50 protein-coding genes and 3 tRNA genes (2 of these 53 running past the window's edge) are annotated in these 57,671 nt (G+C 65.7%); 22 read left to right on the top strand and 31 right to left on the bottom strand.

From position 1 onward, the window contains the following. From BN3560_RS13035 to BN3560_RS12995, 9 genes are all read right to left on the bottom strand, one after another. Positions 1–292, bottom strand: partial view of a prephenate dehydrogenase/arogenate dehydrogenase family protein gene (locus BN3560_RS13035; RefSeq protein WP_096228383.1) — the beginning only. It extends 884 nt beyond the left edge of the window; 292 of the gene's 1,176 nt are visible here — the first part of the coding sequence; its start codon is at positions 290–292; its stop codon lies off the left edge, out of view. Positions 293–399: 107 nt separating this feature from the next. Then, a complete protein-coding gene (locus BN3560_RS13030; protein WP_096228692.1) occupies positions 400–1,212 on the bottom strand; it encodes a pseudouridine synthase in 813 nt (270 codons plus the stop codon). 201 nt (positions 1,213–1,413) lie between these two features. Beyond that, positions 1,414–2,298, bottom strand: a complete 885-nt coding sequence (scpB, locus tag BN3560_RS13025) for an SMC-Scp complex subunit ScpB (protein WP_096228382.1) — start codon at positions 2,296–2,298, stop codon at positions 1,414–1,416. Positions 2,299–2,313: 15 nt separating this feature from the next. Beyond that, entirely contained in the window at positions 2,314–3,105 is a 792-nt protein-coding gene (locus tag BN3560_RS13020) for a segregation and condensation protein A (protein ID WP_096228381.1), read from the bottom strand. A gap of 10 nt (positions 3,106–3,115) precedes the next feature. Further along, positions 3,116–3,793 (bottom strand): site-2 protease family protein, encoded by a 678-nt coding sequence (locus BN3560_RS13015; protein ID WP_096228380.1) that lies wholly within the window; start codon positions 3,791–3,793, stop codon positions 3,116–3,118. Between the two features lie 789 nt (positions 3,794–4,582). Beyond that, the gene (locus BN3560_RS13010; RefSeq protein ID WP_157780591.1) at positions 4,583–6,079 is read right to left on the bottom strand and encodes an SLC13 family permease; all 1,497 of its coding nucleotides are present in this window, start codon (positions 6,077–6,079) and stop codon (positions 4,583–4,585) included. A 133-nt stretch (positions 6,080–6,212) separates the two neighbouring features. Further along, positions 6,213–6,548: a 4Fe-4S dicluster domain-containing protein gene (locus tag BN3560_RS13005; RefSeq protein ID WP_096228378.1), complete on the bottom strand. Its 336-nt coding sequence runs from the start codon at positions 6,546–6,548 to the stop codon at positions 6,213–6,215. Positions 6,549–6,564: 16 nt separating this feature from the next. Then, entirely contained in the window at positions 6,565–8,991 is a 2,427-nt protein-coding gene (locus BN3560_RS13000) for a molybdopterin-dependent oxidoreductase (RefSeq protein ID WP_231897404.1), read from the bottom strand. A gap of 172 nt (positions 8,992–9,163) precedes the next feature. Continuing rightward, entirely contained in the window at positions 9,164–10,039 is an 876-nt protein-coding gene (locus BN3560_RS12995) for a LysR family transcriptional regulator (RefSeq protein ID WP_161959476.1), read from the bottom strand. 455 nt (positions 10,040–10,494) lie between these two features. Between BN3560_RS12995 and BN3560_RS12990 the strand changes: the two genes are divergently transcribed. Next, the gene (locus tag BN3560_RS12990; RefSeq protein WP_096228375.1) at positions 10,495–11,277 is read left to right on the top strand and encodes a glucose 1-dehydrogenase; all 783 of its coding nucleotides are present in this window, start codon (positions 10,495–10,497) and stop codon (positions 11,275–11,277) included. 453 nt (positions 11,278–11,730) lie between these two features. Here BN3560_RS12990 and BN3560_RS12985 read toward each other — a convergent pair whose 3' ends face one another. Both BN3560_RS12985 and BN3560_RS12980 read right to left on the bottom strand, forming a co-directional pair. Continuing rightward, complete coding sequence (locus tag BN3560_RS12985; protein WP_096228374.1) at positions 11,731–12,216, bottom strand: tRNA (cytidine(34)-2'-O)-methyltransferase; 486 nt, start codon at positions 12,214–12,216, stop codon at positions 11,731–11,733. Next, positions 12,213–14,327 carry an ABC-F family ATP-binding cassette domain-containing protein gene (locus tag BN3560_RS12980; RefSeq protein WP_096228373.1) on the bottom strand — a complete coding sequence of 705 codons (2,115 nt, stop codon included), beginning with the start codon at positions 14,325–14,327 and terminating at the stop codon, positions 12,213–12,215. Before BN3560_RS12980 ends, BN3560_RS12985 begins: the two co-directional genes overlap by 4 nt. A gap of 196 nt (positions 14,328–14,523) precedes the next feature. Here BN3560_RS12980 and BN3560_RS14435 point away from each other — a divergent pair, with 196 nt between their 5' ends. The 3 genes from BN3560_RS14435 (at position 14,524) to BN3560_RS12970 (ending at position 15,367) form a co-directional block, all read left to right on the top strand. Beyond that, positions 14,524–14,676, top strand: a complete 153-nt coding sequence (locus BN3560_RS14435; RefSeq protein ID WP_154270301.1) for a hypothetical protein — start codon at positions 14,524–14,526, stop codon at positions 14,674–14,676. Positions 14,677–14,775: 99 nt separating this feature from the next. After that, positions 14,776–15,156 (top strand): MerR family transcriptional regulator, encoded by a 381-nt coding sequence (locus BN3560_RS12975; protein WP_096228372.1) that lies wholly within the window; start codon positions 14,776–14,778, stop codon positions 15,154–15,156. Positions 15,157–15,292: 136 nt separating this feature from the next. Next, positions 15,293–15,367 (top strand) — tRNA-Val (locus BN3560_RS12970). Positions 15,368–15,508: 141 nt separating this feature from the next. Here the strand turns inward: BN3560_RS12970 and BN3560_RS12965 are convergent. The 4 genes from BN3560_RS12965 to BN3560_RS12950 form a co-directional block, all read right to left on the bottom strand. Further along, entirely contained in the window at positions 15,509–15,808 is a 300-nt protein-coding gene (locus BN3560_RS12965; RefSeq protein ID WP_096228371.1) for a hypothetical protein, read from the bottom strand. A gap of 12 nt (positions 15,809–15,820) precedes the next feature. After that, the gene (locus tag BN3560_RS12960) at positions 15,821–16,336 is read right to left on the bottom strand and encodes a DUF6125 family protein (protein WP_096228370.1); all 516 of its coding nucleotides are present in this window, start codon (positions 16,334–16,336) and stop codon (positions 15,821–15,823) included. A gap of 134 nt (positions 16,337–16,470) precedes the next feature. Then, a complete protein-coding gene (locus tag BN3560_RS12955) occupies positions 16,471–17,130 on the bottom strand; it encodes a DUF3887 domain-containing protein (RefSeq protein ID WP_096228369.1) in 660 nt (219 codons plus the stop codon). After that, the gene (locus BN3560_RS12950; RefSeq protein WP_096228368.1) at positions 17,127–17,468 is read right to left on the bottom strand and encodes a PadR family transcriptional regulator; all 342 of its coding nucleotides are present in this window, start codon (positions 17,466–17,468) and stop codon (positions 17,127–17,129) included. Before BN3560_RS12950 ends, BN3560_RS12955 begins: the two co-directional genes overlap by 4 nt. Positions 17,469–17,639: 171 nt before the next feature. Here BN3560_RS12950 and trpS point away from each other — a divergent pair, with 171 nt between their 5' ends. After that, complete coding sequence (gene trpS, locus BN3560_RS12945) at positions 17,640–18,686, top strand: tryptophan--tRNA ligase (RefSeq protein WP_096228367.1); 1,047 nt, start codon at positions 17,640–17,642, stop codon at positions 18,684–18,686. A gap of 64 nt (positions 18,687–18,750) precedes the next feature. On the opposite strand, the gene BN3560_RS12940 is transcribed toward trpS, so the two are convergent. Continuing rightward, positions 18,751–18,825, bottom strand: a tRNA-Ile gene (locus BN3560_RS12940). A gap of 112 nt (positions 18,826–18,937) precedes the next feature. After that, positions 18,938–20,035: an MFS transporter gene (locus tag BN3560_RS12935; protein WP_269456926.1), complete on the bottom strand. Its 1,098-nt coding sequence runs from the start codon at positions 20,033–20,035 to the stop codon at positions 18,938–18,940. 189 nt (positions 20,036–20,224) lie between these two features. Here BN3560_RS12935 and BN3560_RS12930 point away from each other — a divergent pair, with 189 nt between their 5' ends. Beyond that, on the top strand, positions 20,225–21,334 hold the full coding sequence (locus BN3560_RS12930) for an IS1249 family transposase (RefSeq protein ID WP_096228278.1): 1,110 nt from the start codon (positions 20,225–20,227) through the stop codon (positions 21,332–21,334). A 27-nt stretch (positions 21,335–21,361) separates the two neighbouring features. Here the strand turns inward: BN3560_RS12930 and BN3560_RS14430 are convergent, their stop codons facing one another. Next, complete coding sequence (locus tag BN3560_RS14430; RefSeq protein ID WP_157780589.1) at positions 21,362–21,526, bottom strand: hypothetical protein; 165 nt, start codon at positions 21,524–21,526, stop codon at positions 21,362–21,364. Positions 21,527–21,682: 156 nt separating this feature from the next. Further along, positions 21,683–21,757, bottom strand: a tRNA-Asn gene (locus BN3560_RS12920). A 605-nt stretch (positions 21,758–22,362) separates the two neighbouring features. Between BN3560_RS12920 and BN3560_RS12915 the strand changes: the two genes are divergently transcribed. From BN3560_RS12915 to BN3560_RS12880, 8 genes are all read left to right on the top strand, one after another. Continuing rightward, the gene (locus BN3560_RS12915) at positions 22,363–24,765 is read left to right on the top strand and encodes a molybdopterin-containing oxidoreductase family protein (RefSeq protein WP_161959475.1); all 2,403 of its coding nucleotides are present in this window, start codon (positions 22,363–22,365) and stop codon (positions 24,763–24,765) included. A 28-nt stretch (positions 24,766–24,793) separates the two neighbouring features. Next, positions 24,794–25,138 carry a 4Fe-4S dicluster domain-containing protein gene (locus tag BN3560_RS12910; RefSeq protein ID WP_087190620.1) on the top strand — a complete coding sequence of 115 codons (345 nt, stop codon included), beginning with the start codon at positions 24,794–24,796 and terminating at the stop codon, positions 25,136–25,138. A gap of 71 nt (positions 25,139–25,209) precedes the next feature. Then, complete coding sequence (locus BN3560_RS12905; protein ID WP_015539933.1) at positions 25,210–25,407, top strand: hypothetical protein; 198 nt, start codon at positions 25,210–25,212, stop codon at positions 25,405–25,407. Between the two features lie 86 nt (positions 25,408–25,493). After that, complete coding sequence (locus BN3560_RS12900) at positions 25,494–26,552, top strand: amidohydrolase family protein (RefSeq protein WP_096228363.1); 1,059 nt, start codon at positions 25,494–25,496, stop codon at positions 26,550–26,552. A gap of 85 nt (positions 26,553–26,637) precedes the next feature. After that, positions 26,638–28,107: an MFS transporter gene (locus BN3560_RS12895; protein ID WP_096228362.1), complete on the top strand. Its 1,470-nt coding sequence runs from the start codon at positions 26,638–26,640 to the stop codon at positions 28,105–28,107. Positions 28,108–28,298: 191 nt separating this feature from the next. After that, positions 28,299–29,684, top strand: a complete 1,386-nt coding sequence (locus tag BN3560_RS12890) for an MFS transporter (RefSeq protein WP_096228361.1) — start codon at positions 28,299–28,301, stop codon at positions 29,682–29,684. A 110-nt stretch (positions 29,685–29,794) separates the two neighbouring features. Next, positions 29,795–30,067, top strand: coding sequence for a hypothetical protein (locus tag BN3560_RS12885; protein WP_087190615.1), 273 nt, complete (start codon positions 29,795–29,797; stop codon positions 30,065–30,067). A gap of 253 nt (positions 30,068–30,320) precedes the next feature. Further along, positions 30,321–31,781: a helix-turn-helix transcriptional regulator gene (locus tag BN3560_RS12880; RefSeq protein WP_096228360.1), complete on the top strand. Its 1,461-nt coding sequence runs from the start codon at positions 30,321–30,323 to the stop codon at positions 31,779–31,781. 36 nt (positions 31,782–31,817) lie between these two features. Here BN3560_RS12880 and BN3560_RS12875 read toward each other — a convergent pair whose 3' ends face one another. Then, positions 31,818–32,111 (bottom strand): Txe/YoeB family addiction module toxin, encoded by a 294-nt coding sequence (locus BN3560_RS12875; RefSeq protein WP_087190613.1) that lies wholly within the window; start codon positions 32,109–32,111, stop codon positions 31,818–31,820. A gap of 2 nt (positions 32,112–32,113) precedes the next feature. Continuing rightward, entirely contained in the window at positions 32,114–32,365 is a 252-nt protein-coding gene (locus BN3560_RS12870) for a type II toxin-antitoxin system Phd/YefM family antitoxin (protein ID WP_087190612.1), read from the bottom strand. A 268-nt stretch (positions 32,366–32,633) separates the two neighbouring features. Here BN3560_RS12870 and BN3560_RS12865 point away from each other — a divergent pair, with 268 nt between their 5' ends. The 4 genes from BN3560_RS12865 to BN3560_RS12850 all read left to right on the top strand — a co-directional run bounded on the left by BN3560_RS12865 (position 32,634) and on the right by BN3560_RS12850 (position 36,294). Next, positions 32,634–35,012 carry a molybdopterin-containing oxidoreductase family protein gene (locus BN3560_RS12865; RefSeq protein ID WP_161959474.1) on the top strand — a complete coding sequence of 793 codons (2,379 nt, stop codon included), beginning with the start codon at positions 32,634–32,636 and terminating at the stop codon, positions 35,010–35,012. Beyond that, the gene (locus tag BN3560_RS12860; protein ID WP_096228358.1) at positions 35,012–35,371 is read left to right on the top strand and encodes a 4Fe-4S dicluster domain-containing protein; all 360 of its coding nucleotides are present in this window, start codon (positions 35,012–35,014) and stop codon (positions 35,369–35,371) included. The genes BN3560_RS12865 and BN3560_RS12860 overlap by 1 nt, the downstream gene beginning before the upstream one ends. A gap of 111 nt (positions 35,372–35,482) precedes the next feature. Continuing rightward, positions 35,483–36,025: a hypothetical protein gene (locus tag BN3560_RS12855; protein ID WP_096228357.1), complete on the top strand. Its 543-nt coding sequence runs from the start codon at positions 35,483–35,485 to the stop codon at positions 36,023–36,025. A gap of 44 nt (positions 36,026–36,069) precedes the next feature. Further along, complete coding sequence (locus BN3560_RS12850) at positions 36,070–36,294, top strand: hypothetical protein (protein WP_096228356.1); 225 nt, start codon at positions 36,070–36,072, stop codon at positions 36,292–36,294. A 24-nt stretch (positions 36,295–36,318) separates the two neighbouring features. Here BN3560_RS12850 and BN3560_RS12845 read toward each other — a convergent pair whose 3' ends face one another. The 3 genes from BN3560_RS12845 to BN3560_RS12835 form a co-directional block, all read right to left on the bottom strand. Next, positions 36,319–36,987, bottom strand: coding sequence for a TetR/AcrR family transcriptional regulator (locus BN3560_RS12845; protein WP_015539919.1), 669 nt, complete (start codon positions 36,985–36,987; stop codon positions 36,319–36,321). Between the two features lie 111 nt (positions 36,988–37,098). Continuing rightward, positions 37,099–38,895, bottom strand: coding sequence for a CocE/NonD family hydrolase (locus tag BN3560_RS12840; RefSeq protein WP_096228355.1), 1,797 nt, complete (start codon positions 38,893–38,895; stop codon positions 37,099–37,101). Positions 38,896–38,944: 49 nt separating this feature from the next. Continuing rightward, entirely contained in the window at positions 38,945–39,487 is a 543-nt protein-coding gene (locus tag BN3560_RS12835; RefSeq protein WP_096228354.1) for a hypothetical protein, read from the bottom strand. A 302-nt stretch (positions 39,488–39,789) separates the two neighbouring features. On the opposite strand from BN3560_RS12835, the gene BN3560_RS12830 reads away from it, so the two are divergent. The 4 genes from BN3560_RS12830 to BN3560_RS12815 all read left to right on the top strand — a co-directional run bounded on the left by BN3560_RS12830 (position 39,790) and on the right by BN3560_RS12815 (position 45,214). Then, positions 39,790–41,277: a Na+/H+ antiporter NhaC family protein gene (locus tag BN3560_RS12830; RefSeq protein ID WP_096228353.1), complete on the top strand. Its 1,488-nt coding sequence runs from the start codon at positions 39,790–39,792 to the stop codon at positions 41,275–41,277. After that, positions 41,270–42,439: an NAD(P)/FAD-dependent oxidoreductase gene (locus tag BN3560_RS12825; protein ID WP_096228352.1), complete on the top strand. Its 1,170-nt coding sequence runs from the start codon at positions 41,270–41,272 to the stop codon at positions 42,437–42,439. Before BN3560_RS12830 ends, BN3560_RS12825 begins: the two co-directional genes overlap by 8 nt. 128 nt (positions 42,440–42,567) lie before the next feature. Further along, the gene (locus BN3560_RS12820; protein WP_096228351.1) at positions 42,568–44,379 is read left to right on the top strand and encodes an aryl-sulfate sulfotransferase; all 1,812 of its coding nucleotides are present in this window, start codon (positions 42,568–42,570) and stop codon (positions 44,377–44,379) included. Between the two features lie 178 nt (positions 44,380–44,557). Beyond that, positions 44,558–45,214 (top strand): Crp/Fnr family transcriptional regulator, encoded by a 657-nt coding sequence (locus BN3560_RS12815; RefSeq protein WP_096228350.1) that lies wholly within the window; start codon positions 44,558–44,560, stop codon positions 45,212–45,214. Between the two features lie 16 nt (positions 45,215–45,230). Here BN3560_RS12815 and BN3560_RS12810 read toward each other — a convergent pair whose 3' ends face one another. From BN3560_RS12810 to BN3560_RS12775, 7 genes are all read right to left on the bottom strand, one after another. Beyond that, positions 45,231–46,727 (bottom strand): helix-turn-helix transcriptional regulator, encoded by a 1,497-nt coding sequence (locus tag BN3560_RS12810; protein WP_096228349.1) that lies wholly within the window; start codon positions 46,725–46,727, stop codon positions 45,231–45,233. A gap of 387 nt (positions 46,728–47,114) precedes the next feature. Then, a complete protein-coding gene (locus BN3560_RS12800; protein WP_087190598.1) occupies positions 47,115–47,456 on the bottom strand; it encodes an oxidoreductase in 342 nt (113 codons plus the stop codon). 1 nt (position 47,457) lies between these two features. Next, a complete protein-coding gene (locus BN3560_RS12795; RefSeq protein ID WP_096228348.1) occupies positions 47,458–49,695 on the bottom strand; it encodes a molybdopterin-dependent oxidoreductase in 2,238 nt (745 codons plus the stop codon). 33 nt (positions 49,696–49,728) lie between these two features. After that, complete coding sequence (locus BN3560_RS12790; protein ID WP_096228347.1) at positions 49,729–50,991, bottom strand: MFS transporter; 1,263 nt, start codon at positions 50,989–50,991, stop codon at positions 49,729–49,731. A 211-nt stretch (positions 50,992–51,202) separates the two neighbouring features. Next, entirely contained in the window at positions 51,203–53,524 is a 2,322-nt protein-coding gene (locus BN3560_RS12785) for a class I SAM-dependent methyltransferase (RefSeq protein WP_096228346.1), read from the bottom strand. 254 nt (positions 53,525–53,778) lie between these two features. Further along, on the bottom strand, positions 53,779–55,002 hold the full coding sequence (rpoD, locus tag BN3560_RS12780) for an RNA polymerase sigma factor RpoD (RefSeq protein ID WP_041239520.1): 1,224 nt from the start codon (positions 55,000–55,002) through the stop codon (positions 53,779–53,781). A gap of 173 nt (positions 55,003–55,175) precedes the next feature. Beyond that, positions 55,176–57,671, bottom strand: partial view of an ATP-binding protein gene (locus BN3560_RS12775; RefSeq protein WP_096228345.1) — the 3' portion only. The gene runs 375 nt beyond the window's last position; the window shows 2,496 of its 2,871 coding nt (coding positions 376–2,871); the start codon falls outside the window, past its right edge — the gene reads right to left on this strand; it ends in the stop codon at positions 55,176–55,178.

Below are 57,671 nucleotides of genomic sequence, written 5' to 3'. Positions count from 1 at the left end.
GCTCGAGGTACTGCTCCACCACGTCCACGGGGGCAGCGAGCACCACGAGGTCGCACTCCCCGCGCACGGAGCGCTCGAACGCCGGGTCGTCCGGCTCCCAGGCGGCGTCGACCCAACCGCGCTCGAGCGCGACGGCGCGCGTGCGGTCGTCCACATCCACGCCGGAGAGCCGGATGTCCGGCTGCGCGGCGCGCACGGCAGCGGCGAACGAGGCGCCCACCAGGCCGAGGCCCACGATGACGATGTGCCTGAACGCGGCTTGGCCGGATTGTTCGGTATGAGGTTCGATCATGGGACGATGCCGCCCTTCCTGCCTGTCGTGAGGCCGGGGCACGGCACGGCGCCGCTCCCCCGGCCTGACCATTCTAACATTATTATAGACCGACCAACGGCCGCCCGTCACCGGCCCGCGGCGCGCTCGAGCGCCTGCACCTCGGCAGGCTCCAGCACGCGCCGCTCGCCGCGCGGCAGGCCGCCCAGCTCCACGGGGCCGAACGCATCGCGGTGCAGCGCGAGCACCGGGTGCCCGATGGCGGCCAGCATGCGCCTCACCTGGCGCTTGCGCCCCTCGTGCAGGCCTATGCGCACGATCGAGCGGTCGCGTGCCCTCGCCGAGCACGCGCGGGCGTACTGGCGCGACGCCCCCTCCGGCGCGGCAGGCGGCACATCGAGGACCGCCAGCGCCGCTGCGGCCGCCTCGCCCTCCACGAGCGCTACCCGCGCCGGCAGCGTGGGGCCATCGTCCAACTCGATGCCCTCGCGCAGGTGCTCGAGCTGGGCCGCACTCGGCCGACCTTCCACGAGCGCCGTGTACACCTTCTCCACATGGCCGCGCGGGCGCAAGAGCGCATGCCCCAGCTCGCCGTCGGTGGAGAACAGCAGCAAACCCGTGGTGTCGCGATCGAGCCGCCCGATGGGGAACAGGCCCGGATGCTCGGCTGCGGGCACGAGCTCCGCCACGGTGGGGCGACCATGCGGGTCGGACATGGTGGTAACGTAACCGGCCGGCTTGTGCAGCATGAGCGTGACCGGGCCGTCCGCCAGGCGCACGACGCGACCGTCCACCGCCACCTCGTCGACGAGCGGATCCACCTTGCTGCCCAGCTCCGTGACCACCTCGCCGTTAACCGTGACGCGCCCGGCCGTCATGAGGTTCTCCGAGCCCCGGCGGCTGGCCGCCCCGGCGCGCGCAAGGAACTTCTGCAGACGCATGGGAACGATGCGGGGGTTGTCGTTTTCTTCGCTCACAGGTCCTCCAAAGTCAGCGAGGGCTTTCGTGGTGCCCGAGATCGGCGCGTTTCGCGGCCGAGCGTGCTTCCGCACGCGAGGGCAAGCGAAAAAGCGTCGAGACCGGGTGCCGCGGAAGCCCGCAGCGTCGGCCCGTTCCGCCGTTCGGCAGAACGGCGGAACCGATTATTCATCTTCCGTCTCGAACGTCAGGCTGTCGAAGTCGATCTTCTCCACAAGCCCGAGGCTCGAGGCCATGGCCTCGGCGAGCAGGCTTTGGGCCGCCTCGCCCGCGGCGTCCTCGGCAGCCTCGTCCATGCGGGCGAAGAGCGTTTGGCCTGCACCGGCGCCGGCCGAGCCGCCCAGCTGCTCGCCCAGCGTCACCGCCGCCTCCCCCTCCCCGTCGAAGTCGAACTCCACACCGTCGAAGCCGTCGTCGGAAGCGTTCGCCTCCGCGCCGCCAATGCGGACGTCTTCCGCCACGCGCACGGGCTCGCGCGTGGCGCTCAGGCGCTCGCGGATGAACGCGCGCGTGTCATCGTCGGGCGCGAACTGGTCCAGGTCGGGCAGGTCGGCCACGCTGCGCAAACCGAACTTCTCCAGGAAGGCGCGCGTCGTGGCGTAGAGGGTGGGGCTGCCCGGCGCGTCGGCCGTGCCCGCCTCGCGCACGAGGCCCTTCTCCACCAGCGAGTTGATGGAGCTGTCCGAGTTCACGCCGCGCACGCTGGCCACGCCGGCGCGCGTGACGGGCTGCGAGTACGCCACGATGGCAAGCGTCTCCATGGCGGCCTGCGAGAGCTTCCGCGTGTCCCACGACAGCACGTACTTCTCCACCAGCTCGTGGTACACCGGATGCGTGTACAGGCGCCATCCGCCGGCCACCTCGCGCAGCTGCACGCCACGCTCCTCGCCCTCGAAGCGCGTGCGCAAGCCCACGAGCGCGCGCTCCACGTCGGCCGGCTCAACCTCCAGCATGTCGGCGAGCGCGATGGTGCCAACCGGCTCGTCGGTCACGAACAAGAGCGCCTCGAGGGCGCCCGCCATCTGGCTTTCCTGCAATCCCTGGAACACGGGCCCAACCTTTCCCTACTCTTCCCCTACCGAGGTCAGCGCGTCGTCGCCGGTGAGCACGAGCTCGCCCGAGCCCTCGATGTAGCGGATGTCGATGTCGCCGAACTGCTCCTGCTGCTCGATCTTCACCATGGCGCGCTTGTACAGCTCCAACACCGCCAAAAACGTCACCACCACCACGGGCAGCGGCGTGCCCTCGTCCACGAGCTCCGAGAACCGCAGGCGCTTCTTGTTCACGATGCGCTGGTGGATGGCCCGCACGTGCACCTCCACCGGGATGGGCTTCGCGGCGATGTGCTCGGACTCCAGCAGGAACACCTCGCGGCGCGCGTAGGCCTGGGCAGCCAGGAGCGCCAGGCCGTCCAACGTCACGTCCTTCAGGTAGTCGGGCATGAGGTTCAGGAAGCACGCGTCCGGCCCGAACGGGCGCGCGTGCATGCGGCCCTCGGCCAAGAAGCGTGCGAGCAGCGTGGAGGCCGCGTTCTTGAACTGCTTGTACGCGAGCAGCCGGTCCACCAGCATATCGCGCGCCTCGCTGGGCGCGAGCTCGGCGATGTCGTCGTCCACGGCGTCGCGGTCGCGCGGGATGAGGCTCTCGGCCTTGATCTCCAGCAGCGTGGACGCCACCAGCAGAAAGTCGCTCGCCACGTCGAGGTCGAGGTTGTCCGTGCGGCCCACCTCGGCCAGGTACTGGTCGGCGATCTGCGTGATGGAGATGGCCCCTATGTCCACCTTCTGGCGGCTGACCAGGTAGAGCAAGAGGTCGAACGGCCCCTCGAAGCTGTCTATGCGAACCTTGTACGACACGCCCGCCCCGCTATCCGGCGAACGAGAACAGCAGGTCGAACACGTTGCCCGCCGTGACGTCCAGGTAGATGCCGATGGGGTTGAAGTGCAGCACGTACGGCACGAGGAGTACCACGACGAGGAACACCGGCATCGCATAGCGCTGCACCTTGTAATACTGGGGCAGGTACTTCTTCGGCAGGAAGAACGCGAAAATGGACGAGCCGTCGAGCGGCGGGATGGGCAGCAGGTTGAAGAACATGAGGTACAGGTTGATGAGCGAGAACATGGGGAGGAACATGGTGTAGAAGTAGTAGAACAGGTCGTTTTGCGCCAGCACGTTCACCGGCAGCAGCAGCGACACCGCCGTGAAGACGAGCGCGCCCAAGATGGCCAGCGCGAGGTTGGCCGCCGGGCCCGCCAGCCCCACGATAAGGTCGCCCTTGCGCGCGTCCTTGAAGTAGGCCGGGTTGTAGGGCACGGGCTTCGCGTAGCCGAAAACGGGCATGTTCATGGCCATGAGCAGAAGCGGCATGATGACCGTGCCGAAGGGATCGATGTGCTTGAGCGGGTTCAGCGACAGGCGCCCGGCACGCTGGGCCGTGGAATCGCCCAGCTTGTAGGCGGCGAAGCCGTGGCAAGCCTCGTGGCACACGATGGCCGGCACGAAGCTTAGTATGGAGCAGATAAGGTAAGGTATCGAAATCATGATGCGACCAGTCTAGCGCAAAGGGCCGCACCCGCCGTCCCAGCCGGGGAAACTTCACAAACTCCCGCAGGGGGACCCGGCAGGAGGGAGAGAAGGCAGGGAGGCGCCAGTCGGAGCGAATGCAGCCTGCTCGTAGCCGGCGCAGAACCAGAGCCGCCCGCCTGCCTTCCTTAGCCGCCATTCTCGGAGCCGCTGCGCCCGGGGCGGTTTCGCATGCTCGCTTTGACAAGGCCCTTCGCCTTGTCCGGCACCCCAGGGGCGGGCACATCCTGCGGCTTTGCAATCTTCAGCTCCTTTTCAAATTTCCTACCACGCCTTCCGCAGAACGAGCAGAACGCTCCGCATAGACTTGCCACGACGCCCCCCTTTTTTTCAGCCCACCCTTCCTTCACCCGCCCTCCTTCACGCCGCATCATGCCCGAGGTTTTGGGGACTTGGGTGCTCCCGGAATCCCAGGAGTGGAAGGAGCCGTGGACACCCCGGGGACGCTCGGCGCCACCGGAGCTCCCGGGACTCCGGGAGGCATCGGCGCTCCAAGGGTGCCGGGTGCTCCCAAGGCGCCCGGCAAGCCAGGCCCCTCGGGGCTAGGCAACTCCGCCCCGCATTTGACGCAGGCGGTATCGATGGACGCATTGGCGGTTCCGCATTCGGGACACGTCTTGCCAGCAGAAGCGCCCGCAGGTCTAAAGCACATAGTCTTTCCTTTCGGGTAGTTTTTAACTCCGGCGCCGAGCAACCGCTCCCCCGGCCGTCCCTGCTTAAGGCCAGGGCGACAAGCGCCCCTCGGCCTTAAGCAGGGAACGCGACGCCGCTGATGATGGGAAGCCAGATGACGCTCGCGACCAAGAGGATGACCGTCGGCGCCCAGGATTTCCTCACATACTCGGCCATGGAGATCCAACCTTTGTCGTAGCCGATCAGGATGATGGAATCCAACGGGAAGAACGTGCTCACCACACACAGGCCGCCGCCGATGCATGCCACGATGCCAGGATTGACGACCATGCTGCCGGCAGCCATGTTGACAGCGGACACCACGGCAACCAACAGGGGAATGGCAACAGAGATGACGGGAGGGCCGATGGGGATGAACAGGTGGAGAACCAAGGTTACCAAGCACATGACGAGCACGATGAGCAGGGCCGGCCACGCTTCCACCCCAACGAGCAGCGTGTTGACGAACCACGTGGCCACTCCGGTTCCCACGAGGCCGGTGGCCAGCACCTGGATGCCTACGACCATCATGATGACCTCCCAGGGTATGCTTTCGTAGAACTCCTTTTTGGTCAGCAGGTTCAGCCCGGGCAAGAAGGCGAGAACGCAGAAGATCAGCGCGACCATGATGGAATTGATCTGCGGAAGCCACGTGCTTGCTATCATCAAGCCGAAGGCAATGACATACCAGACGATGAGCTTGATTTCCTTGACGGTGATTCCCTGGATGCCTTCGAGCTTCGACTCTACCACCAGGTAGGCGTCTTGTTTGATATCCTCGAGCTTGAAGACCCTCACTATCCACAGGCTGGATAGGAACGTTACCGCAAGCGCGAGGGGTATGTTGGCGATGCACCAGCCCAAAAACGTCACACGAAAACCGATTGCCGTCTCCAACATGCTTATGACCAGCATGTTGGAGGAGTTGCCAAGAGGGGTGCCGATGCCGCCTATGAGAGCGGCGGCCGGGATGCCGAGTGTGAGGGCCTTGCCAAGGCCGGAAAGCTTCTTGACGCCGTTGTTCGCCTCGACGATGGAGAGGCTGATGCCCACGAAGATGGCAGATGCCGCAAGGTCGGCGATGAACATGGAGAAAATGCCCGTAACCATCATGAGACCGACAACGATCTTCCTCGAATCCCCCTTGGACCACTTCAAAACGGCATTTGCAACGCGGAACGGGATCGGCGTGGCCATGACCGCTGCGGTGACGGCAAAGATGAACAGGCAGTAGATCGGAACCATCAAGCTCGATTGGTTGAACACGGACTGTACGACCGCCCCGTTTTCCAGTGTGGTGGTGGCAAACGGCAAAACGCCGGTCATAGGCAGCAGGACGTAGATCAGCACAACCGTGACTATGAACGGAAGCGCTTCCGTCACCCACAAGATAATGCAGCAGAGCAGGATGCCCACAGCAGACATGGCCTCGCGGGAGAGGCTTTCCGGCACAGGGCAGGCGAACTGGAAGAACGAGAACACTGCGGCTGCTGCGATTATTGCGATCAGCCGCTTCATGGACTCCTTGCCGAACTTCCCCCGAATCGAGGAATCGATAGCAATCTCGGTCATAATTCCCCCTGTCGTTGTGAAGACGAATCGCGAAAAACTCGCCTCTGAGACTTCCATTCCACGCCCCGAGGCGAAAAGGGCGGACGCGGCGCCAGTAGGCGCCCCCCTCCGTCCGCCCGAACGCGCACCACCGCTAAGGAACGAACACGGCGGCCTTCCTTGGCTTGTCCAGGAGCTTCCGGCCGCACTCCTCGATCGTGCCGTATTCCAGGACCTTCGCCTGGCAGCACTGCACGCAGGAAGGCAGCTTGCCCTTGGCGATGCGATCCTCGCAGAGGTCGCACAGCTCCGTCGGATAGGCTATGAAGTCCCAGTGCCAGGAACCGTCGGGATGCTGGTAGGGACGATCCTCGAGAACCTTGATCCCGTTCTCGGTCTTGGAAAGCCCCAGATGCGTGCGGCAGGCGATCTCACAGCTGTGGCAGCCCGAGCAATACTCGAAGTCGATGTACAAAGCACCTTGCGTCATGGTTTGCTCCTCCTCTCTATTTCTGCAGGTAGACTGCAGTGGACTCGTCAGCAGGGCGCCATGTTTGCTGGACCGTGAACTCCTCTTGGCGACTTGGCTCGAGAACGATGCCGTTGGCATCCGGATCGTTCGGGCCGCCACGGCCGTCGACCCTCTTGATGCTCACCATCATCTGCTTGAACGTGTTGCCGAAGCCGAGCTTGCCGTTCACGCTATTGGGCATCAGCATGTTGACGTTGGACTTCCAGTTTCCGTAGAGGTTGGGCACTTCCCCGTTCTCCTCGGGGTACCAGAAGCCGTGCATGCAGTGGACAACGCCCTTCTTCATGGTGGGAACCACGCGCGCGAGCTGTCGGATGCTCCCATAGGGGGAGGATATCTCCACCCAGTCGCCCTCCTCTATGCCGTAGGTCTCGGCATCGTATACGTTGATGTCGACCATAGGCCAAGGAGTGAGCTGGCGCAGGCTCGGAACCTGCTTATGCTCTGAGTGGAAGAACTCCTGCTGGCGAGCGCCGGTGATCATCATCAGCGGGTATTCCCGGCCGAGCTCCGGCAAGGCGCCGGGGCTGTAGACCGGAGGCTCGTAATACGGCAGCGGATCCTCGCCCCAGTTCTGGTACATGAGCGAGTAGAGCTCGACACGGCCGGTGGTGGTGGGAAACCCGGGCTGCCCGTCAGGACGCAGCTTGCCGATCTTGTACTTGTAATAGGGTTCCTCGGACATGACGACCACCTTGTCGCGCAGCTCCCGGAAGGGCAGCCAGCTGCGCATGACATGGAAGTTGTCGTAGTCTTCCTGGGTCTCGAAGCGGTTCCAGAACCCGGGATGGAGCTTCTTTCCCACCATCATCATGATCTCGATGTCGCTCTTGCACTCGCCCACCTGCACGCACTTGTTCTGGGCACCGTAGAACGAGGCGTTGGAGGCATAGTGCGTGACCACCATGCCGTCGTGCTCGATGGTGGAGGCGACCGGGAACACCACGTCGCAGCAGCTCATGATAGTCGGGTTCATGAAGCAGTCGCAGGCGTAATTGAAGTCGAGCTGCTTGAGCGCCTTGTACCAGCGCTGCGGCTCGGCGGAGATGGCCGTGCCGACCGGGTTGGAGGAGACGAAGCCGGCCATATGCACCTTGTAGGGCTGTTCGGTCTCGAGCGCCTTCAGAAACTCGTCGGGGTGCGCCGTCCACATGATGGATCCGACCGCAGGGTACTTGTCCACGCCGATACGCTTAGTGTCCCACATCTCCTGGGTCATGATGCCGTTCTTCAGCGCCAGCATAAGCGTGGAGTCGTTCTCGTCCTCGATGCGCTGGCTTGCGTCGATACCACCTCCGTCGTGCACGCGGTTGCCGCCGTCGTCGCCCATGCCGAGCGTCGTGCCACCAGGGGCGTCGATGAAGCCGGTGATGGTCATGAGCGCGATGAGGCACTGGCCGAGCTGGGTGCCGTTCGGGTTCTCGTCGACTGCAAGGCCCCAGGCGAGCGCCGAAGGGCGCGCGGAGCCGTACATCCGGGCGGCCTTCCAGATGAGGTCTTCGGGGACACCGCATATTTCGGCGGCCTTGGAAGGCGGCATGGTCTGGCAACGCTCTACGAGCTCGTCATAGCCGTAGGTCCAGGCATCTATCCACTCGCGGTCGACCAGGCCTTCCTTGTCCATGACGTAGATCCAGGCCATGGCCATGGCCGTGTCGGTGCCGGGATTCACCTGGAGCACGATCTCGGAGCGGGAGCCCAGCCAGTGGATGCGCGGGTCGACGCAGATGACCTTCGTGCCAAACTGGCGCATCATCTCGATGAGGGCATGGCCGTACATGCCGTCGGGGTTGGAGCGCAGCGGCTCCTTGCCCCAGCACACCACGACCTCGGGCGCCACCCAACCCTCGTGCTCGTAACGGTCGGCGAACTTCTGGGCGTAGTCGATCTCGGGATAGCCGCCGCCCAGCATGAACGCGGTGTTGGAGATACGCGGCCCGTAGCAGGACCAGCCGGCCTGGGCATAAACGGCATTTGGGGTGCCGAACACCAGGTTCGCCCACTGCGTGTACCAATAGTTCGCCTCACGGCCGGTACCACCGAACACGCAGATGGTCTCGGCGCCGTACTGCTCGATGATCTCCCGCGCAGCATCCGCCACCAGGTCGGTGGCCTCTTCCCAGCTGCAGCTCTCCCACTTGTCGAGCCCGCGGTCCTCCCGGGCGCGCTTCATGGGATGGACGATTCGATCCTCATGGTAGACGTACTCGGTCAGGGCCAGGCAGCGAGGGCACAGCGCGCCCTTGGTGATGGGATGCTCGGGGTCGCCCTCCACCTCCACCACGACGCCGTCCTTCACATGGACCTGCAGTCCGCACCCTACGGGGTGGCACCCCGGAGGCGACCATGCGCAGGTACGGAAGATCGTCTCCTCCCCCTCTTCCCTTTTCCGCTCAGTCACCGTTTCCTCCTCACCTCGTGCAATAGTTGGCAATTCGGGTCTGCGTACGCTTTTTCGACCTGAGTCCATTGTGCGGTGGGAGTATCCGTTGGAAAAGATGCCTGAAATCTGTCGCTAACGTGGTTTCGAAGAGGGTCGACAAACCATGTTTGTCGACCAAGCAAATTTGAGCCTATGCGTCGAGGTAGCTCTTCCTAAGCCCTTGAACGAACCGCATGATGGTTGCCAAGCGGTTCGACCGCTTCGGATACAAGGCGTAGATGCACCAGTCGTACCGGGTATCGTCGAACGGGACGGCGCGCATGCCCTCGGGAAGGCTCTCGACAAAGTAGCTCGTCGCGATGCCCACTGCCTCGTTGCGCTTTATCCCATAGAGCCCCGAGGCGGTCGCTGCGATGGACAGGTTGGAGAAATCGTAGCCCAGGGAACCCAGCTGGGAGAAAAGCGGCTCGTATTGAAAGGACGACTCCGACATAAGCGCTATACGCTGATCCTTCAAGTCGAAGACGGAGAGCTGAGACCTTCGAGCCAGAGGGGACATTTCGTTTACGAGGACGTACGCCTTCAGGCGGTTGACCTCCTCGAAGCCACATTCGGGAAAATCGCGCTGCATGCACAGGGCCAGGCCCACGTCAGCCTCGTCGGTGCAGATAGCATGGTAGCAGTCCTCGCAGCCAACCTCGAGCAGTTTGATGCCCCGATCGAACTGGTAGAGGTACGACTCGACCTTTTCCGGAACCCGAGCCAGAAGGTTGTACGTCACCGCCGCGCGCAGCCCTGCCTCTGCAGGCACTTGGCCGACCGACAGCGCCTGCAGCGCGTCAATGCGACTCAGTATCTCGTCGACACGACCTGCGACCTCTTGGCCTGCAGGCGTGACGACCACGCTGTTGCCCCGCCGCTCGAAGAGGGGGAGGTTCAGCTCGCGCTCCAAAGCATTAACCGAATGGGCGATGTTCTGACGCGACGTGAAGCACTGCCCTGCCGCCCGCGCGAAGCTCGAGTGGTTCGCCGCCGCCAGGAAATAACGCAACTGTTGAATCTCCATAATGGCCCAACCCCAAAGCGCACTATCGGATCTGCTCGCCGTTGCCGAGGCGTCGCATCCAGAGGCTTCTGCGCGCCATCGCATTATCCCATGATACTATTCAGAGCGCCGTTCCGAGGCGGAAACAATCGATTATATCCAACCAGGCGGAGTTTGCGGGCATTCAAGGAGCCGGAGGAGTTGACGCACGGCGGAAGCGTCAGGTTCCAACGGCAGAATGCGGGTCAGCCGCATCATGGTTCACTCCGCCTGCCGCTGGAGGCCTGCCTCCCACCGCTCGCGTTGGTGGCTATCCGCAGCAGACGCCCTAAACACCGCCTGCCATCGAAGACCCGATATGAAGCAGCGGTCATGGTACCCTGCGGATGCGGTTTCGCAACCGCATAACAGATGCAAGGCCGCTTCGCATCCCGCCTCTCTTACGGCGCCCGCCCTACCGAAAAGGAGCACCCAGCATGCCAGACATCCTTCCCAGCCCTATCCTCGCAGGCCAGACCGCCGTCATCACCGGAGGCGCGTCCGGCATCGGCAAGAGCATCGTCCAGCGTTTCCTGGAGGCGGGCGCGAACTGCCTGGCCGCCGACCTCAACGAGGAGGCCCTCGCCGCGCTCAAGCAGGAGTTCGCCGCGTACGGCGACAAGCTGGACGTCGTCAAGGTCGACGTGTCGGACCGCGACGCCGTTGAGGGCATGGTCGACCGCGCCGTGCAGACGTTCGGCCAGATGGACGTCATCGTGAACAACGCCGGCATCATGGACAACCTGCTGCCCATCGCCGAGATGGACGACGACGTGTGGGAGCGCCTGATGAGGGTGAACCTCAACAGCGTCATGTACGGCACCCGCAAGGCCGTGCGCTATTTCCTCGACCGCGGCGAAGGCGGCGTCATCATCAACACCGCGTCGCTGTCGGGCCTGTGCGCCGGGCGCGGCGGCTGCGCCTATACGGCCTCGAAGTTCGCCGTCGTGGGCCTGACGAAGAACGTCGCGTTCATGTACGCCGACACCGGCATCCGCTGCAACGCCATCTGCCCCGGCAACACGCAGACGAACATCGGCGTGGGCATGCGCCAGCCCAGCGAGCGCGGCATGGCGAAGGCCACGACGGGCTACGCCGGCGCCACCCGCTCCGGCACTCCCGAGGAGATATCCGCCGCCGCCTTGTTCCTGGCCTCCGACCAGGCCGGGTTCATCAACGGCGAGACGCTCACCATCGACGGCGGCTGGAGCGCGTACTAGGTTCCCTCGCGCGGGCGCGCGGTACGGCACCAGGGCGAACCTGCTCGGCGTGCGCCGACGGCGAAGATGCTCGCAGCACCGCATCGGCAGGCCCCTTGCTCGCACAGGCGCATGTCGCGGCGCAAGGAAGGCGATGATCAAGCGCGGCCCTTCCGCGTTGGCACGCCATGGTGCGCGCGACGTTTGCAGCCAAAGGTAAGGCGCACTTTGAGAACCATTGACGCAAAATAAGGACCCCGGTGCCAAAAACGGGCCGGTTTGGCAATCCATACAGGAAAGATAGGTTTAAGAGAAAGAAAACCGACCTGGGCAAACGCTCTCCTTGCGGGCCGCTGGGCCTCGAAAAGACCCAAACATCCCCGACAAGGTTGCCAAACCGGCTCGTTTTTGGCAAAGAAGGGCCTTTTCTGCGTCAGCAGCAGGCAGGGGAACCCGCCACCGCGGGCGGGCGCCTCATGCGCCGGCGCACCCTCCGAGACCGCAGTAACCCTGCTGGCGAAGGGCCTCGTAGACCGCCACGGCCGCGGCGTTGGAGAGGTTGAGGCTGCGCAGGCCCTCTCGCATGGGGATGCGCACGCAGCGGTCCGCATGCGCCTCGATGATCCCCAAGCCCAGGCCGCGGCTCTCGCGGCCGAACACGAGGAAAGCGCCCGGCCCGTAGGAGACCTCGGCGAAGGAGCGGTGCGCCTGGCCGGTGAACAGATACAGCTCGGAGCCGCCGTGCGCCTCGAAGAACGCTTCGGCGCACGGCCAGCGTACAAGTTCAACCTCGTCCCAGTAGTCACAGCCGGCACGCGCGAGCTGCTTGCTCGTGAGGCGGAAGCCCATCGGCTCCACAAGGTGCAGCCGCGTGCCCGTGCAGGCGCACGTCCGCGCGATGTTGCCCGTGTTCTGCGGAATCTCCGGCTCTACGAGGACGATGTTCAACGGCTCGCTCACAGCCCCTCCGCCTGCCTGGCCATCTCTTCCTCCAACTCCTCGGTGAGCGAGAACCACTCCTCCTCGGCGGCGGCCAAGCGCTGCTTGATCTTGGCGTGCTCGGCCACGGCGTCGGACGAGGCATCCTCGTTGATGTAGAAGTCCGGGTCGGCCATGAGCTCCAGGAGCTCCGCCATGCGCGCGTTGTCGCGCTCCATCTGGCGATCCAGCTCGGCGATGCGCTTGCGGTGGTTCTTCAGCGCGGCGTAGGCGCGGTTGCGCGCCTCGGCCTCGCGGCGCTTCTGCTCCTTGGTCTTGGGCGCGCTCTCACGCGGGGCCGTGAGCTCGACGGGCTGGCCGGCGGGTTTCGCGGCGTCGACCGCTGCCGAGGCCGGGCGATCGCGGCGGTTCACGTTCACCACCGTCTTGGAGCCGGATCCGCCTGGCCCCTTCGCGGCCTTGCCGCCTTCGCCCTTGCCAGGGCCGCCCTCCCCCATGACCTCGTCCACGAGCGAGCGCTCCTCGGGCGCGGGGCCGTCCAGCTGGCCGCTCTTGAACAGGTAGTAGTCGTAGTCGCCGTCGTAGTTGGTCACGCGGCCCGGCTCCACCTCCACGATGCGGTTCGCCACGCCCTTGATAAGGTGGCGGTCGTGCGTGATGAAGAGTATGGTGCCCTCGAACGCCTTGAGCGCCTGCTCCAGGATGTCGGCGCTCGCAATGTCCAGGTGGTTCGTGGGCTCGTCCAGGCACAGCAGCGGCCGGGGCGCCACGAGCATCTTCGCCAGCGCCAAGCGGCTCTTCTCGCCGCCGGAAAGCACGCTCACGCGCTTGTCCACCGCGTCGCCCGTGAACAGGAACGCGCCCAGGAGCGTGCGCACCTGGGAGATGGTCCAGCCGGGCGCCACGCGGTCCAGCTCCTCGAACACGGTGTTGCCGGGGTGCAGCTCCTCCAGCTGGTGCTGCGCGTAGTACGTCTTCGTCACATGCACGCCGTACTCGATGGTGCCCGCGTCGGGCGCAAGCGCGCCGGCCACCATCTTCAGCAGCGTGGACTTTCCCGCGCCGTTGGGGCCCACGAGCGCTATCTTGTCGCCGCGGTACATGGTGAAGTCGAAGCCGTCGTACACCGTCTTCTCGCCGAAACGCTTCACCAGGCCGCGGGCGCGCACCACCTCGTCGCCGGTGCGCGGGGGCTGCTTGAAGTTGAAGTGCACGGTCTTCTTCTCCTCGGGAAGCTCGATGCGCTTGATCTTCTCCAGCTTCTTCACGCGATCCTGCACCTGCTTGGACTTCGTGGCCTTATAGCGGAACTTCTCGACGAACGCCTCCATATGGGCGATCTCCTCGGCCTGCTTGGCGGCCTCGGCGCGCAGGCGCTCCAGGCGCTCCTCGCGGATGCGCAGGTAGTCCGAGTAGTTGCCCTTGTAAAGGTTCACCTGGCCGTTGTCCACCTCGGCCACGCGGTCCACCATGTTGTCCATGAACGCGCGGTCGTGGCTCACCACCACCACGGTGCCGGCGTAGCCGCGCAGGAAGCCCTCGAGCCACTTCACGCTCTCCAGGTCCAGGTGGTTCGTGGGCTCGTCGAGCAGCAGCACCTCGGGGTTGCGGATGAGCAGCTTCGCCAGCGCGATGCGCATCTGCCAGCCACCCGAGAACTCCGTGGTGGAGCGGCGCAGGTCGGCCTCCTTGAACCCGAGGCCGAACATGACGCTGCGCACCTTCGCCTCGATGGTGTAGCCCCCCAGCACCTCGTAGGCGTCGCGGGCGCGCCCGGCGGCGGCCAGCTGCTGCGGCGTCGGGTCCTCACCCAGCTCGTGCTCCAGCTTGTAGAGGCGCCGCTCGGCTTCCAGCACCTCTACCTGGGAGGACATGACCTCCTCGAAGATGGGCTGGTCGGCCATCTCGATGGCCTCCTGCTCCAGGTAGCCCACGCGCGCGCCCTTGGCGAACAGCACGCGGCCCTCGTCGGCGTCCTCCTGGCCGGATATGATGTTGAGCATGGTGGTCTTGCCGGCGCCGTTGGGGCCCACGAGCGCCAGGCGCTCGTACTCCTCAAGGCGGAACGTCACGTCGTGGAAGAGCTGGCGCCCTCCGAACGACTTCGCTATATGTTCGAGCTGCATGATCATGGTGCGTGCGTGCTTTCTGTCGCAGGTTTCATCGCGGCGCCGGAGGAGCCGGCAGCGCCTTTGCCCGCCCGCCCGGCGATGCGCGGTCGGCCAGGGGGCGCAACTTGTCTATGATAGCGGAAGAGGCCGCGTGCGGCTAACGGCTTCGCCGATCCCAGAAAGCAACCACGAACGAGCACGATGGGAGGCACTTCGCATGACCAGGAATCCGAACACCAACATCGCCGACCTCCATCCGGCAGACGCAGCCCGCACCGCCTCGAAGGCGGATCATCGCACACTCGGCTCGCTTCTGGCCGCGGGGTTCATCATCATGGTGTCGTTCATCGTCCGGCACTTCTACCAGTAGCGCCGCCGCAGCCTCGTCGGGGCGTTTTCGCGCAACCCCTTGACTTGGAGTGTGCTCCATGTGCTTCAATGCGGGGCGGAGCGGGAAAGGAGCCACAAGATGAAGATCGCGGAAGTGAGCAAGCAGTACGGGTTGAGCGCCGACACCCTGCGCTATTACGAGCGCATCGGCCTCTTGCCAGGAGTCACGCGCAATGCGAGCGGCATACGCGACTACAGCGAGCAGGATTGCGCACGCGTGCAGTTCGTCAAGTGCATGCGCGGTGCCGGCGTGTCCATCGAGGCGCTCATCGAGTACATGCAGCTGTTCGAGCAGGGCGAGCAAACGGCAACTGCGCGCAAGACGCTGCTGGAGGAACAGCGCGAGCTGGTGGAGAAGCGCATCGCCGACATGCAGGCCGGCCTCGATCGCCTGAACGCCAAGATAGAGAACTACGAGGAGATGCTGGCCGCCGAGCGCGTGATCCGCGGCGACGCATGAGAGCTCTCGCCCACGGCGGAGCACCCAGTTGTCGGCAAGTTTTGAAGATTCCCGGCAAGAGCTCGAAATCAGCCCTTGCACAATGACGGAACTACCGTTAGAATATCCAAGCACGTTGCGACAACGCAGCGAAAACGGTCGCTTGGCTCAGCGGGAGAGCATCGCCTTCACACGGCGGGGGTCACAGGTTCAAATCCTGTAGCGACCACCATGAAATAGCAGGCCAGAAGCATATCTTGCTTCTGGCCTTTTCGTTTCCCAACAGATGACGCCCCGTCCGCAAATCATACGCAAATGAATATCGGCAGGCTATCCTGACCTCGATAATGAGAGTTTCCAGGCTTGCCCTGCCTCATGCACCGCCTGTATAGCAGAACGCCCAAAAGGCGAGGCCGAAGAGGGATATCACCGTGACGGCTGCGAGTATATAGCCCGACCAGCCCTCCCGCGGCCCCTTCTCTATCGCGTTGTCCAAGAGGCGCCCCAGCATTTCGCTCCTTCTGACCAAACGCTCAAGCGGGCCGACAAGCTCCGAGACCAGGAAGGCCGCGAAGATCATGAGAGGAAACGAGAACACGAGGAAAAAGCCTATCGGGTTTGCGAGGATCGCCAGCCCGCTCGGATCCAACTCGATTCCCAGCCATTCGAACATCCCCGCTCCTCTCTAGGGCACTCGCAGGGTGAAACGCCAAGCGCAGCTGCAGGTGTCATCGGTTACATCAGGATAACAGCTCAGGCAGGTGCAGGCCAGACGCTCGTCGATGCCGCGGGCGAACGCCGGATGCTCCACGACTCCCACTTGCTTGCAGGGATGGTAGCCCAACCCTTTGCCATGGCGCGCCTGCTGCACGCGGCACGTCTCGATGCGGTACACTACGGCGCCCTCCTCACGGCGCACGGTGCACGCGTTCGCCACCGACTGGAAGCGCAGCGGCAACGCTGCGGCCAGGCCGTCCAGGCCGGGATGCTCCCCCAGCCCCAGCAGCGCCTTGAGCCGCCACGCCTCGGTGAGCCCGAAGCGCTCCCACGCCTCGCAGTCGTAGCGCATGGCCGCCTCCATGCCAACGTCGCGCTCCGTCGCCTGGAACCACACCCCGTCGAGCGCGATGGCGTTTTTTGCGTATGCCTCGGCTAGCTGCTCCAACTGCTCCCGCGACAGATGCGCCAACGCTTCGTTCATGGAAGGCCCCCTTCGTCAGATCCCCACACAGTGAGAGCAGCTGACACGGCCACGCCGCATGCCGCCTCTGCCACGATCGACCACTCCACAGCAGAACCTCCTTCACCTGCGGCCGTCCGGCACCCCGGCAGACCTTAGCCGAAATAGATGCCGATGAGCTGCGCATCCGAGTTGAGCGATATCTGGTAGACGACCGTGGCGTTCTCGTATACGGCAGCCATGCGCACCACGGTTCCGGTCACGCCCCCTTGGGTGAGATCGGACACGTACGCTTTACCGAACGACACGAACGCGCCCCAGTTCTCGCCGACGGCGGCACGGGCCTGGTCGATACCCTCCTTGGACAGGGCCTTCGCCATGGTTTCGTCCGACAGCGCGCGCAGGGCGTCGAAATCGTCCGCGTCGAGCAGCGTCACAACCTCCTGCGCACGCTCCACGGCAGCCTGCTCGTCGAGCCCGGTTGCAGCGCCGGGCGACGTCGCCTTCGGGAACACCCACCAGGCGGCCGCCGCGAGCACCGCCACCACCGCGACCACCGCGACGGCCGCGACGCCGGCCGCCCTCAGACGACGGCGCTTCCTGCCGGCGGCGAGCTCGCCCTCGGACAAGCCCTCGTTGAACTCGCGGGCGACCTCGCGCGGGTCGCCCATACGGGCCTCCACCTGCCCCCACGCCTCGCCCGCGGCGAGCGCAGAGGAGATGTCGGACTCCAGGTCGTGCACGAACTCGTCGCGGCGCGCCTTCGAGCACGCCAGGCGCTTCGCCACCGCTTTCGCATAGGCCTTCTCGTTCATCGCTCCTCCTCCATGATCGACCGCACGCATCCGTCGAACTCGTTCCATACCGCGTACATCTCGTCCAGGGCCTCTCGGCCCTGCTCCGTGATGGCGTAGTACTTGCGCGCGGGCTCTTTCGCCGTTTTGGCCGCTAGGCGGCTCGCCACCAGGCCGTTGTCCTCCATCCGGTACAGAATGGGGTACAGCGTGCCCTCCTTCAGCGACACGGTGCCGTCCGAGCGCTCGCACAGCTCGCCGATAAGCTGGTAGCCGTACTTCTCCTCGTGCTCGAGCAGTTTCAGCACGAGCATGTCCAGCGCGCCCTTCTTCATCTGCTGGGCGAACCTCTGCTGCATCGACGCTCCTCGTTTCTGTTACTTAGCATTACTAAATATAGATGATCGTCCCACGCTGTGCAACGGGTGAAACCGCAAGCGGCAAGAGGAACCGCGAGCGGCCGCGCGGAAGAACCGCTATACTGGACGGCAACGTTTTGCCCGCATGATACATGAAAGAGACTTGAACCCATGAGCATCGACAGCTACGAAGCCAGCCGCAAGCGCTCCGACGAGATCCGCGCGGACCTGCCCGAGCACCCCGAGAAGTACACCATGTTGACCGGCGACCGCCCCACCGGGCGTCTGCACCTTGGCCACTACTTCGGCACCATCCGAGAGCGCGTGGCGCTGCAGGATATGGGGATAACCACGCGCATCATCATCGCCGACTACCAGGTGATCACCGACCGCGACACCACGGCGAACATCGCCGACAACGTGCGCAACATGGTGGTGGACTACCTGGCTTGCGGCATCGATCCCGAAAAGACCATCATCTTCACGCATTCGGCGGTGCCGGCCCTGAACCAGCTTATGCTGCCGTTCCTGTCGCTCGTCACCGAGTCCGAGCTTCTGCGCAACCCCACGGTGAAGGCCGAGCAGGACGCCTCGGGCCACGCGCTCACGGGCCTTCTGCTCACCTACCCCGTGCACCAGGCGTGCGACATCCTGTTCTGCAAGGGCAACATCGTGCCCGTAGGCAAGGACCAGATGCCCCACATCGAGCAAACGCGCCAGATAGCCCGCCGCTTCAACGAGCGCTACGGCCACGTGTTCCCCGAGCCCGACGGCCTGCTGAACGACGCGCCGGCCATCCCCGGCCTGGACGGCCGCAAGATGTCGAAGAGCTACGGCAACGCCATCAGCCTGTCGGCGACCGACGCCGAGACGGCGAAGCTCATCAAGAAGTCGCAGACCGACGCCGACCGGAACATCACCTACGACCCCGAAGGCCGCCCCGGCGTGTCGGCGCTGCTCACCACGGCAGCGCTCTGCACGGGCCGCACGGAGGCCGACATCGCCGCCGAGATAGGCGACGGCGGGTCGGGCACGCTCAAGAAGTACGTCACCGAGAGCGTGAACGCCTACCTGGCCCCCATCCGCGCGCGCCGCGAGGAGCTGCTGGGCGACCTGGACTATATCGAGGACGTGCTGCACGAGGGCAACCGCCGCGCCAACGAGATCGCGGACGCCACGCTCGACGAGGTGCGCGAGACCATGGGCATGGTGTACTAGGCGGCACCTAAGAACAGCATATTGAAAAAGGCCGGGTGCAGGAAGCATCCGGCCTTGTCTTCTCTGGTGGGCCCAGCAGGACTCGAACCTGCAACCAAGGGATTATGAGTCCCCTGCTCCGCCATTGAGCTATAGGCCCTCGAACAGCGCCTCGCCATTCTATATCAAAATCGACCCCCTTGCCAAGAGAACGTCGCGCCCGAGCGAAAAACCCCGCAAGGCAACGACAACCGCGCGTCGAGCGAAGGAGCTTAAGCACCCTGGGCCGGGGCAGATCCTCCCATGAGCCTTAGCAGCAGCAAGGACAGCGCCGCGCCGGTCAGGCTCACCGCCACGAGGGTAGCCGAGAGGACCGCAGGCGCGCTTTCCATGAGGCCGCCGATGAGCGGCGTGCCGAAGCCAGCCAGGTTGCCCATGAGCATGAACAGCCCGATGGCCGCGCCGGCGAAGGCGGGCGATGCGGGCGTCTCGGGCACGATGGTGAACCCCACCGCCGGCATGATGGAGAGGGCCAGCCCGCCCAGCAGCATGAAGGGGACGATCTGGTCGACCGTGTACACGTAGGCCCCGCCCAGCACCGCAGCTGCCAGCGCCATGCTCGCCGCCAGCAGCATGATGCGTCCGCGCAACGTGCGCACTCGCACGAGCACGAGCCCTGTGGCTAACGCCCCCGAGATCATACCGATGGTGAGCAGGCTCGTATATGAGTTAGCCTCGGCGGCACCCAGGCCGAGCTGCGTCTGGCAGTAGAGCGGCGCCAGCGTCAGAAGCGACAGCACGCCGACGTTGTACAGGAGGAACACGGACGACACCACCCAAGTGGCGGGCGACTTCAGGGCACCGGCGAGCGAGGTCAGCAGGACGCTTCCTCCCGCGCCCGCTCCCGCCTCCGGCCGCGGCCCCTCACGCACCGCAAGTGCATAGACCGCCGCCAGAGCCGCGGTCAGCGCCGCGCACAGCCACCAGAGGCCCTTCCAGCTGGACGCCACGGCCGGGTCGATGACGAGGTTCGCCACGTTGAGCACGGCAAGCATGCCCAAATCCATCCAGCACGACCAGACGGCCATAGGGATGCCGCGCCTCTCGGGCGGGAAGGCCTCCGCGATGATGGCCGGCGAGACGACGCCGGTGAGCCCGTAGCCCACGCCCTCGAGCGCACGCGACGCCAGAAGGGGGCCGATATCGGTGCAGAGGGCGCCCACCGCGCTGCCGAGCGCCGCGCACGCCAGGCCGAACAGTCCCACCCGCTTCGGCCCGAACCGGTCGGCCAGACCGCCCGCCGGCAGCACCAGGACCACGGCTACCACGGTGCACACCGTGACGAGCCAGCTCCCCGCGCTCGCACCGATCCGGGTTATAGGACAAAAAGTGTGTCCGACAAACCATCTTTTTCCCAGTTCAATCTGAAGAAATCACACTGAAAAGTTGTTTCGCCCCAACTTTTCACCCGGACAAAAAGTGTGTCCGGTTTGCGCTTGACACGCCTGTTCAAGATAGCTTTTCGGAGAGAAAAGTTCATCTTGGGCAGGAGCGGACGAGTGGATAACCCGAAGTGCGGCGCGTGCGGCGGTGCGATGAAGCGCAACGGCAAGACGAAAGCGGGCGCGCAAAGGTGGAGGTGCAAGGCATGCGGGGCATCCACGACGCACCGTATCGACAATTCGGCGAAGGAGCTCGACGCCTTCCTCCGATGGCTCTTCTCCAAGCGCGGCCAAGAGGACTTCGGATGCTCGTCCAGGACGTTTCGCAGGAAAGCCGCCAGATTCTGGCAGATGTGGCCCCTGCCCTCCTACACCGGGGAGGTGTGCGACGTCGTGTTCTTGGACGGCATCTGGATCTCGGGGCTCGTCGTGCTCATAGCCTGCACCAAAGAGCACGTGCTCGCCTGGCACCTGGCCGAGAGCGAGAACTCCGGCGCCTGGGCGGCGCTCATGGCCAAGATGGCCCCGCCGCGCCTGGCCGTCTCCGACGGGGGCGCCGGGTTTGCCAAGGCGGCGCGCGCCATGTGGCCGGGCACCTGCGTCCAGAGGTGCACGTTCCACGCATTCTGCCAGGTAAAAAGGTGCACCACCTCGCGCCCCAAGCTGGAGGCGGGCAAGGAGCTCTACGGCCTCGCCAAGAAGCTGCTGAAGGCCAAGGACGCCGGATCGGCGGCAGCGTGGCTGGCCGAGTACGCGGAGTGGTGCTCCAAGTGGGAGGGGTTCCTGCGCGAGTTCGCGCTCGAAGACGGCAAGAGGCGCTACGTGCACCGGGAGCTGAGGAAGGCCCGCCGCGCGCTCAACGGCCTCGTGCGGTCGGGGACGCTGTTCGCGTTCGTGGAGATGGCCGAAGAGCGGGGCGGCGAGTGGGACTCCACCTCCAACATGATAGAGGGAGGCGTGAACGCGCAGCTGCGCGAGATGATCCGAAACCACCGCGGGCTGTCCAGGATGCGGCGCGTCAAGGCGATCTTCTGGTGGTGTTACGCGCACGCCGGGTCGCCCCTCCCTGCCGCCAGGATGCTGAAGGCCATGCCCACCGACGATGACGTCGAAGGGCTGTTCGCGATGGCCTCCAAGCCCAAGAGGCGGGATGGCGGGACGCCTGACGAATACGGTGCGGGAGTAGCCTGGGGAGAGTTCCACACGGCGGTCGAGTACCGTCAGTGAACAATCGGGCCGGACACACTTTTTGTCCTATAACCCACCGATCCCCAGGTCTGCCGTAAGCAAGCTCAACGAAGCCGACACCTTGAAGAGGTTCATGACGATGACAATGCCCGCCGCAATGGCCAGCACGCCCATCAGCATCGAGCTACGGCGTGCGCTCCTGCGCGCCGCTCCCCTGTCCGAAACGCCCATGAGTCCCCCGACCCCCTGTTTGTCCCACTCGCCGGCTCTTGTCGGCTCCTGGCCCCTGCGCCGCACGTCGCCAAGCCAGTTTCGGGATCGCATTCCGCCTTCGCAGCTCCGAAAAGAAAAAGGCCAGAAGCGCGTTGCTTCTGGCCTGTGGTTTCATGGCTCCCCGGGTAGGATTCGAACCTACAACCCTCCGGTTAACAGCCGGATGCTCTGCCGTTGAGCTACCGAGGAATGAGCCTTGGCGCTTCCCGTCTCGGTCGCGCGCAAGTGAAGATTATACCGGAACGCAGCCTTTGCGCAAGACCGAATTTGCGTAAATTCACTTACCCTCAAATTCGGCGGCAGATTCAGCACCTGCAATGCTCGACGCAACGGAACCGCGTTGGGCTGTTCGTTCCAATATCGGATGAGACATGCAGCTTCGGCATCATTACGCAGCCCTGGTGGGATCTCCCGCATCATCAAACACGCGAAGCGGGTACGCCGGCTCGATCGCAACTGCCCCGTGGCGGCCTAGCAGCCGCCTCCTCTCCATCCCTACCCTTTTAGCACGCCCTTCGCACCGGCGCCCCTTCCTGGGCTTGCTTCTTAATTCATAGCGTCTTCCCAGTTGGGAGTCTCATACCAAGAGGATTACCGCCGAAAACGCTCGGGTTGGAATAATGAAAAGGGCTTCCTCATCATCTGCGGGGGACGCCGCTCCACGAATCCTCCTTATTCTGGCCCCGTTCGGAATCGTGCCCGCCCACCGCGCGCGCAAGCCGTGACGGAACCGGGCCGGAGACGACCCCGATGCGAGACGAGAACCGATGAGAAGCAACGAGAAGGAGGAACGTATGGCCGATTCAGCCCAGGCCCCCGTGCAGGAGCACTGGAGCGAGACCAACGGGAAGAAGTACCGCCGCGGCTCGCGCCTGCCGAAGAAGACCGACACGCGCCCACCCGTGCCTGCTGCCGAGACGCCGAAAGTGCCTTGGACGTGGGAGGAGGACGGCATGACCGTCATCCGCGGCACCGCGCGCAGCGCGCCTGGATGCCACAACGTGTGCGGCATCCTGTCCTACGTGAAGGACGGCAAGCTGGTGAAAGTGGAGGGCGACCCGGAGGACCCCTACAACCAGGGACGCCTGTGCAGCCGCTGCCTCTGCATCCCCGACTACGTCTACCATGAGGACCGCCTGACCAAACCGATGAAGCGCGACCGCGCCGACCGCGGCAAGGACAAGTTCGTGGAGATCAGCTGGGACGAGGCCTACGACATCATCGTGCGCGAGTTCAAGCGCGTCGTCGACACGTACGGCGCCGACAAGATCGCCATGTGCCAGGGCACGGGCCGCGATATCCACCAGGTAACGCGCCTGAACGCCTGTGTGGGCTCCCCGAACGAGGGCGTGCCCTACTTCGCCGGCAACTCGTGCTACCTGCCCCGCATCGCGTCGATGGCCTGCATGCTGGGCGGCGCCTGCGTCATGGACTGCTCGCAGTTCCTCCCCCAGCGCTACGACGATCCGCGCTACACGGTGCCAGAGTACTGCATCGTGTGGGGCCACCAACCCTTCTACAGCAACGCAGACGGCTTCTACGGCCATTGGATCACCGACCTCATGAAGCGCGGCATGAAGGTGGCCGTGGTGGACCCGCAGCTCACGTGGCTCGCGGCCCGCGCCGGCGAGGACTGGCTGCGCGTGCGTCCCGGCGGCGACGGCGCGCTGGCCATGGCCATGCTGAAGGTCGTCTGCGACGAGAAGCTCTACGACCAGGACTTCTGCGACAAGTGGGTGTACGGCCTGGAAGCCGTGTGCGAGCGCGTGGCGGAGATGGACCTGGACGACCTGTGCGAGAGGGCCTGGGTGGCCAAGGAGGACGTGCAGCGCGTGGCGCGCACCTACGCCGCATCGAAGCCCGCCGCCATCCAATGGGGCGTGGCGCTCGACCAGCAGACGGGCGGCCAGCAGGCAGCGCACGCCATCACGGCCCTGTGGTGCATCACCGGCAACCTCGACGTGCCCGGCGGCAACGTGATGGGCGACGCCTGCTGGGGCATCGAGCAGCCGAACTGGACCGGCACCTGGGGCTGGGACGAGCTCATGACCGAGGAGGAGCAGTCCAAGCGCATCGGCGTGGAGCGCTACCCCATGTTCGCCGTGGGCTTCAAGAACCTGTCCTCCAACGCCACCATCGAGGCGTGGCAGCGCGGCGAGATACCCATCCGCGCGGCCTACATCGTGACGAACAACTTCCTGGCCACCATGGGCGCCCAGGCCGCCCAGCAGCTGGAATGGTACAAGCAGATCGACTTCATCGTGGTGTCCGACCTGTTCATGACCCCCACCATGATGGCGCTGGCCGACGTGGTGCTGCCCGCCGCCACCTACGAGGAGCGCGACGGCTTCGGCGGGCTCAACGCCTACCGCATCAGCTGCATCAACAAGGCCATCGAGCCCGTGGGCGACTCCAAGCCCGACAACACCATCTTCCTGGAGCTGGGCAAGCGCCTGACGGCGGCCATCAAGCCCGAGAACCAGGACATCGCCTGGCCTTGGGACGACGTGCAGGAGATGTGGGACTACGCCCTTGAGGACGGCGGCTTCACCTGGGACGAGCTGCGCGAGTCCACGTGGAAGTACCCCGAGTTCAAGTACCGCAAGTACGAGACGGGAGACCTGCGCCCCGACGGCCAGCCGGGCTTCCGCACCGAGACGGGCCGCGCGGAGATCTACTCCATGGTGTTCCACCACACGTCGTGGTCGGGCCTCGACCCGCTGCCGAGCTACGTCGAGCCGGTGGAGAGCCCCTACAGCGCCCCCGAGGACGTGGAGGAGTACCCCTACATCGTCACGTCCGGCGCGCGCGTTCCGCACTTCTTCCACTCCGAGCAGCGCCAGGTCAAGAAGCTGCGCGCCCTGCACCCCGACCCGCTCGTGTACCTGCACCCCGACACCGCAGCCGCCAACGGAATCGAGGAGGGCGACTGGGTGTGGCTGGAGAACAAGCACGGCAAGTGCAAGTACAAGGCCGCCTTCAACGACACCTACGACCCGCGCGTCATGCAGGCCGAGCACGGCTGGTGGTTCCCCGAGCGCAAGGACGCGGCCGAGGAGAACGTGGAGAACGAGCAAGAGGGCCTGTTCGGCGTGCTGGAGTCCAACATCAACAACCTCGTGCCCTTCGACGCCGGCGTATCGGGCTTCGGCTCGAACTACAAGGCCATGATGTGCAAGATCCGCAAGGCCGACTAGCAGCCGCGCGACGGAAAGGATGAGAGACATGGCTTACCAGGGAATTTTGGTCGACGTCGACTACTGCACCGGCTGCGAGGCGTGCGTGCTGGCCTGCCAGCAGGAACACGGCTACACCGAGGCGCAGTTCGGCCTGAAGATCACGAAGCTGGGCCCGCTGCACATCGACGAGGCCAAGAAGGACTACCAGTACGACTTCATCCCCCAGTTCACCAAGTGGTGCGACCTGTGCGCCGAGCGCGTGGGCAAGGGCAAGCAGCCCACGTGCGTGCAGCACTGCCAGGCCCAGTGCCTGGACTGGGGAGACGTGGAGGACCTCGCGAAGAAGGTCGACCGCGAGAAGCAGATGATCGTCGCCATCAACGAGGCGTAGATCTGTCGGGCCGCGGGCGCCGTGCCAAGGCGGGGCGCCCGCGGAAAAGGGAACCAGGAAGGAGGACGGACATGGCCCAGAGATTCGAGGACGATTTCGGCGGGAGGATCGCCGAGAAGCTGATGAACGTCGACGTTCACCTGACGCGCGACTTCAGCCGCTCGGTCACCGAGCTCGAACGCGAGCAGGGCCGCATCGACTGGAAGGACCGCTGCGGCGCCAACATGAAGAAGATCGCGGAGCGCGAAGTTACACCGATCTACCGGTAACCCGGGCGGGCTGCCCGCCCCGCGCCTCGCCGCCCTGCGGCCAAGCGGCGCGGGGCGGGCGCCCGTCGAGAGAAAAAGGAGAGAACATGGCAGACAACAAGGTCATCGACATCAACATGCACTTCCTGCCCACCGACCTGTTCACGAACGAGGAGGTGCTCAACGGCTTTCTGTACTCCGCCCCCATCACCATGGGGCTCAAGGCCTACCGCGGCAAGACGCCCGACGGCGCCAAGGACCAGATCGTGCTTGCCACCGAGGACGGCAAGGACATCCTGAACTACGTGGAGGGCGACTACACGCTGGAGACGAAGCTCCGCGCCATGGACGAGGTGGGCGTTGACATCGCGCTTCTGCGCATGCCGGTGTGGCAGGAATGGCTGCCGCTCGACATGTGCAAGATCGTGAACGACCAGGCCGCCGAGATGTGCCGTCAGTCGGAAGGGCGCCTGTACGCCAACGCCGTGCTGCCGCCGTGGGGCCGCAAGGAGGATATCTACGAGCTGGAGCGCTGCCTGGGCGACCTCGGCATGGTGGGCGTGCAATTCGCCTGCTGCTACGGCGACAAGTTCCTCGACGACGAGCTGTTCAAGCCCTACCTGAAGGTGCTCAACGACAAGAAGGTGCCCTGCGCCATCCACCATACGCCCGGACAGAACTCGTTCGGCAACTTCGCCGACTACACGCCCCTGCGACGCGAGCTCGGCCGTATCCACGTGCAGGCCACCGCAGTGGGCCGCGAGGTGTACTCGGGCATGTTCGACGAGTTCCCCGACCTCAAGTTCATCCACACGATGTTCGGCGGCAACTGGTTCGCGCTCAAGGACCTGCTCGCCCCGCACGTGTCGGTGAAGAAGAAGGAGGCTATGAACCGCCTGGCCACCAACGTCGACCGCGAGGCGTACGACCGCTACCTAGCCAACAACATCTACTTCGACATGACGCACCCCATGAGCTGGAGCAAGGACCAGCTCGAGCTCGCCGTGAAGACGTGCGGCGCCGACCACCTGCTTCTGGGCTCTTCGTTCCCCGTGTTCTACGAGTGGATGGCCCGCTCGGTGGGCTCGGTGAAGGCCCTCGACGTCACGCAGGAGGAGAAGGACCTCATGCTGGGCGGCAACGCGGCGAAGCTGTTCAACCTGTAGGGAAAGACGGGAGGGGCGGAGCCCCTTCCCGGCAGATCCGTCGACGCCGCGCAAGGAGGCGTCCGATGAAAGAGGGGAAACCATCATGAGCAATCCGAATGCCGCCGTAGCGGCAAGGGAAGCCAAACCTGTTGAGAAGACGCCGTCGTACGCCTGGCCATGCCTCATCACGTCGGTCCTGGCCGGCATCGCGCTGGTCTTCGCCTGGCAGTGGCTGCCGGGCATCACGTTCCCGGTGTTCAAGAACTGGCTGGCCGAGAACAACGCGCTGTTCGCCAACCCGGCCAACTTCGAGCTGATGTCGAACGTCATGGGCCTCGTGCCTATCGGCGCGCTGATCATGGCCCTGCCCGCCTCGTACCTGGTGCGCAAGATCGGCCCGAAAGCCGCGACCGTCGCCGGCCTCGCGCTCGGCGCCGTCGGCACGGCCGTGAGCGCCGTCTTCGTGGGCGACAACTTCTACGCGTTCCTCGTGGGGCGCTTCATTCTGGGCGTGGCCCTGGCCACCACCATCGTCGCAGGCCCCACCTGCGTGTCGGTGTGGTTCCCCGATGCCACGCGCGGGCGCGCCATGGCCATCTGGTCCATCTGGGCGCCCGTGGGCATCTTCGTCATCAACTTCATCGGCAACAACGTGTTCGAGATGGCGGGCAGCGACATGGTGGCGTTCCAGTGGATCTGGGTCGCTGTCATCGTCGTGTTCGCCGTGATCTTCGCCATCGTGTTCCGCGAGCCGCGCGAGAACGAGCGGTCGCAGGTGTCTCCCGAGCGCAAGTCCTTCAAAGAGGTCCTTCCGTTCTTCAAGAGCCGCCAGCTGTGGTGCCTGATCCTCATGTTCGCCATCTACAACTACGTCAACTACGGCTTCAGCCAGTACCTGAAGACCTGGATGCAAACCCCCGAGCTGCTGGGCGGCCTGGGCTGGGATGCGGCGGCCGCCGGCCTGTGGGGCGGCCTGATCTGCGCGTGCGGCGCGCTGGCCCCCATCGGCGGCTTGATCCTCGACAAGACGCCCAGGGATAAGAAGTACCTCTGCGTCGTGGTGGGCATCCTGTTCCTGGCGCTCGCATCCGCCACGTTCTCGCAGGTCACGTTCTTCCTCCCCTACGTCGTGTTCTTCTGCGCCGGCAACATGCTGCTCAATGCCTGCTGCCGCCCGCTCGTGCCGACGCTCGTGTTCAAGGGCGGCGCCACGGCCGTGGCCTTCGGCTTGTCGTTCCTGACGCTGGGCCAGTACGCGGGCCAGATGTTCACGAGCTACGTCATGCATCCGTTCAGCGACACGCTGACCGCCGCCTCCAATGTGGCCATCGAGGCCAAGCAGGCCGTGCTCGCTTCCGGCGGCACCCCGGCCGACTTCGGCCCCGCCATCGCACAAGCGGCCCAGGAGGCCGCCGCCGCTGGTATCCACGTCGACCCTATGCTTGCCGTGTATGCGCTCGTGCCCGTGAGCATCGTGGGCATCCTACTCGCCTTCGGCGTGAAGCCCTCTAAGAAGCAGGCCGCGAGCGCTCCCGCCGGCAAACCCGCAGACGAGGCAGCCGCACAGCACTAAGACCTTACACCCAACTTCAAAGCGGCGGAGCGGAATTCAATTCAACGCTTTGCCGCTTGCGGAGCAGCTCCAGTCAGCATAAGGGCAGAGTCCTTGCCTACGGAAAAACCAATTTCACGGGGCGACTGCGGCGAGCAGCGCCCCTTCCCTCAAGCCTGTATCCCCGCGTTCGCGGAGAGAAGGGACTAATCATGAGCAACAACCATCAAAACGACGTGGCCCGCAACCGCCAGCGCAAGGGCTGGATCGTGCTCTTCGCCTTGCTGTTCTGCGGCATCATCGTCATTATGAACCAGTTCAAGGTGCCCACGTTCATGGGCGCCCTCATGCACGACTTCGGGACCGATCCGGGCACCACCGGCTGGCTCATGTCGGTCATCGCCGTGGCCGGCATTATCACCGCGTTCCCCTCGGCGTTCCTGCTCAACCGCTTCGGCCCGAAGCGCGTGGGCCTCGTGGGCCTGGCCTTCATGGTGGCCGGATGCGCCGTGGGCGCGCTGTCATACTCGTTCGCGCAGCTCATCGCAGGACGCGTGCTCGAGGGCATCGGCGTGGCCATGATGGGCGTGGTGGCCACCACCGTCATCTCCATGTACTTCCCCCGCGAGAAGGCGGGGCTTCCCATGGGCATCTGGAACCTGTGGTACGTCGTGGGTTCCACGCTCGCCTACAACATCGGCGTGCCGGTGGCGCTCGCGCTCACGGGAGACCCGACCAACTGGCATGCCTGGTGGTGGTTCTCCGACGTGCTCGCCCTCGTGTCCTTCGTGGTGTTCGCGCTGTTCGTGAGCGTGCCGCATGCCGGGCGCGGCGTGGCCGCCAAGCGCGAGCGGGAGACGGGCGAGAAGCAGCACCGCCCCGCCGCCATCCTGCTCGAGGGATTCAAGGTGAAGCGCATGTGGCTGTTCGGCCTGGGGTTCTGCTTCCTCATGTTCACCTCGCTCTCGGTGCTCACCTGGGTGCCCACCTACGTGCAGGGCGTGGAGCTGGAACGCATGCTGGCAGAAGGCATGGACCTTGCCGCCGCTCAGGCACAGGCCGGCGTGTCCGGCGGATCCATGGCCTCGCTCGGCTTCGCGGCCTCCATCCCCATGGCGCTGGTCACGGCTTTCCTGCTGGGGAAGTTCCAGACGCTTAAGGCGCGCAACGTCATGGTGATCATCGCGGGGTTCTGCGCGTTTTTCTACGTGGGCGCGTTCCTGGTTCCCTACGAGTACCTGCCCGCCTATCTGGTGCTCTTGGGCCTCGAGAGCGGCTGGACGAGCGGCGTGGTGTGGTCGATGGTGCCCGTGACCATGCCCAAGCGCGTGACCATGCCGGTGGGCATGGCCATCATCATCTTCTTCCAGGGCATCTCGAACCTTCTGTGCACGCCGGTGGTGGGCTATATCATAGGCGAGGCCCAGGTATGGACCAACGTGGCGCCGCTCTGCGCGGCCACGGCGGCCGTGGGCACGCTGCTGTGGATCGTCTACGTGGCCATGAAGCCGCCGGTGTTCGAGGAAGACGAGGACGCCGCGCAGGATACAGCACGCTCGGACGGTCCGATGGGCGAAGGACGCCCGGCGGCCGCATAAGCCTTCGGAGCCGCAGGAGGGGTGCGAAGGGCACCCCTCCTGCGCATGGCCGTAGGCCGCGCCGAAGAACATCGGCCACCGCCAAGCAAGACGAGGTAGAGAAGGAAACCATGTACGAGAAGCGCATGAACGACCAACCGGGGGAACAGCCCGACGCCGTCACGGGCGCCACGAGCCTGGCCGATGCGGCGGCCGCCCTCGACCCCGGCCAGCACGGAGGCGCTCCGGCGGCGCCTCCCCCCTGCCCGCCTCCGGGCACCTGCGATGCCGACGCCGTCACCGGCGCCACCCCCGGCGTTGCCAGCGCATGCCGCGAGCTGGGCATGTCGTCGGTGGACAGCGTCGTTCGCGAACGCGGGATCAAGCCGCCGGGGGTAGCCTGAGGGCGGCGGACGGCTCCCTGTGCCGACGGGCACGCATGCGCATCTGATGGAGCTTGCCCTGCTTCCGACCGTCGGCAAACTATAGGGAGCGGCTCTCCGCCTGCGCCGGAACGGCCCTCTCGCTCTCCTTTTGATGTATACTGAGGTTCCGGAGATGTTGGGGTCCGCGTCCTGAATCGGTGTCCGGCAGGCCGCGCCGATCGTGCTCAGTTTCTCCAACGACGTTCAAGCCGGGCACTGCGGGGGGAATCAGATGGACGACGGCAAGACCGTGGACATGCGCCGCATCGGCGCCATGGAGCTGCTGGGGATCGGCGGGTTCTCCTGCTTTTTCGGGTGGATGCTCGTATCGTACTATTGGCTTTTCGCCGAGTTCATCCAGGACACCCCCGTAGCCGAGCGCGACGCCATCCAGTTATTCGTTTTCGCAGGTCTGGCACTGGGATATTTGTCCCTGCACCTTCTTGCCAAGAACTCCCGGTTCGATCCGTTCAGGCTGTCCGCGCTTGCGACCGATGCTGCGCTGGCGCTGCTCTTGCCCATCGCCGCCCTGTTTCTGGGCCTCGGCGTGGACGTACCCTCCCCAGTGCTGTGCGTCGTGAACCTTTGCGCGGGCCTGGGCGGCGCATCGCTGACGGTGAGCTGGCTCGATGCGAGCAGCCGTATCAGGGTGAAGAGCTTTCCTCGCTTCACGAGCCTGTCGCTCGTGGGCGGCGGGGCGCTGTTCGTCCTCGCCGCCATCGTTCCCGAGGCCGTACAGCCCGTGTTCTGCATCGTCTATGCGCTGCTTAGCGTCGGCCTCCTCCGTTTCGCCGGCGAGCGAGCCGAAGGCAACGCCGATGCGCCCCCCGCCGGCTCGTGCAAGAACACCTGGGAGTTCACCTGGGAGATAGAACCCTCGCTCGTGGCGTTCGGCATCGTGTTCGGCCTGACGTTCGTGTACCTGTTCAACTCAGGCCAGCAAGACGTGCTCGTGGGCCTTCTGTTCGTGATACCCGGTGCCGGCTTGATCGCCGTGCTCGCGCTTTCGGGCAAAGCCGTGGGCATCACCGTCATCCAGCGCGTGTTGCTGTGCATCACCGTGCTGGCATGCCTCTCCATGCCCTTCGCCACCGAGGCCATCCAGCTGGCATGCTCGTGCCTGGTCGTGGCGTCGTGGGCGGCGTTCGTATCGGTGAACTACGCGTTCATCGTGAAGAAGAGCGTCGAACGCTGGGACACGCCGGTGTTCCGCCAGGCGCCAGCGCGCCTCGTGTTCAGCGCGCTGGGCTTCCTCGTGGGCTGGGGCGTGGCCACGGGCATGACCATGGCCTACGGTGCCCATTCCGACGCGTTCATGATCGTGCGCCTATGCATGGCGTTCGTGCTCGTTGCGGTGGTCATGCTGTTCTTCCCCTCGAAAGAGCACCATGCGCCAGACGGCGGGACGATCGGCGCCCGCGAACCCGCCGCTCCCGTGCCGTCCAACCTTAGCGAGAAGGAGCTCTTCGAGCGCCGCTGCGCCGCCGTGGCCGAGCTCTACCAGCTCTCCCCGCGCGAGACCGATATCTTGAAGTTCCTGGCGAAGGGGCGCAACGCCGCCTACATCCAGGGCAAGCTCACCATATCGCCCCACACGGTGAAGAGCCACATCTACAGCATCTACCGCAAGCTCGACATCCACTCCCAGCAGAAGCTCATGGACTTCGTGGAGGAGTTCCCGGTGGAGGACTAGCGGGACGGCGCGGGAAAGCGGCAATGCGCCGGAAGGCTAGAGTCCCTCGTAATGGGTCCACATGCGCACGACTTTGACCGTGCCATCGAATTCCTCGCCACCCTCGGCAAAGGGCTCTGCATATACCTGATAAACGAGCCGATGCTGCAGGTTGATGCGCCGCGAATAGAGGCCCGAGAGGTTCCCCACAAGCGTTTCGTAGGCAGGAGCCTCTTGAAAGGGATCATTCTTAAGCACCTCGACAAGTGCTTTCGCCTTCTTGTCGAGACCAGCGGCTTTAAGCTTCTTTGCATCCTTTGCAGCCTGCTTCGTGAACTTCACTGCATACATAACTACCACTCAAGTCGGTCTTCAGAAAGGCAGTCCTCGGGTTTTTCCGCCATGCCGGCCCGCAGCGATTCGCTCATGCCGGGAATGCCGTTGAGGAAAAGCGTTTCCTCGATAGCCGCCCAATCGGATTCGCCGATAAGCACTGCCCCCTTCCCCTTGCTGTTCGTGATGGCGATGGGCGTGCAGTTCTCGTTCACCTGGGCGATGGTCTGGTAGATATTCTGCCGCAAAGCCGTTGCAGTGATCGAAGTCATGGCCTGTCTCCTTACCTCGTTTCTTTTGCTCTATAGTAGCGTACGCAATTACGTACGTCAAGGAACCTCGTCTTCATACCAAGGAGCCTCGCCTACCCCTTTTCCATCGTCCCTGTTCATCGCGTCATACCAACGTACTGATTCCCAATCTGCATACTCATCACGCGATAGGCTCATACCTATCGCGTGCTTTACTCGCTGGCAACCCCAGAGGGGAGGGCCGATTGGGGCGGACACCCGACAGGCCCGGAGACCGAGAGGAGTTGCGATGGTAGAGAACGCTGTCGCGGAGAAGGACCGCGACGAGATCGGCACGTCCAAGGAGGAGAACCAGTTCAACTTCGGCGCCGGCAAGAGGCAGGAAGTGGATCCTCGCTGGAAGCATCCGAAGCCCTTCCAGTACGAGGAGGACGGCATGGTGGTCACCCGCACCTCGGTGTGGAGCGCGCCGGGCTGCCACGAGGGCTGTGGCGTGCTGGTGTACTCCGACAAGGAGACCGGCAAGTTCATCAAGTGCGAGGGCGACCCGGACGACCCGTACAACCGCGGCGCGCTGTGCCCGAGGTGCCTGGCCTTCAAGCAGGTGGAGTTCCACCCCGACCGCATCCTGCACCCCATGAAGCGTGCCGGCGAGCGCGGGAGCGGCCAGTGGGAGCGCATCACGTGGGACGAGGCGCTGGAAACCTGCTACAAGGAATTCCGTCGCATCTCCATGACCTACGGCGGCGACTCCATCCACTGCCTGCGCGGCACCGCACGCGACAACCAGTGGCAGGTCGGCCGCATGGCGAACACGTTCGGCAGCCCCAACGAGTACGGCTTCCTGTCCGGCACCGCCTGCTACCTGCCCCGCCTGTCGCTCATGATCATGACCTACGGCGGCATGCTCATCGCCGACTTCTCGCAGTTCTCGGCGCTGCGCTACGACGACCCCGAGTGGGTGTGCCCCGAGTGCACCATCGTTTGGGGCTGCAACCCCACCATCTCCAACCCCGACTTCTTCATGGGACACTGGGTCACCGACGCCATGAAGCTCGGCTGCAAGCTCATCTCCGTCGAGCCGCGCGTCACCTGGCTCGCCGCGCACGCCGACATCCATCTGCAGCTGCGCCCCGGCACCGACACGGGCCTCGCTCTCGGCATGATCAAGGTCATCATCGACGAGGACCTCTACGACCATGACTTCGTGGAGCGCTGGACCTACGGCTTCGACGAGCTGGCCGAGCGCGCCCGCGAGCTGTCGCTGGACCAGGTGGAGGCCATGACGTGGGTCCCCAAGGAGAAGATCATCGCCGCTGCGCGCCTGTTCGCCACGTCCAAGCCGGCCAACGTCGTGTGGGGCCTCGCCGTGGACATGCAGAGCCAGGGCACGCCCTGCGCCGCCGCCATCGCCGCGCTGTGGACCATCACCGGCAACCTCGACGTGCCGGGCGGCATGTGCTACACCGCCTCCCCCATGGGCGTCGACCAGCCGTCCGCCGGCGCATGGGGCATCTACGACCTCATCAACGAGGAGATGCAGAAGAAGCGCGTGGGCTGGAAAGAATTCCCCATGTACCGCTACGGCCTCACCCAGGCCATGCCCGACATGTGCCTGGAGTATATGGAGGAGGGCAAGGTCAAGGGCGTGTGGATCCAGACATCCAACGGCATTGCCTGCATGAGCTGCGAGACCGAGCGCTGGTACCAGGCCATGAAGAAGCCGGAGTTCATCGCCGCCGTGGACATCTTCATGACGCCTACCATCCAGTCGTGCGCCGACATCGTCATGCCGGTGCAGACGTGGGCCGAGAAGCACTCCGTACGCGCCCACTACTACTTCCTGTCCGCTATCACGGGCGGCTGCGCGGCCGAGGGCGAGGCGAAGTCGGACTGCGAGATCAACCGCGAGCTTGCCCAGTACTTCGACAACGACGACGAGTTCAACCAGGCCATCGGCCGCCCCGAGGGCAAGCAGCACACCTGGCCGTGGGCGACCGAGGACGAGGTGTACGACGAGATCGTGAGCCCCTCCGGCTTCACGTTCCACGAGCTCATGGAGCACGGCCCGGTCTACCAGAAGTACGTGTACAAGAAGTACGAGAAGGGCCTCATGCGCCCCGACGGCCAGCCCGGCTTCAACACCCCCACGGGCCGCATCGAGTTCTACTCCACGCTGTTCGAGAAGTTCGGCTACGACCCGCTGCCCTACATCGAGGAGCCGGGCATCGGGCCCGTCACCACGCCCGACCTGTACGAGGAGTACCCGCTCATCATGATCACGGGCGCCCGCACCACGTCGTTCTTCCACTCGGAGCACCGCCAGATCCCCTACCTGCGCCAGCTCACACCCGATCCGTGGGTGCAGATCCACCCGCGCACGGCCAAGGACCTGAACATCTCCGAGGGCGACTGGGTCTGGATCGAGAACCACCGCGGCCGCTGCCGCCAGCGTGCCCGCCTCACGTTCGAGGTGCACGAGAAGGAGATCGCCGCGCAGCACGGCTGGTGGTTCCCCGAACAGGACGGCGCCGAACCCAACCTGTACGGCTTCCGCCAGTCCAACATCAACCAGCTTCTGGCCAACAAGCCCGGCACGACTGGCTTCGGTGCCGACCTGAAGTGCACGCTCTGCAAGGTGTACCGCTGCAAGGAGGAGGAACTGTAATGGCTCTCAACGGAATTCTCGTCGACTACCAGTACTGCACGGGGTGCTACTCGTGCGAGGTGGCCTGCCAGGCCGAGCACGAGCTACCGCTCGAGCAGTGGGGCGTGAAGGTCATGCAGAACGGCCCGTGGCCGGTGAAGGACGCCGAAGGCAACGAGACGGACAACTACGTCTACGACTTCATCCCGGCGTTCACGAAGATCTGCGATTTGTGCGCCGACCGCCAGGAGAAGGGCAAGCTCCCCTCCTGCGTGTTCCACTGCCAGGCCAAGTGCATGGAGTTCGGCCCGGTGGACGAGCTCGCGAAGCGCTTGGACGCCAAGCCGCAGCAGTACCTGTGGGTGCCGCCCTGCGCGTAGCGCCTTGAGCTGGGACGGCCGCCGAGCCGTCCCAGCTCTCCCCAAGATGCCGGCAGCCCCGAGCGACGGCCGGCATCTTGGGGAGAACCTCGGTTGAAAAGGAGACCGGCTGTGGACTACCAAAAGCTTGAAGAGGGCATCGAGAAGGCACCGCTCGCCTCGCGCCCCGCACTGGAACGCCTGCTGCTGTACGTGTCGGCAGGCCCGGACGTATCGCCCGACTACGCGCCGTACCTGGAAGGCTCGGCATCCTACCAGGACTTTTTCAACGCCATCTACGCCGACGACGCCCAGAAGGGCACGTCGGTATGGGCGGAGTGGGCGGCGCTCAAACGCAAGAGCTGGATCGGCCGCTTCGAACCCGTCCTGGCCGTGGAGAACCTGCGCCTCAAGGGCGACGGGCTGCCGGTGCAGTTCGGCACGGGCCTGTTCCTGGCCCCTACCGGCAGCCGCGACAGCATCGCGAACCTCTACGTGTTCGAACGCGGCGCGTTCAACGTGGAGGCGGCCGAGTTCGTCACGTCGATCGGCGGCACGTTCTCCTGCGCCGGCTACGACTTCGCCGGCATCTACGGCGTGTACAAGTACCGCGGCAGCGTGATACTCGAGCAATGGGAGGCCGAGCGGGACCCCGTGCCAGCGAAGAAGGGCTAGCGGCGTAGATCCGCCGCGCCGTGGCCGAGAAAGGAGATTCAGCCATGGGCCGCAAGAAGAAAATGACCCCCGCCCAGAAAGCCGCCGCCCGCCGGACGAGCACCGCCACGGCAAAGGCGATCGAAGCAGCCGAAGCGCCAGCCGAGCCCGCACCTGAGCGGCCCGAGCAGACCCCGCCGTCCCCCTCGGCAAGAGACGTGCTCGTAGGCGCTGCCGGCATCGCACTCGTAGCTGTCGCCGGCTACTTCTCCACAGCCGGTCTGGGCTAGCGCCGCGTCCGGGAACGGCTCCGCCTATCGGGCCGTTTCCGGACGATCTTCGCCCCCGTCCTCCCCTATCGGCGCTTTCGCGCCGAACAGGCGCTCGTCGGAGAGCCGCGGCGCCTTGTCGCTCAGCTTGTAGTAGGCGGCGCTCGTCGAGTTCGCGATGCTCGCCAGCTCGTGCGCCTCCAGGTACTCGCTCTTGTTCTTCTCCTTGACGATGTAGCTCATGAGCCCGATGTAGGATGCGGTGAGCAGCTCCACGTAGTAGGGCCGCAGCCTGTCGCGCGGGGCACGGTCGTCGTCCATCATCTGGTTGAGCTCCTGCCTGATCTGGTTCTGCAGGCGCACGGTGAAGTACGGGTCGCCGTGGGGGCCGGTCAGCGCCCTCAAGACCCGCTCGTGCTCGATGCAGACCTCGAACCAGTTCTCCATACACTCGAACGGCATGCCCGCTATGGCGCCCTTGTAGGCGTCGCCGTCGGACCGGTAGAGGCTCAACAGGCCGAGGAGCGTGCCCTCTATGCCCTCCAGCACGTCGATGGCGTCGCGGAAGTGCACGTAGAAGGTGGACCTGGCAACGTTGGACCGCTGGACCAGCTCCTTGACCCGGATGGAGTCGTAGGGCTTCTCCTCCATGAGGTCGATGTACGCCTCGACGATAGCCCGCCTCGCCGCCGAGGCCCTCGAACCCGAATCCATATCCGCACCGCCTTTCCAGCCCTGCGATCGTTCCCTGATTCTAAGGCAGGCGGCGCCTTCCTGCAAAGGCAGGCGCCGCCGTCTCGCCTTGCGGCTTGCCGCGGACCCCGGCTAGAAGATGGGATGGGTCGGGTGCCTCGCCTCGTCCACGACGAACGGCTTCGAGCGGTCGTGGCGCGGCCCGACGACGGGCACCTGCAGGTAGGACCCGTACTCGCCGCCGGTGTGGACGATATGGCTCCCCCGGTTGTCCGTCTCCCACATGAGGGGCTCGATCCAATGCTCGTCGCGGAGGTAGCGCCCCGCAACCTGCACGCGGAGGATCTCGCCTTTGCGCCACAGGCGGCTCGTGGGGTTGATCTCCACGTCGATGGGGACGATCTCGCCGGCGGAGAGCTTCAGCTCCCTGCGGTGCGCCTGCACGGGTTGGAAGTCGCTCGAAAGCGCCTCGTCCAGCTCGCGGTGCGAGACCCGCATCTTTCCCCAGGCGCCCGGGTGGGGCGCCGTGCCGTCGAACAGGGTCACGGGTATCTCGGTCCCGTTCTCGTGGACCTTCTTCACGGTGACGAACAGGTCCATGTCGTCGTGCCCGTCCGCCTCGACGAAGGCGTGGAGCTTCATGTACCCCGTGAGCTCGGTGTCCTCCTCGAACCGGTAGTCGAACTCCGCGACGCCCTCGTTGCCGTCGTAGGAGACGGAGGCGGGCGCGGCCGGGTTCTCGCCCTCGAGGCTCATGGCCTCGGCATTCAGGTAGAGCTTCCGGTACTCGGTCCTCGCCAGGGGAAACTCGCGCTCCGGGCGCCTCGTGGCGAAGTCCTCGTCGTAGGCGTCCATCACGTCGATGCGCACCTTCGGGGTGAGCTCCCACCCGTTGTGGACGTCCTTGCAGTAGCGGTCGAAGAACGCCTTGAGCTCCTCCATGTTCTGGCGCGTGTAGAAATCGGGCCACTCGAACTCGCGGTGCACCCGGAGCCACTTCTTCTCCGAGGAAATCTTGCGGTACCCGTTGATAGAGCCGCGGAGGTGGAAATGGTTCCACCCGGCCGCCACGTAGGCGGGCACGGTGACCTTGCCGAAATCGGGGATCTTGTTCTCCCAGTAGGCGTTCATCAGGGGGTAGCGCAGGGCCATGGCCGCCTGGTCGTCGATGCCCTTGAGTCCGCAGGCGCCCGCGGTGGCGAAGCTGGTGAAGCGGACGCAGGGTATGCCCCCCTCGTAGAGCGACTCCCGGTACATGTCGCTCATGCCCTCCCACGGCGCGATGCAGGCGAGGTGGGGCGGCTGCTGCGCGGCGATGTGCCACTGGGTAATGGCCAGCGCGGAGGAGCCGGCCATGGTCACGCGCCCGTTGCACCAGGGCTGCTGCGCGGCCCACTCGACTACGTCGTAGCCATCTCTGGCCTCCTCCTCGCAGAACTGGTCGTGGAGGCCCTCCGAGTAGCCGATGCCGCGGGGGTCGACGTTGACGACCGCGTACCCGTTGGGACACCAGTAGAGCGGGTCGGCCGCCTCGAACTTCGCGCTGGGCGAGACGGCCCCGAACGGCACGCCCGGCGTGTAGCCCACGTCCTCGCCCGTGCGGAAATCGTTCGGGCGCTTCCCGTAATTCGACCAGGCCAGGATCGCCGGCACCTTCGCGTCCGAGTCCTGCGGCCTGAAGACGTCGCAGTAGAGCGTTATTCCGTCGCGCATCTTGACCGCCACATCCTGCTCGCACACGATGCCGGGCGCCGCCTCGTACGTGCGCTGGTTGAACGCGCAGGGCTTGGCCAGCTGCTTTTCCTCGTCGGACAGGACCTCCCACTCCTCGAACGTGACGGGCCTCAGCTCCTTCTGGTAAATCCTCTCGATCCTCTCGCCCTTGATGGTGGTTTCGAGGGTGAACCGCTCTCTTTCCATCGGCATCATAGCATCTCCCATCTAGTCGCACGTAACAGTGTTCTCGGCCTCGCCAACCTCAAGAAAGCGCGCCCTCCACGGCGCCTTCCGCCGGCTTCTGCGGGGAAGGCCCGCTCGGATCGAACCCGCTTATCGCAGAGGCGAGCCTCATCGCCAAGGGCAGCGTCACCAAGATGACGAGGTAGCCCGCGCCCAGCAGCGGCGGGTACACCATCATCCAGATCCCCACACAGGCACCCAGGCCCAGGGATTGCGCGTTCGTCATCCAGACGCACGAGACGCTCACCAAGGTGATGAGGGTGAAGGCGAGGACGAGGCTGCTCACGATATGGGTGACGACCTTGTTCTCGATATGCAGGACAGCGCACAGCTTGCGCCCCCAGGAGAGCGCAGGGAAAAGGTCGCCCACCACATAGCCCGCGCAGAAGCTCATGAGAAACGAGACGCCGAAGCCCAACAGGGTGAAGATTGGCAAAGACTCATTACCCGGAATGCCCTGTACGGTTGAAAGAATAATCACGCTCAGAACAACGCACATGACCATGCACATCACGATATTGAGAACACGTCCGAACCCACCCGGCCCTTTGAAGATCATCATTTCCTCCTTTGCTGCTTTCGGTTTTGGCTCGAAGCTTCGATAGCATCATTATGCTCGGCAGAAACCTTTTCGACATGGACGCTCGGCCGAGGAGTGTCCGATTATCAGCCTCTCGGAACAAGGCGACCGCCATGCGTCCTCCTTGTCATGCCGTTCGCCATCAGCCGGCCATGAGAAATCGCGATGGCAGGCAGGAAAAGTGTTGCCACGCCAACAGGCTTTGCCGGAGCGCGCATGGCTTAATAGGAGGCATAGGAACGGGGCCCCGAAGCGAGCAATTGAATAGAAAGGCGGTGTTTGCCTTGGCTCATCAGCGGGTTGACGGCAAAGACAAGCGGTTCGCTTTGCAGTTCTACGGCACGCAGGGATTCGCGGCTCTTCCGATCCTTCTCTACATGATCATTGCAGCGATCATCTCCATCGGCATACGCTACTACGGCATGGAGGCGCTCATCTTCGCCTCGGTCATCGGCTTGCTTGCCGGATTCTTCCTTTGCCGGAACAAGCTGGAGTACTGGGCCTCGTGCGTGCGCGGCCTCACCCAGTTCGGCAATGCGAACCTCATCTTCATCTTCATCATCATCGCCGTGTTCGGCAAGGTGCTCGTCGCCGGCGACATCGGCGGCGGCCTTCTCTGGATAGGCCTGAACTGCGGGCTGCAGGGAGGGGCCTTCGTCGTTCTGGTGTTCGTCGGCTGCGCCGTCTTCGCCACGGGATCGGGCGCCCCGTTTCCCGCCTTGCTGGCGCTCGTGCCCATCTTCTACCCGTCCGGCGTCATGCTGGGGGCGGACCCGACCGTGCTCGTGGGAGCCATGATCAGCGGCGTGTTCTTCGGCGACGCGCTCTCCCCCAGCTCCCAGGTCATCCATGTGACCATCAACTCGCAACACGACCCGGGAACGGGCAGGCCGGCCGACCTCGTGGAGGTGATGAAGGCCCGGTCGCCCTACCTCGTGGCCATCGCCCTCGTCTCCGCAGCGCTTTTCTTCCTCCTCGGCGGCGCCGGCGCGGCAACCGTCTCGCCGCAGGAGCTGGCCGGCATGGCGGATGCCCGCGGCCTGTTCATGTTCGTCCCCATCGCGCTTCTGCTGGCCATCTGCGTAAAGACCCGCAACCTGCTCATGGGCGTGAGCTGGGCCATCCTCGCAGGCGTTGTCCTCGGGCTTGCGAGCGGCCTCATGGAGCCCGCAGCGCTCGCCTCCTTCGACTTCGCCAAGCAGCAGATGCACGGCGTGTTCATGGACGGCGTGACCAGCTCGGTGAACCTCGTGTTCGCCAGCATCCTCCTGTTCGGCATGATCCAGATCGCCGTCGAGGGCGGCATCTTGGAGAAGTGCTGCGACTTCCTCATGGGCCTCAAGATGGCCAAGAGGCCGGCGGGCGCCGAGGGCATCGTCGCGCTGGGCACCGGCGTCATCTGCTGCCTGCTTTCGGGGTCCGAGCTGCCCACCGTCATCATGTTCAAGGACGTGGTGGAGAACATAGGCCAGAGGTCGGGCATCTCGGCGAACCGCCGGAGCATCCTGCTCACCGCCATGGCCACGAACATCCCGGCCATCGTGCCCGTGAACTCCATCTTCATCATGGGCTCCATCACCCTCGTGGCGGGCCTGGCCGGCGCCAACCCGGCGCTGCCCCTCGTGGCGCCCGTCCCGATATTCACCTGTTGCTTCTATCCCCTGATGCTGGCCGCGGTCTGCTTCGGCTGGGTCGTGTTCGGTTGGGGACGGAAGGCCACGGCATGCAAACCCGCAATCGAGAAGAAGGACCTGGTGGCGAACAATGGCTGAGACGTACGACATGATTATCGTAGGCGGGGGCGCCGGAGGGCTTTCGGCCGCCGTCTACGCCGGGCGGGCCGAGCGCAAGGCGCTCCTCATCGAGAAGGGGAGCTACGGCGGGCGCATCAACGAGACGCGCGAGATACGCAACTACCCGGGTACGATCGGCGACACCGGGATCGGGCTCATGGAGAAGTTCAAGGCCCACGCGCTCGCCTTCCCCACCAACGAGCTCAAGCGCACCACGGTCACCGGCATCAAGCAGCTGGACGACGGGAACTTCCTCGTGCAGACGAAGCGGCGCGGCGACTTCGAGACGCGCTGCGTCCTGCTGGACCTGGGCACGAAACCGCGCGTGCTGGGCATACCCGGCGAGCAGGAGTTCGCCGGCCACGGCGTGGCCTACTGCGCCACCTGCGACGCCGAGATGTTCAAGGGCAAGGAGATCTACGTGCTGGGCGCAGGCGACCAGGCCATCGAGGAGGCCGACTACCTCACGGGCTTCGCGTCGAAGGTGACGGTGATCGTGCTGCACGAGGAGGGGCATCTCGACTGCAACGAGGTGGCCGCCGCAACGGCGTTCCGCAACCCGAAGATCGACTTCGTGTGGAACTCGACCCTAGAGGAGATCAAAGGACGCGACGAGGTGGAGGGGCTCGTCATCAAGAACGTGGTGACGGGCACGTCGAACGAGGTGGAGACGGACGGCATCTTCTTCTTCGTGGGCATGATACCGCAGACCGAGCTGATTCGCGACCTGGTGGAATGCGACGACAAGGGCTACATCGCGGTCAACGAGAAGAAGGAGACCAGCGTGCCCGGCATCTACGCCGTGGGCGACTGCACGCAGACCTTCCTGCGCCAGGTGGTCACCGCGGCAGCCGACGGCGCCATCGCGGCGACGGCCAGCGAGCGCTACGTGAAGGAGAAGAAGCAGATCGACTCCCTGCTCACGCCCGACGCGGGCAAGGTGGCGTTCGTCTTCTACGACCCCTACGACAGCGAGCAGATAGAGCAGGTGTCCGCGCTGGAGGAGAAACTGCGCGGCGAATGGCGCGTCGAGCGCCAGGACATCACCCGGCAGTCGCTGCTGTACGGCCGCCTGGGACTGCACGCCTCCCCCGCAACCGCCTTCTACTTCGGCGGCAAGCTGATGGGAACGGAGGTGTAGGCCCGGCAACCAGCAGGAGCGCCGATCGCCTCGCGGGCAGGCTTTACGCCCCCTCGGGGTGATCGGGACGAACCGAACGATGAAAACGACCAAGGCAACCAGAAGCGACGAAAACGGAGGAACGAACCATGGGTCAACCGAGCGTATTCCCTCACGGCACCACCATCTACAACCCCGAGAAGTGCTGGAACGGGTACACCATCGTGCCCCTCATCAACGACGGCGTGCTGCTGTTCGACATGAACGGCAACGAGGTGCGGCGCTGGAACATGCAGGCCATGCCGCCGAAGCTGCTGCCGGGCGGCTACGTCATGGGCTATGCAGGCACCCGGCATCCCGACTACGGCATGCAGGACGGCGTGAACCTGCAGGAGATCGACTACGACGGCAACATCGTGTGGCAGTTCGACCGCTTCGAGAACATCGACGACCCCGGCCGCGACCACCGCTGGATGGCGCGCCAGCACCACGACTTCCAGCGCGAGGGCAACCCCGTGGGCTACTACGTGCCGGGCATGGACGCCAAGCCGCTCGAGGGCAACACGCTCATCCTCGCCCACCAGACGCTGCACAACCCCAACGTCTCCGACAAGAAGCTGCTCGACGACTGCATGTACGAGGTTGACTGGGAGGGCAACATCGTGTGGAAGTGGTCCATCACCGATCACTTCGACGAGCTGGGCTTCGACGAGGCGGCGAAGAACGTGCTGGCCCGCGACCCGAACATGCGCACCTCGGACGGCGGCGTGGGCGACTACCTGCACGTGAACTGCATGAGCTACCTGGGGCCGAACAAGTGGCACGACCAGGGCGACATGCGCTTCAAGCCCGACAACATCATCTTCGACTCGCGCGAGGCCAACATCCTGGCCATCATCGACAAGGAGACGGGCAAGATCGTGTGGAAGATCGGCCCCGACTTCAACGCCACCCCCGAGCTGAGGAAGCTCGGCTGGATCATCGGCCAGCACCACCTGCACATGATTCCGAAGGGCCTGCCGGGCGAGGGCAACCTGCTCGTGTTCGACAACGGCGGCTGGGGCGGCTACGGCGTGCCGAACCCCGGCTCGCGCGACGGCTCCAAGAACGCCCTGCGCGACTACAGCCGCATCATCGAGTTCGACCCCACCACGCTCGAGATCGTGTGGAAGCTCACGCCGAAGGAGCTGGGCCACGCCATACCCACCGATGCGAGCAAGTTCTACAGCCCCTACGTGTCGAGCGCCCAGCGCCTGCCGAACGGCAACACGCTGGTGGACGAGGGCAGCGACGGCCGCTTGATCGAGGTCACGCCCGACCACGAGATCGTGTGGGAATGGATCTGCCCCTACTACAGCCACAACGACGAGGGGCCGCGCAACAACATGGTCTACCGCGCCTACCGCTACCCCTACAGCTACGTGCCGCAGGAGCCGGTGCCGCAGGAGGTGCCCGTGGAGCGCATCGACAACGCCACATGGCGCCTGCCCAACGCCGGCGCATTCGGCGCCAAGACGGTGGTGGACGTGGAGGGCACACTGCCCTACTACCCGGACGTGGCCCTCTGCGTGGCCACGGACGACGAGGCCGACCTGAGCCTGCGCGAGAAGGTGTTCTCCGTGGACACCGACGTGTTCGTGCCCGTCGATACCATGGGCGCCTGGAACGACGAGGTGCTGAAGGCCGAGGGGAAGCCGGTGCTCGTGCTGTTCGGCGCCGAGCGCTGTGTGCACTGCAAGGCGCTCCACCCCGTGCTGGAGGAGGCCTTGGGCGAAGAGTACGAGGGCATGTTCCGGATCCGCTACGTTGACGTGGACAAGAGCCCCGAGATCGCGAAGGGCTGCCAGGCCCTCGGCATTCCGGTGGTGGCCGTGTTCAACCAGGGCAAGGAGGTGTTGCGGTTCGCCGGCGAAAGAGATTATGATGACGTCTGCGAGCTGCTGGACCGCGCGCTCGCGTAAGAAGGCCTGAATGCGAAGCGGCGGCCTCGCACCCGCGGGCCGCCGCAAGGCCGCCGTCCCCGTCGCAAGGCGGCAAGCTGCCGGCGGCCCGCCCAACGAGAGGGGTCTGACGTTGATCCGGAACGAGCTTGGGAAGCCCTTCGCCCCTGCACCCCCTTCTGCAGGGGGCTGGGGCTCCTTGGAGCGAGACGCAGCAGGACTGCCCTCGTTCGCCAGCTCCTGCCTGGCGCATCCCGTGTACGGCGACCTCCTGCGGCGCCAAACGTACAAGACGGCCGAGACGGTCCACGCGCAGGGGACGCCCATCAGGGAGTTCGGCATCGTGACCGAGGGGTGCCTGAAAACGGCACGCTACACCGTTGACGGCCACGAGCTGTGCAACGGGTACTTCGAGAAGGACGACGTGTTCCCCGAGCTGCTCTACTTCACCGGCGAGAAGGTGTATACCTACAACCTGCTGGCCGTGAGGAAGACCACGGTCATGTGGCTGGACACGTCGTTCTTCGAGCTGATGTTGAGGACGGACAGCCAGATGCTGTACCGCTTCATGCTCTACCTGTCGAGGAGGGGGCTGAAGAACCAGATGCTTCTGTGCTGCCTGCGCTACCAGACCATACGGGAGCGCATAGCCTTCTGGGTGCTGTGGATGGACGACATCGCGCAGGACGGCTTCGTGGAGCTGCCCTCGTCCCAGACGATCTGGGCGAACGATCTGCGCGTCTCCCGCCCGTCGCTCAACCAGGAGGCCAAGCGCATGGAGAAGCAGGGCTACTTCCGCATGGACGGCTGCCGGCTGGAAGTGCTCGACCGGGAGGGCCTCGAGCTCTTGCTGTAGCCGTTGCTGCAGGCTTTCAGCGCATGAGGCGCAAGCGCTCCTCCACCAGGTCGATGAGCTCCTGCTGGGCGTGCACGCCCACCTTCTGGTAGATGTGGTACACGTGCGTCTTGACCGTGTGGTACGAGATGTGCAGGTCCTTGCCGATGCGATCGGTGCTGTAGCCGCGTACCAAGAGCTCCATGACCTCGCGCTCGCGCGGCGACAGGCCGTAACGCAGCACGATGGCGTCGTGCACGCGCCCCACCGTCTCCTCCGGCACATGGGCAGACCCGCCCGCCGCGTCGCTGTACCTCCACACATAGCGCGTGAGCATGGCCACGATGGCCACCACCAGCCCTACGCACACGGCCGGCAGCAGCACCCTGAGCGCGTCGTCGGTCATCAGCATGCCGTAGCCCGCGGCCCATCCCAGCACGAGGCCCGCAAGCTGCGGGTAGCGCCCCGTCGCCCACGACTTCGCCTCCGGCAGCCGGTTGACCGCGATGATCTCGCGCAACCGCACCACGTTGAGCACGTCGTAGGTGGTGAAGCACATGACCAGCAGGCTGCAGCACAGCACGAGCCCGAAAGGGTTGCTGAACGGGAGCAGGAGCAGTAAGAACGCCGCAATGGGGAACAGGAGCGTCAGGAGCACGCGCACGGACACGCGGTCCTTCAGGAGCACGCTGTACAGCACGAGGAAGATGCCGGGCACGCACAGCGACAGCCAGATGAACTCCAAGCTGTTCGACATGATGCTGAGCGATATGCCCAGGCAGTACGCCAGGCCGAACACCACGCTCAACAGGAACAGCTCGCCGCGGAAGCTCAGGAGCGCCGCCACCGCCGCGTTGCCGGCCTCCGGCGACGGCACGTCCCCGCGCGCGGAAGGGGCGCGAGCGGCGCCCGGGGCCTCCCCGGGCGGGCGCAGCGGCGCGAAGGCCGCGATGCACACCACGAACACCGTCAGCACGAGCCGGATGCCGTCCTGCAGGCCCAGCAGAAGCAGGTAGAAGAACCCCGAGAGGAAGAGCGCAAGCGCGTTCACGGCGCAGAACCTCCCCTGCCCCGCATCCTGCAAACCGCTGAAGAGGCGCAGGAACGCCGCCGCCGTGCCGGCGCCCATGAGCAGCCACACGGCCAGCACCACCGGGAACGCCACGGGCACGCCGGCGCGCGCGAGCGCTGACGCGACGACGATCGACGCACCGGAGGCCGCGGAGAAAAGCGCCAGGAACGGCGTGCGCTCGAAGAACGAGGCCGTGCGCAGCAGCGACACGGCCGCCATGAAGAGCGCGGCCCCCAGGAAGCCGAACCCCTTCTGCAGGATGTCGAAACGCACGAACGCGTCCGAGGAGACCACGAACACGTCGAGCGAGTAGGCGAGGTACAGCCATATCCAATAGCACGACACCGCAACGGTCGGAAGCACCTGCCATTCATGCACGAGCGAGTCGGCAGACGCTCCCCGGCCGCCGGCAAGACCGTGCAACGCGCGCGAGACGCGCCCCTTCGGTTTCCGCTCCTTCACCTCGCACCCCCTTCTGCAAGGCCGCCGCACCGAGCGCCGCCGAGGCGGCGCAAGGCGCGAGCGACGGGCTAACCTGAGTCGCTACCTCATTGTTTTACCTGATCACAAGCATATTCTAACAGTTCTTCCGACGTCGCTCCCGGAGGGACCGCCCGAGGGGCGCCCCGTTCCCCGAGAACGCGGCGCCCCGCCTCCTGAAGGGCCCCGCACACGGTCGCCCCCGTTGTCGCGTCGACGGACGGGCCGTCTTCCTTCCCATCCCGCATCGCCAACCTCCTTCGCCGTCCCATCGCCCTGCCGCCTCGCGCCGCAGCAGCCCTCTCCGGGCACCCGGAGCCCCGGCCTGCGCCGTTTCGGACGCGGGTCGGGACGGAACGCCGCGCCGCGTCAGCCCAGCGCCACGAGCGCCTGCTTCGCCTTGGCGCCCAGCCTGCCCGCCAGCTCGTCGAGCGGGCCGTACTCCAGGCACTTCGCCTGGCAGTGCTTCACGCACGTGGGCACGCCGCCCGCCGCCGTGCGCGCGGCGCACAGGTCGCACTGGTCGGTGAACGCCGGCTGGTAGCCCACCTGCCAGCGGTCGTTCTCGGGCCCGTAGCTCCACGGCCCCACCTCGCACACCGCCACGCCGCATTGGCCCTGCGGGAACCCATGCTCCACCGCGCACGCCATCTCGCACGAATGGCATCCCGTGCACCACTCGTAATCCACCAGCAGCCCGTATTCCGCCATGTCACTCGCCCTCCTTCATCTTGTACACCTTGCACAGGTTCGTCTTGTAGTTTCCGCCGAAGCCGCTCTTGCCGTTGCCCCAGGGTATGAGGTTGTTGATGCACAGGTCCCCGATGTCGTAGAGGTTCTCGGGGTCGCCCTCGGGGTTCCACCAGCCGTGGTCGGCCGCCACGATGCGCGGGTCGAAGATGGGCGTCTCCTTCACGCGGCGCTTCGCGCGCCCGAGCATGTTCTCCACCCACACCCAGTCGCCGTCCGCCACGCCCAAGCGCGCGCACGTCTCGGGATGGATCTCGATCCACGGGTCGGGGTGCATGGCCAGAAGGCGCTTGGCCTGGCGATGCTCCGAATGGAAGAACGGCCAGCGGCGCGCGCCCGTGCACAGCACGAGCGGGTACTCGTCCAGAAGCTCCGGCGTGGCCAGGGGGCCAGGAGAAGGCTCGTCGAACACGGGCAGCGGGTCGAGCCCGGCGTTCTGGTAGTACGTCGACCAGAGCTCGATGCGGCCCGTGGCCGTGTAGAACCCGGGGCTGCCGTCGGGGCGCAAAAGCCCCTTCTCGTGCTTCTTGTACTCGAAAGGAAGGTACACGGGCGCCGCCTCGCGCAGCTCGGGGAACGTGATGCCGGAGGTGGCGATCATCTCGGTGAACATGTCCTGCACGTTGTCCCACGGCCACGCCTCGGGGGCCAGGCGACGGCCCAGCTCCAGGTTCATCTCCATGTCGGACTTGCACTCGCCCACCTGGCACACCTTGTTGATGGCCTCGGCGCGCTGCGCGCCGTCTCCCAGGCGCACCCCGTCGCGCTCGGGGAACATGGCCGCCGGCAGCACCACGTCGTAGAACGCCATGATAGTGGGCGTCATGAACAGGTCGGCGCCGGCCACGAAGTCCAGCTTGCGGAAGCACTCCGCCACCTCCGTGGAGTTCGCGGACATGCAGGCCAGGAAGTTCGACGTCTGCACCCAGGCGGCCTTGATGGGGTACGGCTCGCCCGTCTTCATGGCCTCGACGGTGGTGTTGGGGTGCGCCGCCTGGAAGCCCAGGCGGAACAGCGAGTACTTGTCCAGGCCGAGGCGCTTCTCGTTCTGCTCGTCGCCCAGAAGCTCGAAGCCCCAGCCGCCGCCGTAGTTCAGGATCTCGGGCGGCACGATGATGCCGCCGGGCACCTCCACGTTGCCCGTCACCTGGAAGAGCGCCATGATGGCCTGCCCGGCCGGCAGCGCCTCCTTCGTCATGTCCACCGCCACGCCCCACTGCAGCGTCGCGGGCTTGCTCGCCGCCAGGATGCGCGCGGCTTTGCGGATGCGCTCGGCCGGGACCCACGTGGTGGTCTCGGCGTACTCGGGCGTGAACGGCTGCACATGCTCGCGCAGCTCCTCGAAACCGTAGCACCAGCGGTCGACGAAGTCGTGGTCGTACAGGTCCTCGCCGATGATCACGTTCATCATGGCGAGCGCCAGCGCCGCGTCGGTGCCCGGGCGCACCGGCAGGTGCACCTCGGCCTTGGCGGAGAGCCACGTGACCTTGGGGTCGATCATAACGATCTTCATGCCGCGCTTCATGAGGTCCACCACCCAGTGGCCGAAGAAGCCGTCGGAGTTCGCGATGAGCGGGTAGTTGCCCCACACGAACATGGTCTCGGGCATCCGCCATGCGGGGTTGTCGTAGCGGTCGGGGAACTGCTGGGCGCAGTCGGCCACCCAGAACGCGCCCGTGGTGGCGATGCAGCCGGCCACGCGCGGCAGGTAGCACGCGTTGCCGGAGAAGATGTTCACGAAGTTCGGCGAGCCGAACGACCAGCACAGACGCGTGATGTACGGCGCGATGTCGCGCCCGGTGCCGCACGAGAAGATAACGGACTCGGGACCGTGCTCCTCCTTCACCTTGTTGAGCTCACAGGCGATGAGGTCGAGCGCCTCGTCCCAGCCGATGCGCTCCCAGCGGTCGCGGCCGCGGTCGGCCTTCGCGCGGCGCAGCGGATGCGTGAGGCGCTTCGGGTTGTTCACCATCTCGGGCAAATCCAGGCAGCGCACGCACAGGCGCCCCTCGTTGAACGGGTTCTCCGGATCGCCCTCCACCTTCACGAGCTCTCCCTCGTCGTTGGTGTAGAGCAGCACGCCGCAGCCCAGGTGGCACCCCGGTCCCGACCAAGCGCTCCCGCGCGTGACCGTCAGGTCGCCGTCCCGGTACGTGTAGGGATTCTCGTGCTTCACGAACCGGTAGTCTCGCTCCTCCATAGTCCTCTCCTTTCCTCGTTCTTCTCGTTCTTTCTAGCGACTGGCGGTTTCCGCCTCGGCCGGATCCGCGGGCGCGTCGGCGGACGCCGCCGCCTCGGCCGGGTCCTTCAGGAACTTGAGCAGCGCCAGGCAGGCCGCCACGCCCACGATGCCGATGCCCACGAGCAGCATGATGGCCGCGCCCCAGCCGGACGTCTCGATGAGCGTGCCGATGGACGCGTTGCCGAACCCGCCGATGGAGCGGCCGAGCGCGATGACGCCGAACGTCGTGCCGATGTAGACGGGCGCCACGGCAGCCGACGGCGCGATGGGCCAGATGACGGCCGGCACGAGCTGCAGCACGATGCCGGTGACGATCATGACGGCCACGGTGGCCTGCGGCGGCACGTTAAAGGCCAGGATGGCGATGAGCGCCGTGAGCACCATGCTGGCCACGAGCAGCCAGATGCGGCTCTTCAGCCTCACCACCTTGTTGAGCACGGGCGTCATGAGCACCACGCCCAAGATCATGCCCACCGTGATAAGGCTCGAGTACAGGTTGGAATCCTCCAGGCTGTAGCCCAGCTCCTCCATGCAGTACGTGGGCGCGAACGTGGACACGGCGTACATGATGAACGCGAACATGGCGAACACCACGGCCAACAGCCACGTGGAGGGCGACTTCATGCCCGCGACCAGCGATATCTTCGGCGCATCCTCCGCCGCGTAGCCGTCGGGCGCCTTCACGAATACCAGGTACAGCACGGCGGCCGCCACGAGCAGCGCCGTGGAGAGCCACCACACGTTCGTCCACGTGCCGGGGTCGTCGGCCGCGATGAACAGGTTGGCCCCCGTGAAGATGGCGAGCATGCCGATGGGCACCCACCCCGACCAGATGGCCATGGGCGCGCCGCTCTTCTCGGGCGGGAACCACATGGCGATGATAGCCGGCACGGCCACGCCGATCAGCGCGAAGCTCAGGCCCTCCACGAAACGGCTGAACAGCAAGAGCTCGATATTCGGCGCGAACGACCCTATCAGGCTGCCCACCGCCGCCGAGAGGATGGCGAACAGGCCCACCTTCTTCGGGCCGAACCTGTCGGTGAGCCCGCCCGACGGCAGCGCGAGCACGAGACCCGTGACGGTGGGCACCGTCATGAGCCAGCCTCCCAGCGCCGGCCCGATCCCCAGGTCGGCCATGAGCAGCCCCATGGTGGGCGGCACCTTGAACATGTTGATGGCGATGGCCACTGCAGCCAGCATTCCCACGAGCGTGACGATCCAGCTCCTCGCCGATGACGGCCTTCGTGCTTCCATAAACCCCTCCTTCTCCCGTTTTCCTTCGGTTCGTCCTGCGGCCCTCTTGCGGGCCGCGGCTTGCCGAGGACTCTAGGAGCCGGGCGAGGGGGTGTAATCGGGAAAAAGCGCGTATTAGGGGCGCGAGGGCATCGGAAAAAACGTAGTAGGAAGGTCCTATCAGGCAAAACCGCCCGCCGCAGACGCGACGGGCGGTTTTTTCGCGAGGGGGCTAGGCACGCCTCACAAGGTAGCACTGGTGGATCTTGGGGTTGCGCTCGAAGTCATGGGGGATCGTGGACGCCGTGATGTCCTGCAGGGCCACGCCGTACTTAGCCAGCGCCTCCACATCGGGCCTGAACGTGCGCAGGTTGCACGAGAACACGGCCTCGCCGCCCTCGGTGAGCAGGCGCGTCACGCCGATGAGCAGCTCCACGTGGTCTCGCTGCACGTCCCACGTGCGACTGCCCATGGCCTTCGAGTTGGAGAACGTGGGCGGGTCCACGAAGATCAGGTCGTAGCGCAGGGGCTTGCGGCGCGTCTCGGTGATCCAGGCCATGACGTCGGCGCGCTCGAAGGAGTGCTCGGGCCCCGAGAAGCCGTTGCCGGCCATGTTGCGCCGCGCCCAGTCCAGGTAGGTCTGCGAGAGGTCCACCGTCGTCGTCTCCACCGCCCCGCCTCCGGCCGCATGCACGGTTGCCGTGCCCGTGTAGGCGAACAGGTTGAGGAAGCGCTTGCCCGCCGCCTTCGCGCCTACGAGCTCGCGCGTGGCGCGGTGGTCCAGGAAGATGCCCGTGTCCAGGTAGCCCGACAGGTCCACCTCCATGAGGTAGCCGTCCTCGTCGATCTGCGTCACGTAGCTGCGCCGGCCGGCATCGCGGTACTGCGAGCCGCCCTTGTCGCGCCGGCGCGTCTTGGCGAACACATGGTCCGGGCGGATGCCCAGCGCCACGGGCGCCAACGCCAGAACGTCGTCGAAGCGCCGACGCGCGCGGGCAGGGTCGACCGAGGAGGGCGCGGCGTACTCGGCGATGTGCAGGTACGTGTTGCCCTCGGCCTCGCCAGCGCCCACGTACACGTCGATTGCCACGGCGTAGTCGGGCAGGTCGGCGTCGTAGACGCGGTAGCACGAGATCCCTTCGCGGCGCGCCCACTTGCGGCGCTCCTTGGCAACCTTGAACAGGCGGGACGAGAACTGCTCGGAAGCGGGTTCCAGCACCTCCACGCGGTGCTCGGCGCCGCCGGCGGGATCGGGCACCACGACGACGGCCGCCTCGGCGGGCGGCGCGTAGAACACGAGCGCCTCCGTGGCCACGCGGTCGCGCCCGAACTCGACGCGCGCGCCCGGCGCCGTGCCGAAGCGGTCTTCCACGGCCTCGCTGCCCGCCACCGCGAACACGGAGCCCGCCGGGGCCGCCGTGGCGGCCGCCACGAACGCGGCGGCGTCGGCCTGGGCGCTCGCCTCCGACGAGCGCTCGCGGGCGCCCAGCACGCTCGCCACGAGGCAGCCGGAGGCCTCCGCGCCGTCCGGTACGCCCGCCGTGTCCCGCGCGGCGGCGGCAGCGGCGCTCACGCGCTCCACGAGCGCGCCCGCCTCCTCCGCCCCGCCCGGCTCGATGCTCACGGCCTGCCGCAGCCCCGCGCGCTTGGCGCGCCCGCGCGCCCGCGCGATGGCCGGCGAGGACGCCGACAGGCCCGCGAAGCGCACGACGTCGAGGTCGGGACGCGCGGACGCCGGCGCGTCGAGCGCGTCGGAGGCGCATGCCGCGGCCAGCCCCGCCTCGAAGCGGTCGTCGGCCTGGGCGATGAGCTCGTTCCAGATGGCGGGACTGGATTGCGCCCACCCGAAGAAGCCCCAGCGCTCGCGCGTGAGGCCCGGCGCCAGATCGCACGCCACCGCAGCAGCCTCCACCACCACAGCGCCGTCGCCGCAGGCCGCATCGACGCAGGCGGCGCCCGCGCGCGCCCGGCCGTCCCATCCGGCCAGCGCCAGCAGGCCGGCCGCGAGCGCGCACTCGAGCGGCGCCTCGGCGCCGTCGTCGGGGGCCAGGTAGGTGCGGCGGTAGAGCGACGCACCCGAAAGGTCGAGCGAGATGGTGGCGCGCTTCTCGCGCACGCGCACGTCGATGGCCGCGTCGGGGCACTCGGCGTCCACGTCGGGACGCTCGCCCCGCGCCTCGCGCAGGCGGTCGCACACGGCGTCCTTCACCTTGAGCGCGGTGAATCGCGTGTTGCGCAGCTCGTCGTTCATGCCATGGGCCGATACCGCGATGCTCGCGCCGGGAGCTACCACGTCCTCCCAGGGCAGCTCCAGCGCGTCCTCGAACAGCAGGTCGGCCATGCGCGCGTCCACGCGCCCCACCACCAGCATGATGCGAGACGCCAGCCGCGACCACAGGCACGCCTTCAGCGCATGGCGCACGTCGCAGAAGAAGGCCACGCCGCCGCCAAGCGGCCGCACGCTCCTGATGCCAAGTGACTTCAGCTCGTCGGCGAGCGGCGCCTCCAACCCGGCAAGGCAGCTGGCGAAGAACTCGAGTTTATCCTGTTGCATGGCGCAATCCCCTCAACCTCGGCGTACCTGCGGCCGATTCGCGCGAAGCGCGAACAGGAGCTCGCAGGTCCGTATGCCCAACCGCGCAGGTTGGCGTAGTAAGTCAGCGAGAAGGGCCCTGGTGCCCCGAATTGACGGGATGGGGAAGGCGAAGCGTACTTCAGTACGCGAGTCTTCGCCATCGCGGCAAGGCGGGGTGCCAGGGCCCTTCGCAGCATCGGCTTCGTTCCGGCGGCCGTCAGGCCGACGGAACCTTAGTCTTCCAGATAATCTTTCAGCTTGCTCGAGCGGCTGGGGTGGCGCAGCTTCGCGAGCGTCTTGCTCTCGATCTGGCGGATGCGCTCGCGCGTGACGCCGAACTCGCGCCCGACCTCCTCGAGCGTGCGCGGATGGCCGTCCTCGAGACCGAAACGCAGGCTGATGACCTTGCGCTCGCGCTCGGCCAGGCCGTCGAGCACCTTGCTCAGCTGCTCCTGCAGCATGCTGAACGAGGCGGCGTCGGGCGGCACCACAGCGGCGTCGTCCTCGATGAAGTCGCCCAGCTGGGAGTCCTCCTCCTCGCCGATGGGCGTCTCGAGCGACACGGGCTCCTGCGAGATCTTCTGGATCTCGCGCACGCGTTCGGCGGGCAGGCCCATCTCCTTGCCGATCTCCTCGGGGCTGGGCTCGCGGCCGAGCTCCTGGAGCAGCTGGCGCTGGATGCGCACGAGCTTGTTGATGGTCTCCACCATGTGCACGGGGATGCGGATGGTGCGGGCCTGGTCGGCGATGGCGCGCGTGATGGCCTGGCGGATCCACCAGGTGGCGTACGTCGAGAACTTGAAGCCCTTCGTGTAGTCGAACTTCTCCACCGCGCGGATGAGGCCCAGGTTGCCTTCCTGGATGAGGTCGAGGAACAGCATGCCGCGCCCCACGTAGCGCTTGGCGATGGACACCACCAGGCGCAGGTTCGCCTCGATGAGCTGCTGCTTCGCATCGATGCCCACCTGCTCGATGCGGCCGAGGCGGCGCTTCTCGCGGCGCTCGAGCTCGATGCCCTCGTCCTCGGCGCGGTCCAGCTCCTCGGTGGCCGCCACGCCGGCCTCTATCTTCATGGCCAGGTCGATCTCCTCCGCGGCGGTGAGCAGCGGGACCTTGCCGATCTCCTTCAGGTACATGCGCACGGGGTCGCCCGTGAGCATGGTCACGCCGGCGTCGGCGTTGCGCTTGCGCGTCGTGCGCGCCTTGCTCTTCGTCACCTTCGGCAGCTGCACCTCGACGGTCGCCTTGAGCTCCTCCTCGGGGATGCCCTCGAGCAGGTCCTCGTCCTCGTCCAGGCCGGCTTCCAGCTTGTCGTCGTCCAGCGTATCGGAAGCGCCGACGTCGGGCTCCACGTCCAGCGCGTCGTCATCGTCCAGTATCTCTTCGGTATCGATCGGGGCTTTCGCACCTTGCTCGGTGTCGGGCTCGACAGCTTGGTTCTTAGAGGCTTGGGCCACGTGATCTTCCTTTCCAACTGGATGCGCTCGGGCATGCGGAAGCATGCGCGCCGGGCGCAAAGATACAGCGGAGCAGTATACCATAGATCAAGCGCTTTCGCAGCGTACTTTTCGCCCCCTTCTCCGATTCGCCAAAGCCCGCCAGGAGCGGCCGGGAAATCACCGGCGGCGGGCTACCCTTCCGGGGGCAGGAAGGAGCGCAGCGTTTCGTAGAGCTGCCGGGCGTCGAAGGGCTTCGGGATGAAGCCGTCCATGCCGGCGGCGGCCGCATCGTCGCGGTCCTCTTGGAACGTGTTGGCCGTCAAAGCCACGATGGGCACGTCGCGCGCATCGTGGCGGGGAAGCGCGCGGATCTCGGCGGCGGCGCCCAGGCCGTCCAGCACGGGCATCTTCACGTCCATGAGCACGAAGTCGTAGCGCCCCGGCTCCGCGGACGCGAACAGGTCCACCGCCTCGCGGCCGTTCGCAGCGCGGTCGACGGCTACTCCCTCCATGTCCAGCAAGGCCGCGGCTATCTCTGCGTTCAGGTCGTTGTCTTCGGCCAAGAGCGCGCGCGTGCCGGCAAGCGAGCGCGGCGCAGGGTCGTCTACGCCCTGCGCGTCCAGGTCCTCCGGGCGTCCCGAAGGCAGCCGCAGCGTGAAATGGAACTCGGAGCCTGCGCCCACCTGGCTCTCCACCTCCAGCTTGCCGCCCATGAGGCGCACGAGGTTGCTGCTGATGGCCAGCCCCAGCCCCGTTCCCTGGGCGTTGCGGTGGTTCTCGGCCGCCTGCTCGAACGAGTCGAAGATGCGCTCGAGGTCCTCGGGGCGGATGCCGGCTCCGTCGTCGCACACGGAGAACCGGTACGTCGGGCCCTCCCCGCCCCCGCCAGGCTGCGCCTCCTCGATGCGCAGGGAGATGGTGCCGCCCGCGTCGGTGAACTTGAAGGCATTGGACAGCAGGTTCGCCAGAACCTGCTGCAGGCGCACGTCGTCGCCCACCACCACGGCCTCGGTCTCGCACACGACCTTCAGGCAGATGCCCTTCTCCTGCGCCTGGATGCCGAACATGCTCTCGAGGCGCGAGGCGAGCGACGCCAGGCGCAGGGGCGCCACCTCTATGTGCATCTTGTCGTTCTGTATCTTGGACATGTCCAGGATGTCGTTCACGAGCGAGAGCAGGAACTGGGCCGACGTGTTGATCCTCTCCAGGTCCGAGCGGATGGCGGGCGTGGCCTCGCCCGACAGCGACGCCACGTTCGACAGCCCGATGATGGCGTTCATGGGCGTGCGTATCTCGTGGGACATGCGCGAGAGGAAGTCGGCCTTCGCCCGGCCCGTCTCCTCGGCCTTCTCCAGCTTGAGCGCCATCATGCAGCTGCGCACCTTCGAGCCGGTGACGATGATGGCAATGGCGCCCACCAGCAGGAAGAACACCAATGACAGCACCACCACGAGCAGCGGGTTGTCGGACACGAACGACTCCACCGTGGCGGATCGGTTGCCCAGGGCCACGGCGTTGCGGGAGTACAGGGCCTCCAGCTCGTCGTCCGTGAAGCTGTTCACCGCCTTGCTCAGCACCGAGTACAGGCCCGAGTCCACCGGGCGCGGCAGCGCCAGGGAGAACGAGGTCTCGGTATGGTCGGCCGTGGCCGGGGCCACGTTGCCGTAGGAGCGTTCGGTGAACAGGCACTCGGCGAACGAGGCGGGCATACTCGTGAGGTCGGCGCGCCCGGTGTTCACCGCCTCGAGGCAGTCGGCGTACGTGGGGAGCCACACCATCTCCGCGCCCTCCTGCCCTTCGGGCGCGGCGCGGCCCTGGAGCTGGGCTATCACGGGGCCGCCGGAGGACTGCGCCGAGAACTTGCTGCGGAACACCACCTCGCCGAGCGTCGCATACCCCTTGGTCAAGGCAAGCCCCTGATCGCCGGCCGTCTGCTCGTCGTCCATGAAGCAGCCCGCCACATCGGCCTCGCCCGCCGCCACGAGGTCGAGCGCCCCTTGGTAGCTGTCCGCATGCACGAAGCGGAACGAGAGGCCCGTGCGCTCGGCGATGCGGTCGAGCACGTCCTTCGCAATGCCCTGGTACAAGCCGTCATGCTCGTAGTACAGCGGGTACTGCCCCGCCGTCACGGCCACCCGCACCTCGCGCGCCTGGGCCACGTAGGCGCGGTCGGCCTCGGAGAACGCGATGGGGCTGGCGTAGTCGTCGGGGAAATAGCGGGCGTAGAGCGAGCGGGAGAAGTTGGGGTCGGCCGCGTAGATCTGCCTCATGGCCTCGTCGATGCCCGCCATGAGGTCGCTGCCCTCGGGCACGGCCAGGTAGTGCTGCTCGCCGTCGAACTCCGCCACCACCTTGCAGCCGTCCTTCATCTCCACGTCGCTGCCGAGCATGAGGTCGGCGGTGCCGTCGTCCAGGCAGCTCTCGTACGAGGCCAGGTCGAGGCGGAGCACCGTGCAGTCCAGGCCGTTGAACTCCAAAAAATTCTCCAGCCGGCGTATCTTCTCCGTCGCGTTGGCATAGGTTCCGATGGTCTTGCCGTTCAGGGTGCGCAGGTCGAAACCGGCGACGGAGTCGTCGTCGCTGGGACCGATGACGAGGGAGCGGTTCGAGCCCATGCTGAACACGGAGTAGTCGAGGCTCTCGTCGAGCTGCTCGCGGTAGAACATGCCGCCCATCAGATCGACGCT

The organism is Gordonibacter urolithinfaciens, from assembly GCF_900199375.1.
GTDB classification, from domain to species: domain Bacteria; phylum Actinomycetota; class Coriobacteriia; order Coriobacteriales; family Eggerthellaceae; genus Gordonibacter; species Gordonibacter urolithinfaciens.
This window is presented reverse-complemented; position numbering and strand designations above follow the sequence as displayed.

Excerpts from the sequence above, each read along its gene's own strand:
- BN3560_RS12840 (WP_096228355.1), bottom strand. The coding sequence starts at position 38,895 with ATGATGCCGATGGAAAGAGAGCGGTTCACCCTCGAAACCACCATCAAG.
- BN3560_RS12860 (WP_096228358.1), top strand. The coding sequence starts at position 35,012 with ATGGCTCTCAACGGAATTCTCGTCGACTACCAGTACTGCACGGGGTGC.
- BN3560_RS12865 (WP_161959474.1), top strand. The coding sequence starts at position 32,634 with ATGGTAGAGAACGCTGTCGCGGAGAAGGACCGCGACGAGATCGGCACG.
- BN3560_RS12875 (WP_087190613.1), bottom strand. The coding sequence starts at position 32,111 with ATGTATGCAGTGAAGTTCACGAAGCAGGCTGCAAAGGATGCAAAGAAG.
- BN3560_RS12895 (WP_096228362.1), top strand. The coding sequence starts at position 26,638 with ATGAGCAATCCGAATGCCGCCGTAGCGGCAAGGGAAGCCAAACCTGTT.
- BN3560_RS12975 (WP_096228372.1), top strand. The coding sequence starts at position 14,776 with ATGAAGATCGCGGAAGTGAGCAAGCAGTACGGGTTGAGCGCCGACACC.
- BN3560_RS12900 (WP_096228363.1), top strand. The coding sequence starts at position 25,494 with ATGGCAGACAACAAGGTCATCGACATCAACATGCACTTCCTGCCCACC.
- BN3560_RS12835 (WP_096228354.1), bottom strand. The coding sequence starts at position 39,487 with ATGATGATCTTCAAAGGGCCGGGTGGGTTCGGACGTGTTCTCAATATC.
- BN3560_RS13030 (WP_096228692.1), bottom strand. The coding sequence starts at position 1,212 with ATGCGTCTGCAGAAGTTCCTTGCGCGCGCCGGGGCGGCCAGCCGCCGG.
- BN3560_RS12960 (WP_096228370.1), bottom strand. The coding sequence starts at position 16,336 with ATGAACGAAGCGTTGGCGCATCTGTCGCGGGAGCAGTTGGAGCAGCTA.
- BN3560_RS12910 (WP_087190620.1), top strand. The coding sequence starts at position 24,794 with ATGGCTTACCAGGGAATTTTGGTCGACGTCGACTACTGCACCGGCTGC.
- BN3560_RS12790 (WP_096228347.1), bottom strand. The coding sequence starts at position 50,991 with ATGGAAGCACGAAGGCCGTCATCGGCGAGGAGCTGGATCGTCACGCTC.
- BN3560_RS12965 (WP_096228371.1), bottom strand. The coding sequence starts at position 15,808 with ATGTTCGAATGGCTGGGAATCGAGTTGGATCCGAGCGGGCTGGCGATC.
- BN3560_RS12800 (WP_087190598.1), bottom strand. The coding sequence starts at position 47,456 with ATGGCGGAATACGGGCTGCTGGTGGATTACGAGTGGTGCACGGGATGC.
- BN3560_RS12785 (WP_096228346.1), bottom strand. The coding sequence starts at position 53,524 with ATGCAACAGGATAAACTCGAGTTCTTCGCCAGCTGCCTTGCCGGGTTG.
- trpS (WP_096228367.1), top strand. The coding sequence starts at position 17,640 with ATGAGCATCGACAGCTACGAAGCCAGCCGCAAGCGCTCCGACGAGATC.
- BN3560_RS12990 (WP_096228375.1), top strand. The coding sequence starts at position 10,495 with ATGCCAGACATCCTTCCCAGCCCTATCCTCGCAGGCCAGACCGCCGTC.
- BN3560_RS14430 (WP_157780589.1), bottom strand. The coding sequence starts at position 21,526 with ATGGGCGTTTCGGACAGGGGAGCGGCGCGCAGGAGCGCACGCCGTAGC.
- BN3560_RS12885 (WP_087190615.1), top strand. The coding sequence starts at position 29,795 with ATGTACGAGAAGCGCATGAACGACCAACCGGGGGAACAGCCCGACGCC.
- BN3560_RS12890 (WP_096228361.1), top strand. The coding sequence starts at position 28,299 with ATGAGCAACAACCATCAAAACGACGTGGCCCGCAACCGCCAGCGCAAG.
- BN3560_RS12950 (WP_096228368.1), bottom strand. The coding sequence starts at position 17,468 with ATGCAGCAGAGGTTCGCCCAGCAGATGAAGAAGGGCGCGCTGGACATG.
- BN3560_RS12795 (WP_096228348.1), bottom strand. The coding sequence starts at position 49,695 with ATGGAGGAGCGAGACTACCGGTTCGTGAAGCACGAGAATCCCTACACG.
- BN3560_RS12850 (WP_096228356.1), top strand. The coding sequence starts at position 36,070 with ATGGGCCGCAAGAAGAAAATGACCCCCGCCCAGAAAGCCGCCGCCCGC.
- BN3560_RS14435 (WP_154270301.1), top strand. The coding sequence starts at position 14,524 with ATGACCAGGAATCCGAACACCAACATCGCCGACCTCCATCCGGCAGAC.
- BN3560_RS12825 (WP_096228352.1), top strand. The coding sequence starts at position 41,270 with ATGGCTGAGACGTACGACATGATTATCGTAGGCGGGGGCGCCGGAGGG.
- BN3560_RS13005 (WP_096228378.1), bottom strand. The coding sequence starts at position 6,548 with ATGACGCAAGGTGCTTTGTACATCGACTTCGAGTATTGCTCGGGCTGC.
- BN3560_RS12955 (WP_096228369.1), bottom strand. The coding sequence starts at position 17,130 with ATGAACGAGAAGGCCTATGCGAAAGCGGTGGCGAAGCGCCTGGCGTGC.
- BN3560_RS13015 (WP_096228380.1), bottom strand. The coding sequence starts at position 3,793 with ATGATTTCGATACCTTACCTTATCTGCTCCATACTAAGCTTCGTGCCG.
- BN3560_RS12820 (WP_096228351.1), top strand. The coding sequence starts at position 42,568 with ATGGGTCAACCGAGCGTATTCCCTCACGGCACCACCATCTACAACCCC.
- BN3560_RS12905 (WP_015539933.1), top strand. The coding sequence starts at position 25,210 with ATGGCCCAGAGATTCGAGGACGATTTCGGCGGGAGGATCGCCGAGAAG.
- BN3560_RS12995 (WP_161959476.1), bottom strand. The coding sequence starts at position 10,039 with ATGGAGATTCAACAGTTGCGTTATTTCCTGGCGGCGGCGAACCACTCG.
- BN3560_RS12880 (WP_096228360.1), top strand. The coding sequence starts at position 30,321 with ATGGACGACGGCAAGACCGTGGACATGCGCCGCATCGGCGCCATGGAG.
- BN3560_RS12845 (WP_015539919.1), bottom strand. The coding sequence starts at position 36,987 with ATGGATTCGGGTTCGAGGGCCTCGGCGGCGAGGCGGGCTATCGTCGAG.
- BN3560_RS12915 (WP_161959475.1), top strand. The coding sequence starts at position 22,363 with ATGGCCGATTCAGCCCAGGCCCCCGTGCAGGAGCACTGGAGCGAGACC.
- BN3560_RS12870 (WP_087190612.1), bottom strand. The coding sequence starts at position 32,365 with ATGACTTCGATCACTGCAACGGCTTTGCGGCAGAATATCTACCAGACC.
- BN3560_RS12980 (WP_096228373.1), bottom strand. The coding sequence starts at position 14,327 with ATGATCATGCAGCTCGAACATATAGCGAAGTCGTTCGGAGGGCGCCAG.
- BN3560_RS13010 (WP_157780591.1), bottom strand. The coding sequence starts at position 6,079 with ATGACCGAGATTGCTATCGATTCCTCGATTCGGGGGAAGTTCGGCAAG.